Below are 57,671 nucleotides of genomic sequence, written 5' to 3'. Positions count from 1 at the left end.
CAATAAACTCCATTGGAAACCAGACATTTGCAGTCAAGCCAGTATGCAACAGATCGCACTGCGAAATCAGATTTTTTAATCTGTTTGCAACCCGAAATAGCTGAAAAAACTGTTGGGCTTTGGAAGACAAATCTTGAACTCTATACAGCGACTTGAATCGGATTCCTGCTTCAGGCTCATCTATGACTGATAGCCATTGCTTCCTGGAAGAATATTCTTCATCACTCATCTCGACCAGTCCAACCACAAGATGATTAAAGGCAGGTGAAATCTTTTCCCGCAACAGCATCAAGTGCTTCACAAACGCACTCTCTAATGCAACGGTTTGGGAATCGAGCCTGTAATAGTAAACAGGCAAAACCATCAAATAGGTTTTGGAATCTGAGTTTCTCATCCGTTCAAGGTTCCTAAAGCGCTTAACCGCCAACTTTCTGAGCGATTTTTTCTTGAGATTTGTAGGCTTGATGCGAGAGTGCAGAAAGGTGGGGAGAGCGATAGAGATTCAGCCTTTGCTTGAGGACGAGCCAAAAGAAAGGAAGGCCCTCAATCAGATAGCGTCGCCATAGCCGCCGGGGTTCAGACAGCAGGCGATGGAGCCATTCCAGACCCGCCTCGCTAATCCAACGGGGCGATCGCTGCTTATAGCCCGCCTCAAAGTCAATGGCTGCGCCGATTGCCAGAAAAATACGAACATTTGGGAGTTGATGTTTGTATTTAGCGATCCACTTTTCTTGCTTGGGGGCTCCTACGCCAACGGCCAAGACCGTTGCGCCGGAGCGGTTAATCATGTCGATAATCTCGGCGCACTCTATCTCATCTCGCTCAAAGCCAAACGAAGGCGAGTAGGCTCCCACAACGATGTCTCTGCCTGCTTTGGCATTCATCCGCTGCTGTGCTCGATAGGCAACTCCTTCACGGGCACCCAGCAGAAAGATCCTGATATCTTCGTTGTCTTTGTGGTGCTGACAAAAATCCGGCAATAGTTCAGAGCCAGAGATCTTTTCTCTAATCGGCACTCCCAAGAAGCGAGATACATAATATAAAATTTTGCTGTCACAAACTCGATAGTCCGCCTCTTGATAAACCCGATAGAAATCAAAATCTCGTTCTAGTTTGATGAGGTGATCGACGTTGGGAGTAAACACAACGCCAGAGTCTAACAATTCCAGGAACTCCTGCTTAGAGAAATTGTGTATTGAAATGCCCAAGATTTTAATTTCCCTTAGGGCACCAAACCCGTTACCAAGTTTCATGGCTAGTGATCCTGACGCTTAATGAATGACCAGTGTGAGTGCCTATCGGCTGGATCAATCAACACGCTTGAAGTCGATTAATGAATCGGCTTGACAGTGTTTTAAGACGAGCTAATAAGGTGAATAAACCACAAATTAATTGGGCTTGTAAGTATTGATCGTAACCTTGTGACGAGATTTTTCAGGAGAAATTCTGTAGCTATAGTTATTTCGGGCGATCGCTCTAAAAATGATTGTTGAATCAAACAAAAAGTATTGGCTGAAAGGATGATTCAAAAATACAAACCCTGATGATTGAGAGATGAGCTATAACTGCAAACTAACAGCGGGTGGTCTGAAAAAGATCTGAAAATTCGGCAGATGTGTAAGGCAGGGTAAGCTTCTTCGACAGCAGTGGTTGCCACCAGAAAGGGTGTGCGAGATACCATTCCACGGTGCGCCGAAGCCCCGTCTGCCAGGTTTCCGCAGGTGTCCAGCCGAGCTGGACTTTGATTTTGGTTGCGTCAATTGCATAGCGGCGATCGTGCCCTGGACGATCTTTGACAAAGGTAATTAAGTTGCGACTGGGGCGCACTGGCAGTTGGGGCGCAAGTTCATCCATCAGGTCGCAGAGTGCTTGCACCAAGTCCAGATTTTTGACCTCGTTGTTGCCACCGATGTTGTAGACCTCTCCGGGGATGCCGCGGGTCAGTACGGCTTCCAGAGCGCTGCAATGGTCGCCGACATAGAGCCAATCGCGCACGTTCTGCCCATCGCCATACACAGGCAGCGGCCTGCCCAGCAGAATGTTGATGCACATCAGCGGGATCAGCTTCTCTGGAAACTGATACGGGCCGTAGTTATTCGAGCAGTTGGTAATCAGCGTCGGCAGTCCATAGGTGTGGTGATAAGCCCGCACAAGGTGATCGCTGCCTGCCTTCGATGCGGAGTAGGGGCTATTGGGGGCGTAGGGCGTAGTTTCTGAAAAAGCCGGGTCGTTGGGGCCGAGACTGCCATAGACCTCATCCGTGGAGACATGGTGAAAGCGGTAGTGATCGGGCTGCTGCTGCTCGTTCCAATGATCCCGGAAGGCTTCTAGAAGCGTGAACGTGCCGAGGACATTGGTCTGCACAAATGCCGCAGGGCCAAAGATTGACCGATCGACATGGGATTCTGCTGCAAAGTGAACAAGCGTGTCAATCGCTTCTTCTCGCAGCAGTGAATCAAGCGAGGGGCGATCGCAGATGTCTCCCTGCACGAATCGGATATTGTCTTCTTCAAGGAGTGACTCTAAATTTTGCAGGTTGCCTGCATAAGTCAGGGCATCGAGAATGACCAGGCGATCGCCCGGATAGTCCCTATGCCAATGATGCACAAAGTTCGCCCCGATGAATCCTGCGCCACCTGTAATCAGCAGACGGCGAGTAACTGGTAGATGCACGTTATCCTGAATGGCTTGACTCATTTTTTAACCTTGACATTTCATCTTGACATCTGAACAAAAGAAGTCATTCACAAAATCGGTGTTATCCCCATTCAAATCCTCTGCGTTACCCATGCCGTGCTACTGGCAAAGCTCAATATGACAATCATCGCCCACCATGAACCGGAGGGCCTTTGGGCGTTGCGGCGCGGCTTTGATCTGAACCCGTTGACCAATGACGCTATCCACGATGCGCTGGTGAATTCCAACAACCGCAGCACCTTCCAAGACAACGCTGTGTTCCAAATCGGCATCAACTAGCTTGACGCGATCGCCAATGCTGCTGTACGGGCCAATGAAGCAATTTTCTAAATGACAATCCCGACCGATCACAACCGGGCCGCGGATGGTGCAGTTGATTACCTGAGAGTCTGGTGCAATCTGGACACGACCGCTAATTTTGCTGGCGCTGTCGATGTTGCCCTCCATCTGGGTACAGAGGCAGTCGTCCAGGATAATCTGATTTGCCTCCAGCAAGTCATCTTTTTTTCCGGTATCCAGCCACCAGCCCTGGATTTGCAGCGCCTCGACCTGCTTTTGCTGATCGATTAAGAATTGAATTGCGTCGGTAATTTCCAGCTCGCCCCTGGCGGAGGGCTGAATGCTGGCGATCGCCTCATGAATCCGTGGCGAGAAGAAGTAAATCCCCACCAGCGCCAGGTTAGATGGAGGATGTTTGGGTTTTTCCACCAGCCGCAGCACGCGCCCTTGCTCATCGACCTCAGCGACCCCAAAAGCGCTGGGGTTGGGTACGCTGCACAGCAGGGTCAATGCGTCCAACCCCCTCGCTTGGAAGCATTCCAGAAACAGGCCCAGTTCTCCCTGCACTAGGTTGTCTCCCAGATACAAGATAAACGGGGAATCTTCTAGAAAAAGCTGCGCTACCTTGACTGCGTGGGCTAGTCCGGCGGGCTGCTCTTGGAGGATGTAGGTAATGCGAACCCCGAAGCGGCTACCGTCGCCTGTCTTCGCCTTCACCTCTGCACCCGTTTCTGGGCTGATGACGATGCCGATGTCGGTGATGCCCGCAGCGGCGATCGCCTCAATCCCATACCAGAGAATGGGCTTGTTGGCCACGGGCACCAACTGTTTTGCGCCAGTGTAGGTGAGCGGACGCAGGCGCGTTCCTTTACCGCCGGAGAGAATAAGCGCTTTCATAGGAATGGGTATAAAGTTCAGCCAGCATCTTTTTCAACGATTGCCGCCAGTGGGGGGGATAGCCACCCAGCACCGCAGCGGTTTTTTTGAGCGACAAGACCGAGTAGGCGGGACGCTGCGCGGGCGTGGGATACTCCGCCGTGGAAATCGGCACCACCCGCTGCACCTGGAGCGGAAACCCAAGCTGACGCGCAATTTCAAAAATGGCCACCGAAAAGTCGTACCAGCTTGCAACGCCGCTATTCGTAAAGTGGTAGGTGCCCCAGAGCGACTGTGTGGAACTGCCATTGATATGGGAATCGCTTTGCACGAGCAAACTATTCGACAAGCCCTGATGCACCCGGGCTGAAGTTGTACGAGAGCGCGATATCAAAATGGCGATCGCCTGGGCTAGGTCTGCCGCCCAAGTGGGAGCGCCGATCTGATCCGCAACCACGCGAATCTCTGGGCGATCGCCCCCCAGCCGCAGCATAGTTTTCACAAAATTGCTCTTGCCCCAGGTGCCGTAGACCCAAGCTGTGCGGAGAATAATGTGGCGATCGCAGGCTTGTCGAATACCAATCTCTCCTGCCAGCTTGGAGCGTCCGTAGGCGCTAATCGGCCCCGTCAGAGCCGTTTCCTGATAGGGCGTATGAGCCTGCCCGTCAAACACGTAGTCCGTCGAGACATGAACCAGCGATGCCCCGATTCGGCTGGCAATCTCCGCCAGCGTTGTGGGCGCTTCCGCATTAATAGCGTGGGCGAGTTCTGGTTCGCGTTCTGCCTGATCGACGGCTGTGTAGGCGGCCGCGTTCACGATCACGTCCGGCTTGCATTCATAAACGGCCTGATAAATCCGGTCGGTTTGTGTGAGATCTAGGCAGCGTCGATCCAGGCTTTTAACGGTTCCAATGCAGGGTAACTTTCGCTGCAATTCCTGTCCCAGTTGTCCTGCGGCACCGATTAACAAAATCGAGGTCATGGGTATACCTCCGCCATTCTCAATGGCTGTCCTGCTTCATCTTTTGCAGACAGGATCGGCGACGACTGGAGCGGCCAGGCGATCGCCAAGTCGGGATCATCCCAGCGAATGCACCGCTCGTGCTGCGGCGCGTAATAGTCCGTCGCTTTATACAGCACCTCTGCCGTTTCCGACAGCACCACAAAACCGTGGGCAAAACCAGGCGGAACCCAAATCTGGCGGCGGTTTTCAGCGCTTAGCTCCCAGCCTACCCACTGTGCGAAGGTAGGCGATTGTCGGCGCAAATCGACCGCAACGTCAAAGATAGCACCCTGGATGACCCGCACCAGCTTCCCTTGGGGCTGCTGAATCTGATAGTGCAGCCCGCGCAGCACGTTCTGCATTGAGCGAGAATGGTTGTCCTGGACAAACTGCGTGTCTACCCCCGTCTTATCTCTAAAAACCTGCTGATTAAAACTTTCGTAAAAGAAGCCCCGGCTGTCGCCAAATAGACGAGGCTCAAGAATTAAAACATCTGAAATTTCAGCCTGCGTAATTTGCATAGTGCTGCGCCCTGCTTGCCTGTCGATAATGGTCGTGACCGACCCACTCTTTGTAGATGCATTATTAGATGGGAACTTCTGACGCGGCGTTTACGATCAACGCTCTCTTGAAACACCGCGCTGCTAGTCTTCGGCAGTGCGAAGTTTCTCGCGGTCGGTGCGAATCCATTTGGTTTGCGGACGGAACAGAAATGTGACGTAGAGCGGAATCTTCCAGAGAATGTAAAACGGAACAGCAAGGATCGCGCTCAGGGGCACGAGCGATCGCCCGAATCGATACCACCCCAACAGCACCGCGGCTAATAAAAACGCGCCCGCCAGTGCCGAAATCACTAGAGGTAAGATCGTTCCGCCCACTGCAAAACCCGCTATGGCAGCCAAAACCGACGCTGTCCAAAGCAGCACCAGCAGCGCCAGCGGCGGAACGGCCAGATCTAGTGCCAGCACCAAGAGATCGAGCCGCTGCTGATGAATCGCCGCCTGCAACAGGCGGGGCACCTGCGTTTTCAAAGTTTGCAAATGACCATGCTCCCATCGCGTCCGCTGCTGCTTAGCGGACGTGCGCTGAGACGGCAGACAGCCCCCAATTTCCGCATCTGCACACAAGAGGGGGGCAGAACCCGCGATCGCCAAGTCAACCGACATCTGCATATCCTCAACCAAGTTTCCACTAGACAGCGACACCTGGCGAATCACTGACCACGGAAAGGCCATACCCGTACCCGTCAGCCAGCAGGGAAGCCCGAGCTGGGCCATTCCTGCGGGACGAACCAAATTTTTGAACAAGAAGGCTAGAGCAGAAATCAGATCTCGCTGACTCGGAGCCTGAGGAGTCTGCATTAGATAGACCGCCTGAACGGGACGATCTTCTTGGAACGCCAACTGAGCAATTCGCTGAATGCTACCCGAACGTGCTACGCAATCTGCATCTACAAGAACGACGACCTCTGGACGCACAGCTTCGAGATGCCTCAGACCATAGTCCAGCGCATAGCCTTTGCCAAGCCGAGCCGGGTCTTGGCGCTCGATCACGTTCACTCCAAAGGAACGAGCGATCGCCGCTGTTTGATCCGTGCAGTTATCTGCTACGACTAAGACCTGCTCAGGAGAATCAACCTCGCGGATGAGGTGATGCAAGCAGTCTGAAATGCCAAGCTCCTCGTTGTGAGCAGGCACAAGCACCATAAACCGGAACGAGCGATCGCCCGCTTCCACATCGCTTCGTATACCAGACCACGAATCCTCTTCTGAACACAAACGAGGCAGTCTGCCTGATGACTTCTGCGAAATCCGTAACGCCATTACGCACTCAGTGAGTAGAACGGCGCAAGGAATCAGAATGACTCCAGACAGCAGAAGCAAGACCCAATCAGTGATGACCATAACTGCAACCCTGGAGCAACAGAGGAGCTTCAGTGAATACACTTAGCTCTGCTCGAATTTATTCTTTAGGCAACACCTGATTTTCGCAATATCTATACCTCAGATTCACGTAAACTTCATATTCAAGAATTGATTACTATGACGCAGGCGATCGCCTCTTTCCAAGACGGATTGGGCTAAAATCCCATGAATTCAAGCGTCTTGTGGGCTAGAAATGTTTCCGTGAATACACCGAGGACACTGCTGCATGGCTTTGTTCTAGATCATCAGCTTTACAGTTTCTACGTTTCAAGTTCATGTAAACTTCATAATTCTGAAAAGCTCCGTGCCGGACCAAATCCCAACACCCCGTCTTTATCTCGCTCTGAACTGTTCATGTGAAACATAATTTTGAAACACACAGAACTTGCACAGTCGGCTACCTTCTCACCTTAGTGTTGTCCAGGACATAAGTGTTGTCCGGGACATAAATGCAGTGCTGCGATATGTCACAATCATGTGAACTTCATTTTTCTCTGAGTGCATCGCTGCTACAGCATTTTCTTGCGGGGTGAGGCACATGCTGCCCTCACGAGGCAAGAGCTTATTGACCATCCGTGTGCCTTACTAGCTTCAAAAACGCTGTATGAAGATTGCTTACCTGATGAATCAGCATCCCTACGCAAGCTGCACATTCATCCGTCGAGAAATTCTGGAACTGGAAACGCAGGGAATTGAGATAACCCGTTTCTCGATTCGCAAGCCAGAACTGGCGCTGACTGACGCGGCGGATCAGCAAGAGTTTCAAAAAACACGGTTTATTCTAGGCTCTAAATTTGACCTGCTGCTGAATGTGGTTCGCGGGGTGATGAGCCGCCCTCAACGGTTTCTCGCTGCGCTGCGACTAGCGCTCAAAACGGGCTGGAAATCGGATCGGGGGCTGCTGGTGAACCTAGTTTACTTAGCTGAGGCCTGTGGATTGCTGCGCGGCTGCATGGAAATGGACATCGACCACGTACACGCGCACTTTGGCACGAATGCAACCGCAGTGGCGATGCTGTGTCATGCGCTGGGCGGGCCGTCCTATAGCTTCACGGTTCACGGCCCCCACGAGTTTGACAAGCCAGAGGCGATCGCCCTTTCCGAAAAAATTCGCCACGCTGCCTTTGTCGTCGCCATTAGTTCCTTTACCGAAAGTCAGCTTTTTCGCTGGTGCGACTATCCGCAGTGGTCAAAGATTCACATCGTCCACTGCGGTGTAGATGACTTATTCTTATCGCAGCCGTCTGTACCGCTGCCGCAGGAGGCCCGCTTTGTCTGCGTGGGGCGACTGGGGGAGCAAAAGGGCCACCTGCTGCTGGTGGAAGCGGTGAGCCAGCTTGCAGCAGAGGGATTAAGGTTTAAGGTCGTCCTAGTGGGCGATGGGCCGCTGCGGGCGCAGATTGAACAGCGCATCGACGCGCTGAACCTGCACGACTATCTGGAAATCACGGGCTGGGCGACCAATGCGGAAGTGCAGCAGCAGATTTTGGCGGCGCAGGTGATGGTGCTGCCCAGCTTTGCCGAGGGGCTGCCCGTGGTGCTGATGGAGTCGCTGGCGCTAGGGCGACCCGTGCTGAGTACCTATATTGCCGGGATTCCTGAACTGGTGGAGCCGGGAGTCTGTGGTTGGCTGGTGCCATCGGGTTCCGTAACGGCGCTGGCGGCGGCGATGCGCCAGGTCTTGCAGACACCGCTGGCAGATTTGGAGCGCATGGGACAGGCTGGCGCAGCGCGAGTGGCTCAGTCCCACAGTGCCAGTGTAGAAGCGGCAAGGCTGGCGGCGTTATTCCAGCGCTACGTGACGCATCCAGGAATTGCAGACATGGCAGACTCTGTACAGGAACGGGACTCTAAGGAACGGGACTCTAAGGAACGGGACTCTAAGGAACGGGACTCTAAGGAACGGGACTCAGGCGCGATCGCCCTTCCTGGCAATCTCGAAAAAGTTCCTAGTCAGATCTCAAGTCAAATCTCGTCTTGAGGATACGCCAGACCCCACTGGCGACGCATCTCGTCCATTGTTTTTTGAATGGCCAGCGTCTCGTCTAGCGGCATAATCCTGCTCTCGATCTCGCCGCTGCGAAGACAACGCATCACCTCGGCGGCTTCATAGCCGTAGCCATTCCCCGCGTATGGCTCCAGGATGGTTTTGGTTGGCTGGCGGAGTCGCTTGAGGAACGGATCGCCGAATTGTAGATAGAGGCGTTGCAGAAGGGAATTGTCTTGAACAGCGGATGTTATGGTTTGCTTCAGGCTGGAGGGACGATTCCCGCCTGAGGCTTGGCTTGAGCCATTGCCCGCTGCCGCAAACGTCGCCACCGAAAGCTGATGCGGCTTATAAAACGGCGCATGGATGCGAATTTGTCCGCGAGTGCCCGTGATCACAGCTTCATTGCTGGCGTAGGTTCGTAGATTTGCCGACAGCATCGCCAGTTGCCCGCCTGCATATTTCAGCAAATAGCTGGACTGTTCATCAACGCCTGTGCTGGCGATCGCCGCCTGACTGACCACGCTCTCCGGTTCCCCCAGCAAGAAGTACGCCAGCGACAGTGGATACACGCCCCGATCCAGTAGCGCCCCGCCCCCCAGTTCCCGGTTAAACAAGCGGCTCGACGGGTCAAATGCAGCCGGATAGCCAAACTCCGCCGTCAGCGTACACACTTCGCCGATCGCCCCGCTTTGAACCATCTGCCGGACTCGCTGCACCAGCGGCAAGAAGCGCATCCACATCGCCTCCATGCAAAAGAGATGCTGCTTGCGGGCAAACTCAATCACCTCGCCAGCTTCCCGCGCATTCAGCGCAAAGGGCTTTTCGCACAACACAGGCTTGCCCGCTTCCAGACACAGCAGGCAGTCGTCGCGGTGGCGGCTGTTGGGCGTGCCGATGTACACCACGTCCACCTCAGCATCCTGAACCAGTTCCCCATAGCTGCCGTAGGCTTTGGCTACGCCAAACTCGCGGGCAAACTGCTGAGCGCTGGATAGGGTACGCGAGGCAATCGCCACCAGTTGCGCCCCTGGCAGCGGCCGCAGTCCCTCAGCAAACGCCCTAGAAATATAGCCCGTGCCCAAAATACCCCAGCGAATGGTGCGCGATGGTGTTTGCATCTCAGAAATTTAGTGCAAGAAATTAAGTGCGACTTGAGTGCGACTTGAGTGCGAATCTAGTGTGGGACTTTGGATGTTAAAGCTGCGACTTTAGCCGTGGACATTGGCTCCAATTGGGGCTGTTCCCTTGTCTCTCCCCCCTCACTCGCCCAGGGCATCGGCGCGATTGGCTCAAAGGTTGTGGTGAGCCGATAGGTTCGGCTAGTTTCCCTTGCGTTTTGAATCGCCAGCACGATTTCATTGTTGTGGAGCGAAAAGCGGGGCGACAGGCGGCAGGGCCGACCTTCGGCGATCGCCGCTGCCATTTCCGCCACGCCACGAGCAAAGTCCATCTGCTGAGAACCCTTGTAGTTAAACCGTTTGCCCCCTTTTCTCAGCAGCGGATAGCGCTGTTTGATCGGACTCATAAAGGCTTTGCGGCGCAGGGTCACCATCCGCTGGATGTATACCGGGTCTTCGTAATACCAGCAGTCGTGAATGCCCAACACGCCGTCGTCGCCAATGATTCGCAGCCCGTGGTCATGCGGGGCCACAATGCCGCAGGTGAGCCGCGCCACCACGCCAGAGGCAAACTTGATGCAGGCAACGGAGAAATCGGGCGCATTCACCGCCAGAGGCACGTCCGTTTCCTTGTCGGGAATCAGGCAGGAGGAAAACGCCGTCACAGATTCTGCCGGGCCAAAAAATGCCGTCAGCCAGGTCACGTAATAGCCCGCATGTTCCAGCGTGCAGCCCACTTCAAATTCGTCCTTGTAGGGCCAGGGCACGCCCGATTCGCTGACCCATTTTTGGTAGGGCATTTTGTGAACCAGCCCGTCGTCCATTTCGGCATAGACCAGGCGCACCTTGCCGATGCGATTTTCCCGCAGCGCCCGCCACACCGTCTGCGCCGTTTCGCCCAGCACGCTACACGGCGCTGAAGCAATCAGCAGTCCGCGATCTTCAGCCAGTTCAACCAGTTCAGTCGCGTCTGCCATGTCCATCGCCAGCGGTTTTTCGGAATAGACGTGTTTGCCAGCGGCCAGGCAATCTCTGGAAACCTGGTAATGGCTGCGGGGATTGGTCAGGTTGAGGACAATATCTACGTTGGGATCTTTCAACAGATCGTCGAACGTGTCATATCGAGGGACGGAATGGTATGCGGAAAAGCGCTCAGCGCGTTCTGGAACGCGATCCATCACGCCCATCAGCTTGAGTTCTGGATGCCGCTGCAAGGTTTTGAGATAGTAGTCTGCAACGAATCCACAACCGACAATTGCAATCCGCATTACACTCTCCACCGCTAAAGATTTAAGTTGAGTCACGTTCGATACAAGGGAAAAACCAGCTTTCTTGAACCGTGTCTAGCTTCTGGAATGATGAGAACTATTGGCGCTGTTGGAATTACCAGAACTGCCATTCAGCAGGGCGCGGTCGGGTTCCTCCACCATGCGGGCCTGTCGCCGCAGCGGGCGCGGATGGGTGTTGTAGTAGCCCAGAGAGGCGATCGCCCTGGGGTTGGGATGATTGGCAACCACACCCAGACTCGGTAGGCGATGGACGCTCAGGGATTGCAGAGCCTGCATAACGTGCGATTTCTTAGCCTGACAAACGCTCACCACCATCAGAATGCCATCGGTATTGGCGGAGATGAACTCCGCATCCGTCAATCCCAACAGGTGGGGTGCGTCGTAGATCACCAGGTCGTAGGTCTGATGCAGCCGGAACATGACGGTCTGCATGTGTTCTGATGCCAGCAGCCGGACGGCTTCTAGCGAGGGTTGTCCAGCGGTCAGCGCAAACAGATTGCGGACGCTGGTGGGTTGGATCAAGTCATCAGGCTGCACCTCACGCAGCAGCACATCGCTCAAGCCCGTCTCGTTCTCCAGCCGCAGCCGTCGATGCAAGTCGGCATGGCGGAGATTGCTGTCTACCAGCAGCACCCGCTTGCCCATGCTGGCAACGACCTGGGCCAGGTGCAGGGCAATCGTGGTTTTGCCCTCGCTGGGCGAGGCAGAGCAAACGGTGATCGAGCGAATTGGCGCACCGTCCGACATAAAGCAGAGGTTGGCATAGAGCGAACTGAAGGCTTCCTTAAACAGAGAAGAATCGAGGCGATCGCCCGTTGCAGTTGGCTGAACCTCTGCTTGCAGATGGGCAGCGCCAGCGTCGTAGGGCACCACGCCAATGACCGGCAGATCGATCGCGTCTTGAATGTCCTCTGTTCTAAAGAAAACGTTGCGGAACTGGTCAAGTAAGATCGCCGCCAGCAGCCCCAGCAAAATCGAAGCGCCGATGGCTCCCAATAGTTCTCGGTTGCTCTTGGCAAAGGGAATCGGGCGACCCTGCCCGTCTTTCGGCAGCGTCGGGGGCGACACCAGTTCCCACGGCACCTCCGTCTGGGCCGATTCAATCTGAAAGTTTTCGCGCTGGGTAAGCAGTTGATCCAGGCTGCGGTTGGAAATCTCAAGCTGCCGCAAGATTTCGCTGTATCGCCGCGAGACAGCAGGAAGCTCCTGAAAGCGGTTTTGCACCTGCGCCTGAATGCCTGCAATTTCGGCGCTGCGGGCCTGCAACACGCGAATCTGGTTGATAGCCGCTACCATTTCTTCGATTAGCTTGAGCCGAACAGAGTTCTGGAACGCCTGCACGCGGGGGTTGCCCGTGCCCTGCCCCAGATTTTGCCCCAAGATGCGCTGTGCCTCCTGCGCCATCAGGCTTGAAAGATTGCGCTGTTTTGCCCGCAAATCCAGCATAATTGGACTTTCTTCGCTAAACTGTGCCGACTGGGTGGCGATTTCGGCTTCTAGCTGCTGCATCTGCTCTTGCAGCTTCAGATAGCCCGGTTCTTCGCTGAGGGCAGACGCGGCGATCGCCTCCTCCGGGGTCAGGTTCAACTGCTGGCGCAGCGAGTTATACAGCGTCACCTGTTCCCGCAGGAGCTTGCGCGTTTCTCGCTCCTCTGCCGCAATCTGGCTCACCTCTCCCGACAGCAGATTACCCTGCTCCTTTGGGTCAACCAGGTTGTATTCTTCTTGCAGCGCTTGCAGTTGGTCTTGCAGCGAGTTCACCCGATTTTGCAGTTCTGGCAAGCGGTCTTCAACGAATTTAATCCCTTCGCTGTAGCGGGTCTTGCGGTCTTCCAGGCTGTATTGCAAGTAGCGCTCCGACGTTTCCCGCAGCACTGTCGCCACCAGTTCGGGGTCAGAGTGGACATAGCTGACGCGAAGAATTTTGGTCATATCCGTATTCGTCTGCCCTTTCCGCTCCACCGTCAGCCCCCGTTGGAGCATCCCCACGTTGAAGGCTGGATAAGACTTTTGCACTTCCTGCACAATCGACTCCAGCATTCCGGGGCTTTGCAGCACGGCAATCTGGCTAGGATAATCCAGCCCGCCAAAGGAATGCTCGGTCGGCACGTTATTGCCCGTTCGCGTCACCGCCAGTGGATCGACCACCCGCGCCTGTGTATTCAGCGGCTCCACCAAAAGCTGAAACTCACCCAGATAGGTAGGGGGCGTGGTGGCGTATCGCAAGGCAGCCAGACTGCTGACCAACCCCACAATGCTCGCCGTTAGCCAGAAATTTCGGAAGATGCTGCGCCGATACGTGCCAATGTTCAGCCCTTTTCGCATCAGGCGGGCAAACTCATCGGCATCGCTGGCAGAATTTTGGCTGAGCAACTGGCTGATCAACTGGTTGCTACTCTCCAGGCGGAGCGGCTCGTGACGATTTTCTGGGTTCATACCTGACTCAACTGGCAATTGGAGGAGTTACAGCAGACTTGCACAACACACGGATAAAAATTACGAACAGTTCGCTGAACGTTATTAATGCAACTCGAAGAACACAAACGGGCGATCGCCCATACTCTCATTCACGCTCACTCACACACGCTCACTCACAGTGTTAGGAACGCTACCGAAACCTCTACGAAGATCAGTTCCCGCCAAAAATTCGGAGGATGCTAAACACCCCCACAAACGGATTAATCGGCCCCAGCAGGGTATTCAAAAAGTCTCCGGTTCTCGCCAGCCCAGAGCGACCTACCACCACAATGTCGTTGTTTCTCAGGGCCGGATTGGTGGCTTCGTTGACCTCGGCGGAGAGATCTACCTGAATTTCTCGACGGACGGCTGAACCGTCTGGGTTGATGCGGATTAACTGCACTTCGCTGGTGCGGGCGCGAGTCAGGTCAAACCCGCCCGCCGCCAGAATCGCCTGATTGAGCGACGTGTTGGACTGTAGCGCCAGCGTTCCGGGAGACTTCACCTCACCGACGACGTTAATTCTGACCGTTTCGGGCGAAAAGTTTGCGGCGGCCAACTGAACGGCTTCGCGAGGATCGAGGGCGCTGACTGTCGGCACGATTAGCGTGTCGCCATCTCGCAGGGGAATGTCCTGATCCAGTTCGCCTGCCTGCAAAAATGCCCACAGGTCTACCCGAATCACCTCCTGACGATTTCCCAACTGCGGCCGGCGAATCTCGATGTTGCGGATATCGGCTAATTGAGTGATGCCGCCTGCGGCCTGGATGGCCTGCGTCACGGTGCGAATGGGAGCGGCTGCCCCATCACCCTCGATTGTGCCGCCCGCCGATTGCCCGGTGGTGTACGCGCCGGGACGATTTACCTCGCCCACCACGCCGATGCGAACCGGGCGCGGGCTGACCAAGCTGACGGTAATCGACGGTCGGTGGATGTAGCGGCGATAGCGCTGCACCAGGGTTTCCGAAGCCTGCTCGGTCGTCAATCCCTGCAAAACCACTTTTCCGACCCAGGGCAAGGTCAGGGAACCGTCGGACAACAGGGTATACGTGGTGCCGCTGAGATCGGCAACTCCAAAAACATCGACCCGCACTTGGTCGCCGGCCCCCAATGTGTATTCGGTGCTGGCCGCTTCTGCCGGAATCGCCGCCGCAGCGCGAGAGGGAACCCGTCCGCTGGGTTCGTAGGGCATAGGTTCAGGTAAGGTCTGAGCGGTGGACGGCAGCGCCAAGGCGATCGCCCCCATCCAGCAGCCCAGTCCTAGCCCTGCCAGCCCAAGACCTGCGTTCCAAACACGCCCTAAAAAATTTCTGGATTCCCCTCCAGACTCATTCCTAACCCCAATAGCAAAGTCCCCACTTCGGGAGTAAATGCGTTCCTGATAATCCGACATAAGGCACGCTCCTTGCGACTGATGCCCTGTCATTAACCTGGCTTTAATAAGTTCTGTGAATCGAAGCAAACAGATAATACCAAACCTGTTCCGGGGCAAACGGTATCATTACGCCTGATCCCGTAAATTTTGGGCGATCGCCCAAAAACAGAACCGCTCGGCAACAGCAATGAAATCCAGAACTGGCAAGGACTACGGGTTTCCTCAGAAAAGGTATCCAGAATTTTATGAAGTTTTGATGAAGGGCCGTGAAATTACTGACAAGCCCCCAGCTTCACCGATATAAGTTAGCTATACAAAAAGAAACAACTGACAAACTGGCGTTATTTTGAGTCTGATTGAATCTGAGTCCAATTGAGTCGGCAGACTTTACAAGCTCTGCTGGAGGGGGATTAGAGGGCGATTAGAGGGGGATTAGAGGGCGATCGCCCCCCGATTTTTGCATCGGTTTTTCTGCTTAAAGTAGATCTTCTAATCTTCTAAGAGTGGCTTTAGCTTTAAGAATACTTTCGGAGTGGCTCTCAAGTTATTTTCAAGTTATTTCCAAATTATTGTTAGAAACACATATCCAAAAAGGCAACTGTATCGCAGTGACCTAGCAGTATCTGATGGAATGCGACGAAACTGGTGAATGAATTTGGACGGGGTTGGATTAGCAAAGTTGTTTAGGCAGGGTCATGGCATCTATTAAACAGTTGGCAATTCGCGGGACGGCTTGGGTTGTCCTAACCTACGGCATTTCCCTGGCGCTACGAATTGGCAGCAACTTGATTCTGACCCGCCTGCTCAACCCCGAAATGTTCGGGAAAGTCAGCTTGGTCTGGGTGTTTTTGGGGGCGCTAGTTTTGTTTTCGGACTTAGGAGTTGCTCCTAGCATTATTCAAAGCAAGCGCGGCGATGATCCCGATTTTCTAAACACGGCCTGGACGATTCAGGTGATTCGGGGATTCATTTTGTGGGCAGGTAGTTTGCTAATTGCGTGGCCCGTTGCCAGTTTTTATGGACAGCCCGAACTGGTATTGTTGCTACCGTTTATGGGGCTTTTTTTGGTCATTGATGGATTCAACCCGACCAAGCGAATCACGCTCAATCGCCAGCTTTCAATGCGGCATATTTCCACGCTTGAAATCAGCGCCCAGGTTGTTTCGGGTGTCATCTTGATTATTTGGGCCTGGCTGAGTCCGTCGATTTGGGCGATCGCCTCTGCGGGAGTTATTTCTGCGGTTGTTACGCTGATCCTGAACATTTGGAGCATTCCTGGCCCTCTGAATAAATTTGCCTGGGACAAGTCAGCCGTTCGAGAGATCTTGAACTTTGGCAAGTGGATCTTTGCCTCCAGCGCAATGCATTTTCTGGCGACCCAGACCGATCGATTGGTGCTCGGAAAACTCATTACCCTCTCGATGTTTGGGATTTACAATCTTGCCCTGGGAATTGCGATTTTACCCTCTACGCTGATCGAAAAAGTCGGCGGCACGATAATCTTTCCTTCCCTGGCCAAGCTGATTCATCTAGAGCGACACGAACTGCGAGCCAAGATTCTCAGAAACCGGGGATTGGTATTAGCAGCAATTGGAATATTGCTGGCTCTGCTGATTAGTACAGGAGACATTATTATCTCCATCATGTATGACGAGCGCTATAGTCAGGCAGGATGGATGCTGTCAATTCTCTCATTAGGGATCTGGCCCCTAGCACTGACGAATACAGTGGGCCCTGTTTTGCTGGCGCTGGGACAATCTCAATATTCAGCATTTGGCAGTTTCTTGAGTTTTCTATTTTTGATTCTGGGAATTCCTCTGGGCGCACACTTGGCGGGGGATTTTGGAGCCATAGTTGCGGTTCCCATTAGCAACATACCCATCTATGCAGCAAATCTCTATGGACTTTGGAAAGAGCGCCTGCTTTGTGTCAGGCAAGACCTCTGTCTAACGCTCCTTTTTCTGGCGATTTTGGCCCTGTTCTTGGCGGGGCGAGTCGTCTTTGGAGTCGATTTGCCATCAATTCATGTTTAGATTCATTACGGCGTTTTTGAAGCTAGTGAGGTACGCGGATGGCTAATAATCCTTGGACTCGTTAGGGCAGCGCATGCCCCACCCCGCAAGAAAACGCCACATCTCGAAGGCGTGAATTTCTAGAGATGTTCCAGGCTTCATCAGCAGATTAACGTCGATGATTATTCCTCCTGCACCTGCACTGCTTGCATGGGTTCCGATTGTGGTCAATTTGTTTCGACAGTTGTCGATTCAATGGGCGATCGTCGTAAGCTTCGTGACAGGGTTTCTCTATCTATCTCAGTTTGAATTTGAGCTTCCGCTTCTGATTCCGGGGACTCGAATGGCATTCACGACCTATGCAGTTTTCTTGGGAATCATCCTGTTTAATGCGGAAGCAAAGCGCCTGTTTTCCTTCCGCCTCAGCTGGTTTGATTTGCCGATGATCGTGTGGTGGATCTGCCCGTTCCTTTCGTCTATCTCGAACGACCTGGGCATTTTTGACGGCTTGAAGGAGCTAGGCGCTCAAACCGTAAATTGGGTCTTGCCCTATCTATTGGGCAGAATTTACCTCCGTGATTTAGAGGGTCTGAGAAAGCTCTGTCTGGGCATTGTTGTGGGGACGCTAAGCTATATTCCACTTTGCTGGATTGAGATGCGTCTCAGCCCGATCTTGCACCAGACCATCTACGGATTTGACGGCTCAGGGGGCCGGATTGGTCAAAACGTGATTGAAGGCGTTGGCTATCGACCGATTATGTTTCAGGCGCACGGGCTGGTTGTCGGGGCCTGGTTTATGTCTGCCGCTGTCATTTCGGTATGGCTCTGGAAAAGCGGCACGATCAATCGTCTATTTGGGGTTCCGTTTAAATGGCTGGCGATCGCCATCGTAGTTCAGTCTTTCCTGACGCGATCGCTGGCGGCGACGGTGTTTTTCTGTGTCGGCGTGTTCATCCTTTTTGTCAGCAGATATTTGAGAAACTTTTTACCGCTGCTCGCAATTTCGTTCTGTATTTTGATTTATTTGCACAACGGCATCTCAGGTTCCCTGGCAAAAGATGAAATTACCGCAGCCGTTAGCGGCGTTACTTCTGAAAGCAAGACGGAATCCCTACAATTTCGGCTCAATTCTGAAGATGTTCTGGTAGACAAAGCCAATCAACGAATGTGGTTTGGCTGGGGGGGGTATGGGCGAAATCGCGTGATTGATCACAGGGGCTATGAGTATATCACCGATAGTTTGTGGATTATCGTGTATGGCACTCGTGGACTAGTAGGCTTGGCGAGCCTTACGCTCGTCTTTTTGCTGCCTAGTCTGGTGCTGATCTTTTACTTTCCCACGGGTGCTTGGCATCATCGCAGGCTTGCGCCCGTGGCGGCCCTATCCGTTGTCCTCGCGCTCAATATGGCAGACGCGCTGCTGAATGCCTTTCCCCATCCCCTACTGACAATTTCAGCCGGGGGCATTTTGGGCTTGTTTGCCGACCACACCGAGTCCAAGACGCTGGGCATTTCGCTAAAAACAATCGAAAGTCCCGTTCCCGCAAGCTCAGCGATCGCCCCCCTCTCCCAACGCAGCAGCACGAAATAGGGCGATCGCCTCTTCTAGCCAGCCCAGATAGGCTTGCTCTCTGCGACATACCAAATCCAACACAAGCCGCCGAAGCTTTTGCTCTCGCGTAGCGCTGGGGTCATCGAGCGGCGGCACTTCTACTTGCTGACAGGTTGCCAGCTTTTCTCGATGCTCGGCCAACCCTGCGTTCAATAGCTGCAAAATTGCCGCATCGGGCAACTGCGCCGCAAAATAAAGCTGTATCAGCAGCGGCTCTCGCACTACGGGCAGCGGTTGGTGCGTTTGCAGCCATCGAGTTACAGCGTTTTTGAAGCTAGTGAGGCACACGGATGGTCAACAAGCCCTTGCCTCGTGAGGGCAGCATGTGCCTCACGAGGCAAGAAAATGCTGTAGCTCTGCGGCTCCGGCTTCTGTGATGCAGTAGACCTTTCGGTTTGGGCGATCGCGCTGAATTTCCACCGTGCAGTCAATCCAGCCCTGCGCCTGGAGCTTGTCCAGCGTGCGATAAATCTGCGCCTGATCTGCGGGCCACAAATGGGCAATACACTGATCAAAACACTCCGTGCTGATGGCCGATGTCCGCATGCTGCTCACGCCCGACCCAATGGGCGATCGCTTTTCAAGCAAGTACAGCGCCGCGCTGCAAACCCATCCAGAAGTTGTGATGGCTCATGCGGATGTCGTATCGCTTCTATCTGCACATGCTGCCTGACGCTGCGTTTTGGTCACCACTCGCCAAGACTCAGCGCCTCAAAACTGTCGCCCAAGATTCGCCACGCCTCCTGTCTTCCCTTCTACAATGGCTGGCGACATCTGTTGAAATAGGGCAAGTGAAATAGGGCAAGTTGCTAGACGCAAACAACCAAAACCAGATGAAGCTATCCCAGCTCCGCATTCTCGTTGCCGTGGCGGAGCAGGGTAGTTTTAGCGAGGCAGCGCTGCACCTGGAAATGTCGCAGTCTGCTGTCAGTCATGCGATCGCCGCTTTAGAAAACTTCCTGGGTGTTGTGTTGTTTAGCCGGGGGCGACATGGGGCACGGCTTACGCCAGTGGGGGAAGCGATACTTGTTCATGCCCGCGAAATTGTGGTGCGGGCGGATGCGATCGCCCAGGCAGCGGAAGATGCCAGAGGCTTGAAACGAGGACAGGTGCGGGTTGCGTCTTTTCGCAGCGTTGCCACCAACCTGCTGCCGTCTGTGATTGCCCAATTTCACCAGCAGCACCCCGGCATCACGATCAGCCTGTCAGAACACGACAACTATCCCCACGTCGAGCAGGCCCTCCGCGAAGGGCAGTCCGATGTGGGGTTTACGTTTATGCCCACGACCGAAGAGTTTGAAGTCTGGCGAGTCTTTCAGGATGAATTTATTGCGCTGCTGCCGTCTTCGTTTCAGCCTGCGGGTCCACAGCTAACCTGGGCAGAACTGTTGCAGCACCCACTGATTATGCCGCCCAGAGATTACCTCATGATGCGCCCCGTCTACGACCATGCCAAAACCTTGGGGCATTCGCTCAAGGCTGACTATGAAGTGGAAACCGATGCCACAATCGTCAGCCTTGTGGCGGAAGGGTTGGGTGCTGCGATCTTGCCGCGACTTGCTGCTGAACCTATTCCTGCTGGCGTGAAAACCTACAGCCTGCCTACGCCCCTAGAGCGATTGATCGGAGTCGTGACGCTGGCAAATGCCTTGCTGCCGCCCAGTGTCTATGCATTTCTGGACGTGCTGAAGAAACAGTATCAGTCTTGATAACCGTCTGAACGTCACGAGACACCCGGTCGTTAGCAGGGGTCTGAAAAGTTCTGGCATCGCTACAGCCAGCGATTAGACGGTGGGCATTAGACGGTGGGATTAGACAGTGGCATTAGACGGTGGGATTAGACAGTGAGATTAGACAGTGAGGAACTGGGTGTTTGAGAATACCGCGCTTCCAGCCAGACTCGCAAATCCGCCTCCGAAACGCAATTCACTGACTTTCCGGTTTTTGGATCATAGGCATTCCACAAAACATCCCCATGCCCATCCTGCGATCGCCACACACGCGGCTCATCCGATACATCCAGAGCGGCGATCGCCCTTTCCCACAGTTCGTTCAGCCTTGTATTCCAGTTGCGTTTGGGGGTTGCCGTCCGATGAAAGATGCGCTCCAGAGTTTCAACATGGTGTCGATTTTGGTGCCAGTTCAGACGCGATTGGGATTCGGACTGAAATCGTTGCTGAGAGTTTGCCGAGAATTTTGATTGCCCGTGCCCTGATTGCCATTTCATAAGTATCTACCTCCTTTTTGATAGCTCCAGTCTAGAAAACAGTATCTTAAGATACAAAAAGTAGGCTCCATAGCTTCCATGAATAGGTTTGATAGAGTCTCTCAAGGGCTAGAAACTGGATGAATGCGCTGAGGGATGGTGATAGGCTCGGTTCAGCCAGATATTGAAAATACGCCCCAGGCCTGAGACGGGTGAATGCATGGACGACGCAACCAGCACGAATGTAGTGGTTCAACCTGCCAACGCCAGTCTCTTGCTGTTGGGGACGGGCTGGTTTCCCAAAACGCCAGGGGGCATGGAGCGATATGTCTATGAGTTGGCAACTCAGCTCGCCAGGGGCGATCGCCTGGAGTTGGGCGGGGTCGGTCTGCCCGACGGCTTAGAACGCGGCTCTCTTCGTTTGACGAATTTGTCTGAACCCGATCGCCCGTTGCCCCAACGGCTTTGGGAGGTGCGTCGTCGGTTTGCCCAGCGCACCAGGCAAGCCGATTTTCGGGACATCGACGCAATCAACCTCCACTTTGCTCTCTATAGCTTGCCGCTGCTCGACCTGCTGCCGCCGGATGTGCCCGTCACTTTTACCTTTCACGGGCCCTGGGCGCTCGAAAGCCGCCAGGAGGGCGCCAGCAAGCTGAGCGTCGCGCTAAAGCAATGGGTCGAGCAGCGGGTTTTTGCCCAGTGCGATCGCTTCTTGGTCTTGAGCAAAGCCTTTGGCGCGATCCTGCACGAGTCCTACGGCGTTCCCTGGAGCCAGATCCGCGTCGTTCCTGGCGGGGTAGACACGCACCACTTTGCCCCCACGCAGTCGCGTTTCGAGGCCCGTGCAGTGTTGGGCTGGCCGGGCGATCGCCCCATTTTGTTCACGACTCGCCGACTCGTGCAGCGGATGGGGCTAGACCGTCTGCTGCAAGCGCTAGTCTCGGTAAAAGCTGCCGTGCCAGAAGTATGGTTGGCGATCGCAGGCAAGGGTCCCCTCCGCCAAGCCCTAGAGCAGCAGGCAGCTGAACTGGGCCTGCAACACCATGTCCAGTTTCTCGGCTTTTTGCCGGAAGCAGACTTGCCCCTCGCCTATCAAGCGGCCGACCTGACCGTGATGCCCAGCCTCAGCCTAGAAGGATTCGGCCTGGTGCTGCTAGAGTCGCTTGCGGCTGGAACGCCCGCCCTCTGCACACCCGTCGGCGGAATGCCAGAAATTCTCATGCCTTTTTGCCCAGACCTGGTGACAGACTCGACCGAACCAGTGGCGATCGCCCAGCGGCTGATTGCGCTCCTGACGGGAGAATGCCCCCTGCCCGGTCGCGACCGCTGCCGTCAATATGCCGTTGACCAGTTTAACTGGCAGAGGATTGCACGACAGGTGCGGCAGGTCTTGCTACAGCCCCAGAAAATCCGGTAGAAGGTCTACCCGTCTTGTAGTATTTTTTGTCTAAGGAAACCCAATGAGGAATGACCGAGCAGCCAGGGAGGGCGATCGCCTCCGTTTCGGCAAAGTCACCTAAGTAATATAGAACACAACACGGATCTCGCAGAGGCCCCCCATGAGCAGGTTCCACCCCAGAGGCGGCCGGGAATTTCGTAGTTTGGAACAGGATTCTCTAGCTATTTCTTCATTGCCGCTGCTCTCCGTAAACACCCGAAAGTTTAAAGTGACGACTGTAACGCTGGGTGATGTTTATCCGGAGCACTTTCTGGGAAAACTTGGAGAAATCCTAAAATTTCCGGGGAGCTTTATAGACTCAACCGTAGTCGTGCGGTTACTCCAGCTTGAAAGTCCATTTAGGCTAGAAAGTAGATACGCGCACGGGTCGGTTTCTTCAGTCAACTGGGGATGACACCCAAGGTTAATCCTGTGTTGATCCTGGGGCATTGCTCCAGTCTTGGGGGCACAGTGACAGAGTGTGCGGGTCGCCCGTTCACCACAGTCCCCTTTTCGGCGAGGCTCCTCCGCTTCTTAACCGCTAAAGCTGAATCGATGGATGAAGCCAGACCTAGCAAACTACCGCAAGCAATAGGCATGTAAGTCTTAGTTTGAGAGCGACAGCTTCGCATCTACTCGCTTGCGACTGGTTTCCGGTTAGATCGCCCAAACCCTCTGTTTTGTTACTTGTTTATGATTAACCTCAACCCCCTGGCCGCTTTTCCTGCCGAATCGCTGGAAACTTCTTCTGATTACGCTCTACAGCAGCGTTTGGGGCTTTATCGTGTGTTTCTCAAGCTCTACGAGCACAACCGCGAACTGCTCGATGAAATTCTTAATCTAGAAAACTCTGGCAATAAGTCGCTGACAGGCGTTGCGTTGCCCTACGTGCAGGGGCTTGTGCTGGGCGATCGCGTCCACCTTGTCACCAATCTGCTGAAGGGCGCAACCCAGTCGCTGTCTCAGCCCCAAAACATTTGGACGATTGGGCGCGACTCTCGGCGCGTGGTGCTGCCTATTCAAGACAAGCGCCTCTCCCGTTGCCATGCCGCCATCGTGTATGACGAAGGGGGATTTCGCCTGGTTGATCTCAACAGCAGCAACGGTTCCTACCTCAACGGCGAACTGATTCGCCATTCCGTGCGCCTCAAGGATGGCGATCGCATTCGATTAGGCAGCCTTACCTTCTCGTTTTTTGTCTGCAATACGGCTCAGGTGTTGCCGCCTGTTTCTGAAGAACTGCTGTCGCAGGTGCGGGCGTTGTCGGCTGCGTCTGAACCCAAGCGGGCGATCGCCCATCCCACGGCCCCCAGCGCCAGCCAGCCCTCCCCGCTTTCCGCCTCCTCCATACAGCCTGCATTCTCGTCGCCCCTGACAAAGAATTGGGAAGAATCTGTGTCCGAAAGCGACTCAGAGACTTGTCTGCAAAGCCCGGAGGATGCGCTCCCTGCCCAGGTCAACCCGCTAGAAGACACGCTCATGTTTATGCGGTCTTCCCACTAGAACGAGTCGCGCATCGGACAAGTCGCGCCAGAGTTACTGACACCTGATAGAATAACTCCGTTGTTCAGCCTGTGTGTGATCGTTGAGCCAGTCGATCGACCTACCCAAAATTGATGACTTTCTCCAGGAGCTAGCCACGATCCAGCAGACTGGGTCGAAACGCATCGCCCTGTTGGGGTCGCGCCATGTTCCTATTACGCATCAGCATTTGATCGAAATGATGAGCTATGCGCTGGTGCTAGCGGGCAATCGCCTGCTGACCTCTGGCGCAACCGGAACCAATTCTGCGGCAATTCGGGGGGCCATGCGGGCCGACCCCAATTTGTTGACGGTGATCTTGCCGCAGAGTCTAGCCCGCCAGCCTCGCGAGTCGCGAGAGCAGTTAGAGCAGGTCATGCATCTGGTGGAAAATCCTGCCAATGACTCGCTCTCTCTCGCAGAAGCCAGTGCCCTGTGCAATCAGGAAATTATTTCCCGCTGTCAGCAGTTGATCTGCTTTGCGTTTCACGATAGCAATACGCTTCTGAAGACCTGTCGCGATGCAGAGGATCAGCGCAAGCTCGTGACGTTGTTTTATTTTGACTAGGTTTTTTCGACCAGGAGAAAACAGCGTGATTGCAAGTTTGGAGCAGCTTCCTAGCCCTACGGTTCTGCTGTATGCCATTGTGGCGGCGGCTATTTTGGTTTACGTCCCGTTTGGGGCGGTGGCGCTGGGTCGGGTGCAGGCGGGCTACGACATGGCAGCCCCTCGTGCCCTGTTTGACAAGCTGCCCCCCTATGCACAGCGGGCGACCTGGGCCCATCAAAACTCGTTCGAGTCGTTCACGATCTTTTCGGCGGCTGCCCTGATGGCCTACGTCACGCAGCAGAGCGGCGGCTGGGTTAACTTGGCGGCGATCGCCTACGTCGCGGCACGGTTATTTTATTCCATCTTCTATATTCAGAATATCCCCCTTGGGCGATCGCTCATGTTTGGCATCGGCAGCGCCAGCATCGCGACCCTGTTTTTCCTCAGCCTGATGAGTTTAAACGCCTGAACACGCCTTTCAGAAAATCGCTAGGCGGAAACTTTAAACCAGCTTACAGCCCATTTGCAATCCATGATTTAGCTATGGCTTCAGCATTCTCCTTTGACATTGTGAGCGACTTCGATCGGCAGGAATTGGTAAACGCAATCGACCAAACCATGCGCGAGGTGCAAAGTCGCTACGACCTGAAAGATACCAACACCACGCTGGAACTAGGCGAGTCGGCAATCACGGTTAACACCGACAGCGAGTTTACGCTGCAAGCGGTTCACACCATCCTGCAAACCAAAGCCGCCAAGCGAAACCTCTCGCTTAAAATTTTTGACTATGGCAAGATCGAATCTGCTAGCGGCAACCGAGTCCGTCAGGAAATTAAGCTGCAAAAGGGCATCAGTGCCGAATTGGGCAAGCAAATTTCTAAGCTGATTCGAGATGAATTTAAAAAAGTGCAGGCCTCCATTCAAGGGGATGCGGTGCGGGTTTCTGCGAAATCTAAGGATGAGTTGCAGGCGGTGATTCAGCGGCTCAAGCAGGAAGACTATCCCGCTGCCCTCCAGTTCACGAACTATCGCTAGACTCTGGGTATTGGATCGTTTAGATGCGCCATCGGCCGATTTACGATCAACCCAGGTACTTTTCACGCAATTCCAGAAGCGCCTGTAGGCTAATCCACAACTCGCAGGCGACCCGCTCGCAGTGCGTCGAACAGCAGATTGATCTGAGTTTGCTCCTTCTCCCCCAATGAGGATTTAGACAAAAAGAGCGCCATGAATCGCTCCTGGTCTGCCCGCGTGATGCGTCGGGCTGCCAGAATATCACGAATAAGCTGGTCAATTGGCGTTTCCGAAGGAGGGGTCTGGGACCCTGGTAGATGAATGGGCGCTTGCATACACTTAATGATCAATGCATATTCTTATACCCATCATCCTCTGCGTAGCCTTCAGCGTAAACCGTGAATTCTGGCAATTTAATAGGGTTTTTAGACAATCTTTAAGCTGTGCTATAAAATCTTTCTATCGTATTAATTTGCTCATCCTGGCACTTTTGCGGAAGCTTTGAGCTTATTCGAGTAAAATGTCTTACTCCAGATAGAAATCAGCCCCGCAGCGCTGCCTGGCCTTATGCCTTTAGAAATACCAGAAATTGCTGTAGCCCCTGGTATCGGTCGCTGAGAAATCGCCGCCTGTTTCCAGTCCTGCAAGATGGCTCTGGGCTTGCAGCAACAGCGTGGGGCGATCGCCCTGTTTTTCCCACAGCTTTACTGTCAGCTTGCCCTGGGTGGTGTCCTGGCAGGCAAAGACCATGCCCTGCGCCGTCGGCACACGGATAGGCGTGGGAGGGCGATCGCACGTCCCCAGCAGTTCCACCATATGACCCGCGTTTTCTGCCTGCATCTGCCAGTATCCCCAGGGCTGCACTCGCCAGCGCACGGTTCCATTCCAGGGCACAAACTCGTAGAACCGTCCCCGGTGGTGAATCCCCACCATGCCGACCGACTCCATCCAGCCCAGCACGCGCCGCCGCCCGCCGCCCGCCGTTAGCGCCAGATCCGCCTCGCCGTCAAACGCATTGCATTGAATCCAAAACCATTGCTGGGGGAAAGCCCCGCCCCAGTTTTTTTCTGCATAGGCGGGCGCTTGGCTAAAGCAGTAGCGGGTTCCGTTCCACTCGACCCAGCCCGTTGCCAGTCCGTGGGCCATTAAAATCTGCCAGCCCGGTTCAAAAATTTGGAACTGCGATAGCCAGCCTGCGGTGGACTGTTGGGGGCGATCGCAATTGCCCCAGCCATAGACGGGTTGAATGCTATAACACCATCGAGCAGAATGCCGACCGGGTTCGCTGAGGATGCCCTGATGATGGGTGGCAGTAAGCTGATAGCCTTCATATACGAATTGACCAGGGTCATTAGACAGAGATGCTCGAGAACGCTGATGAGAACCCAGAGCAGAACGATCAGATGACTGCTTTAGGGAATAGTCAGAGATACTACTTTGAGTAAAAGGGAAAACGTCTGAAGATCCTTTGTTCAGCGGATTGAGGGGTCTGCGCGAGTGACAGAGGGCAAGGGTGTGGCGATCGCCCCAAAACAGGCGCACATCGGGAAACGTGCGGCAAAGGTACTCATGACGCGGGCCGAGGATTTGAGCCGTGCCGCCGCTATAGGGTGTGCCACCCTGGGGGTCTTCGATGGAATACATAAAGGCGAAGCTTTCGCCCAACTCTGGCAGCGTCAGCCGCAGATACCAGCCCTCAAAAAAGCGGCTGCCTGTACCTGTTCCGGGATGACTCCAGTGATAACCGCTGTGGGGAGTCTGCAAACCCGTCAAACTCATTCTGCTGTGGCATCCAGGCAAAAGCTGCGGCACATGACCACGGGCGAGTCAGGGCGGCGATACATGGGACAGTTGAAATTGGCGCAGGCGGTGCAGTCGGCTTCGGCATGGATGGCAACCGGCTGCTGGGTGGTGTAGACGCTGATGCCCTGGCTGATGAAGCCCCGTGCCTCCAGTTCCGTGAGGCGATCGCCAATGATCAGCGCCTTTTGGATGCCCATCTGGTGCCGAAATAAGTTAATCCGCTCGATGGTGCGCCGGAAGGTCTGCGCGGGCGTTTTGATTTCCACCAGCACCTTTTGTCCCTGCGTGCTAAAAGAGGGCGGCTTATCCTGGGCAAAGTGATCGCGATATTGCAGTGTGAAGGTTCCGTCGGGATAGCGCAGCGGTCGCATCAGCCGCAAAAAAGGTACGGTAAAGTGTCCTACTTCGTCCAGTGCATACCACCAGGACTTGTGCCAGGCTTCATTGGGTAAATTAAGGATTTCGTCTACCTGCTTGGGGGGAAAGCCCGCGTGAGAGAGACGGGCGATCGCCTGCGCCAGCGTCAGGTTATTGCCCAGCGTGTGCAGTTCCGATTCGCAGCGAGTCAGCTTGGCATATTCTCGATCCAGCTTTTTGGGGTCAATATTGGCCGCAACTTGGCGGCTGATTTCCTCTGGCGAGCTAGCCAGCACGCAGGTAATGTCTTCAAAGCTGAGAATGCCGTCAATTGCCTGCCGCGAATCGACGGGCACGCCCACCTGCGACGACACCGAGCCGAGGCGATGAGGCTGGGCGATGGGCGGCGTGCAGCGGATCAGCAGCGATTTTAGGGTAGACTCATCGGCGATCGCCAGCGCAATTTGCAACTGGTCGCGGGCGGCAGTGGCGCTGTGGGTAGGCGGTAGGGGATGAGTCAGGGCGGAGGCCGTCATAGTGCAAAACCCTAACTAAGGAGCGAGTTCGGGGAGCGAGTTCGGGGGAGCGAGTTCGGTTCTGGGGTTGCCCCTGGTTTGACCTCCATTGTGCGGGCTTTTGGGAATCCTGCAACTGTTTCTCACTTTCTTTTAACGCAAGGCGACCCAGCATAACGCCACGTTGCAAACTGCATTACAGAGCATTACAGAGTTTGTGGTTTTTTCAAGCTAGATGCCAAACTGTATCGAACTTCGCTCAAACTTCAATCCACTTCAATCCAAAGAATTCTTCGGGGCGCACGGTTGCCAGCCGGAAACACATCTTCATACGGCTGCCCGTCAAGCTGTGAATTGCTGTGAATTGCTGTTGTGAATTGATGTTGATCAACGTAGCTTGCTTGTTCCCCAAAATTTTGGTCGTTCAATCACCCAAGGCACACTCGACTTCTCCAGGCATCGCATATTTCTTTAGAGGCACGTAATCGGAAAAATAACTGTGTTTAAGAGTACTTTTAAGAATCTTTCCTGAAGAAATATAAAAATGTCTATCTTTGGGAATAGTGTCGTGATAACTTGGCATTTAGGATCGCATTTTCAGAGTAAGCATCCTAACTTCGCAGTATTCAATTCAACCAGCTATACCTCTGCTCCAGGTTTCTTTTGCGCCAGATTTCTCTTGGGTTATGTGTATACGTATTGAGCCGTAATCTTGGGCATCTAAGTTGAATGGCTACGGTTTCGCTCCTCAGTAGTTTGAGGAGCAATCATGGCTTTTTGTTAGGCTTGCATAATCGAATAACTTTTCCCTGAATACTGCTGAGTAAGCTTTTGAGAAGCCCTTCCAAAAGCTCGATCTGCAACTTGAGAACCGTCATCGCAAGTAAGTAAGTTCTGCTCAATGCTTGAGTTCATTTTTGACTTCCTCCTTATCCAGAAGGAGGTCAGGCTTTACCGTGTTTGAACCGCACTTTAGGAGCTGAATTAAGATGGCTACTTTCAACGGAACGATTAATACTGAAGTCATTCTCGGCACGGATGCAGGCGATGTGATTAATGGGAACGGCAGCCTTGGGGGGTATGATCAACTGTTTGGCAACGGCGGCAACGATACCATTTCTGGCAGTGCCGATGAAGAAAACATCTACGGCGGTGAGGGAGACGACGTTATCTACGGCAATGGCGCAGTGAACAACACAGAGCCAAGCAGCTTTAACGGGGTTGCAGCCTACGATATCCTGCACGGAGACGGTGGCAATGACAAAATCTACGGTGGCGCTGGAACCGACTCTATTCGTGGAGGCACTGGCAATGACACAATTTACGGCAACGGTGGCCTTGACGTTCTGTGGGGAGACGATGGGGATGACCTGATCTACGGCGGCTCCCAGAGGGATCAGATCTTCGGCGGCAACGGTAGAGACACCATCTACGGCAATGGAGGTGGCGACCTGATTGATGGCGGAGCAGGCGCAGACGTGATCTGGCTGGGCAGCGGGGATGCAACGGTCGTCCTCACTGCTGGCCAGGGGCCCGATACGATCAACAACTTCCAATTGGGCAAGACCAAGTTTGATGTGGGTAATATCAGCGCTCTGAGCTTCCAGAACGTTGCAGGCGGTGCCCAGATTAAAGAGGGGGCTAACGTGCTGGGGGTTGTGAGTTGGACGCAGGCTAGCGTTCTACAAAACAACGTCAGCAGCATCTTTGTTTAGGCTTAAATTAGTTTTCTCTGTAAAACATAGATGGCTTAAAGAGTCCGTTTGACCTGTTTTCTTGAGTTTTTGATGGAGTTGGCAATCGGTTTAACTCATCTCTAGTCCTGCGTATAAATGATGAGGCTTGCAGATCTTTCAATGACTTCTCGGAGACTTTTTGGTGAGAAATTACTGAGAACTTACTGAGCTGCGTAAGCACTATCACTGACGGGGGTTATGGACTGATGATAGTCAGTTTGTATCCCTCATTTTTTAGTCCTATTTTTTCTCCTGATGAAGTAGCTGCCTTGCGGTGCAATAGGCTAGATGGCGGATGATTATTGTCGATTATTCATCTAGCAAAGTCTGTTAAGTCCCTGGTCGAAACGGGCACTCTAGCCACAGCATTGTTGCAGGGGTCAATGGGAAAAGGATATGGGGTGTCGCTCGCAACGCTGGCGCAAATGGGGCTGAAATTAATCTGACTCGGATTTGCAGGCTTTCTGGGCAGACATTCTGAGATTGTTCTACCTTTTCTCTTCAACTGTGATGAGGAGTCTTTCTTCCTTCACGCTTAGCCATAAAACTAGAGTATCCATGCACGGAACGATTGAGATTTTAGGTTATCAGTCTCTAGGCTTGATTCACGAAGGCGTGAATACGGTGCTGTATCGGGCTGTTTCCCAAATTACCCAGCAGCCGTTCATTCTCAAGGTGTTGCGGGCGGAGCATCCTACTCTGGAGCAGATTACTCGGCTAAAGCACGAGTATCAGGTGGCGGCTAATCTCGATTTGCCTGGTGTGGTGCGGGTATACGGGCTGGAAACGCATGGGCATCGGGCCGTGCTGGTGTTGGAAGATTTTGGTGGGCGATCGCTCAAGCAGGTTTTGGCCAACCGCAAGTGCAAGATCCTCGATCCGGCGCGGGTGCTGAATATTGCGATTCAGTTGACTCAAGCGCTGGCCTCGCTTCAGCAGGCTTGCATTATTCACAAAGACATAAAGCCTTCCAACATCCTCCTCAACGAGGAAACAGGCGAAGTAAAGCTCACGGACTTTAGCATTGCCTCGCGCCTGGGCGAAGAGCTGACCCTGCCGCAGGAGCTAAACCAGCTTGAGGGAACGCTGGTCTACATGTCGCCAGAGCAGACGGGGCGGATGAACCGGACGCTGGACTATCGCAGCGACTTCTATTCCCTGGGCATTACGCTGTACGAACTGCTGACGGGGCGGCTGCCGTTTCGCGGACACGACCCGCTGGAACTGGTGCATTGCCACATTGCCAAAGCGCCGCCGCCGCTGCGGAGTTTGAACCCGAACGTGCCAGGGGCGATCGCCGCCATTGTTCACAAGCTCATGGCCAAAAATGCGGAAGATCGCTACCAGAGCGCGGCGGGGCTGCTAGCTGACTTGGAGCGCTGCCGCGATGCTCTGATGGAGAGCAAGACGATTCCTGACTTTACGCCCGGAGAGCGCGATCGCTCGTCCCAACTGCTGATTCCCAAAACCCTCTACGGCCGCGAGTCGGAGGTGGCGGCGCTGCTGGCGGCGTTTGATCGGGTGGCGGCCAATACCAGCCCGCTGCTGACGCTGGGCGGCGAGGCAAGCGGCCGCAGCGAACTGATGCTGGTGTCGGGCTATTCGGGGATTGGCAAATCTTCTCTGGTGAACGAAATCCACAAGCCCGTGGTGCGGCAGCGGGGCTACTTTATTAGCGGCAAGTTTGACCAGTACAAGCGCAATGTGCCCTATGCCTCGATCATTCAGGCGTTTCAATCCCTGACGCAGCAGGTGCTGACGGAAAGTGGCGATCGCCTGGAGAACTGGCGCGAAAAGCTGCTCGATGCGCTAGGCTCCAACGGACAAGTGCTAATTGACGTGATTCCCCAGATGGAGCTAATTCTGGGTTCCCAGCCGCCCGTCCCCGAACTGGGCGCAACGGAAGCACAAAACCGTTTTCTTCAGGTCTTTCAATCGCTGGTCGGCGTGTTTGCCCAGCCGACTCATCCGCTGGTGCTGTTTCTCGATGATTTGCAGTGGGCCGATTCGGCCTCGCTCAAGCTGATTCAAGCATTGATGTCCAATCCTGATAGCCGCTATCTGCTGATGATCGGCGCGTATCGGGACAACGAAGTTAGCCCGGTTCATCCGCTGATGAAGACGGTGGAAGAGATTCAGCAGGCGGGCGGCGTGGTGAACCAGATTGTGCTGAAGCCCTTGCCATTGGAAGCAGTGCAGCGGTTAGTACAAGACGCGCTGACGGGCAAGCGAGCCTCGCGCAGCCGGAGAGCCGAAGAACAGCCCTCGGAATACTTGCACCCGCTGGCGGAACTGCTGTTTGCCAAAACTCAGGGCAATCCCTTCTTTTTGACGCAACTGCTGAAGACGCTGTATCAGGAGAAACTGCTTACCTTTGACTTTGCCAAGGGGGGCTGGCGGTGGGATGTGCAAGCGATTCAAGAGACGGGCATTGCCGACCTATCGGTGGTAGAACTGGTGGCGGGTAATTTGGTGAAGCTGCCGCCAGAAACGCAGACTGTGCTGAAGCTGGCGGCCTGTGTGGGCGATCGCTTTACGCTGCCGACGCTAGTGGCGATCAGCGGACTTAGCCTGTCGGCGCTGGCGCGGGCCTTGCAACCTGCGCTAGAGGAACGGTTTATCCTGCCCCTCAGCCAGGATTACAAAATTCCCCTGCTGTTTTCTGAAGAAGAGTTGGGTCAATTCCTGGCAAACACCGCCCAAACCGGCAGCAAGCAGCCCTTTACCTACCGCTTTTTGCATGACCGGGTGCAGCAGGCGGCCTATTCGCTGATCGCTGAGGGCGATCGCCCCGCCACGCACCTGCAAATTGGTCGGCTGCTGCTGCAAACGATTCCCGCTGCGGATCGCGCCACGGGCCAGTTTGAAGGGCTATTTGAAATTGTCAACGCGCTGAACTACGGGGCTGATCTCATCAACGAGCCGCAGGAGCGGGTAGACCTGGTGCGGCTGAACCTGGCGGCGGGGCGGCGGGCCAAGGCGGCGGCGGCTTATGAAACGGCAGATAGCTTTTTGCGACAGGGGCGATCGCTCCTGCCAGAAAACGCCTGGACGACGCACTATGACCTGACGCTGGCACTGCACGCCGAAGCCGCCCAGGCGGCTTACCTGGTGACGAAGTATGACGAAGCCGAGGCGATCGCCAATACTCTGGAGCAACATGCCGCCAGCGTTCTCGATGCAGTGCAGTCCTACGAGCTAAAGATCCAAATTTACATTGCCCAGCTTCAAATGTGGCGATCGCTCGCGGTTGCCTTCGACGGGCTGATGCTGCTGGGCTTTACCATCGCTAGCCCGCTGAACCACGATCATTTCCAAATTTCCCTGCCTGCGCTGGATGCGCTGGATGCCGTACCCGAACTGACCGATCCCGAAAAGCTGGCAGCCCTGCGAATTTTGAACGCAGTAACGGGCACCGCGTATCAAACTCAGCCAGAGGTGTTTCGCTGGGTTGCCACCACGCAGCTTGAACTCTGCGTCCGTTATGGTCATTCGCCCTTGGCGGCCCCTAGCTACGCCACCTATGCGTGGTATTGCAGCACGATTCCCGCCGCAGACCGCGCCTACGAGGCGGGGCAAATTGCCATGAAGCTGCTGGAGCGCTACCAGTGCCGCGAGTGGCAGTGCAGCATTGTGCAACTGTTTGAGTGCTTTGTGCGACACCACAAGGAACACATTCGCAATACCTTCGCGCCGCTGGTGGATGGCATCCACGTTGGGTTGGAGACGGGCGATCTGGGCTATGTCAGCTATTCCATCATGAACTATTGCGATCACCGATTTTTTAGCGGAGATCTGCTGGAAAGTCACTATGAAAACCAGGTGCAGTATGGAGCGCTGCTGCTGCAACTGAAGCAGCATTTCCAGCTTTCTGCGGCTCGCATGTGGCAACAGGTAACGCTTAACCTGCTGGGGCAATCGGACAATCCTACGCTGCTGGTGGGTGAGGTGTTTGATGAAATCGAAATGCTGCCGCGTTTGGAAGAATCGCAAAATTTCCAGGCGCTATTTGTCTTTCACCTGGCCAAGCTGATGCTGCACTACTGGTTTGGTGAATACGAAGCGGCGATCGCCTTTGCCAAACGCGGGGAACAATATGCGGGCTGCGGCGCGGGGCTGATGGCCACCCCGGTTTACTGGTTCTACTATGGGTTGGCGTTGCTGGCCGCCTATCCAAACGGCACGCCCGCACAACAGGCGGAATGGATGCCGCAGTTGCTCGCCTGTCAGACGACTGTGCAGCGGTGGGCTGCGTCTGCACCGATGAACCACCAGCACAAGGCCGACCTGCTGGCAGCGGAGTTGGCCCAGATTCGGGGCGATCGCCAGACGGCGATGGATTGCTACGATCGCGCCATTGCCCGCGCCACCGAAGAGGGCTTTATTCACGAAGCGGCCGTGGCCAGCGAACGCGCTGCCCAGTTTTATGCGGTGCTGGGCAAAACCCGCATTTCCCAGAATTATCTCATCGATGCCTACTACGGCTATATCCAGTGGGGGGCGATCGCCAAAGTTCATGCGCTCACTGCTGAGCATCCTCTGCTACTCCAGCAGGACGAAGCCAGCAGCGCTCCAGCCGTCGATGCCACCATCACCGCTACTGCGACCACCACCCGCTCGACCCGCAGCACTAGCGGCCAGCGCGATTCCCTCGATTTGAACACGGTGATGAAAGCCGCCGAGGCGATCGCCAGCGAACTGCATCTCGACGCGCTGCTCAGCCGCATTCTCTCGATCATCCTGGAAAATGCAGGCGCACAAAAGGGCTGCCTGATTTTGGAAAAGGCAGGTCAGTTGCGGATCGAGGCGATCGACACCGACCCAGACCAGACGGCTGTGGTGTTGCAATCGACACCGCTGGAGAGCAGCCGCGATGTGCCCGTGTCGATGATCCACCTAGTATGGCGGACGCAGCAACCGCTGGTGCTGTCAGACGCAGCCAGCGATGCGCGGTTTGAGGGCGATCGCTATCTCCAGCAGCACCACCCCAAGTCTGTCCTCTGTGCCCCAATTCTCTATCAGGGCAAGCGCACGGGCGTGGTGTATCTCGAAAACCTGCTGACGGCCAACGCCTTTCCACCGTCGCGGCTAGAACTGCTGAAACTGCTGACGACCCAAGCGGCGATCGCCCTAGAAAATGCTCAGCTCTATGCCCGCGAGCAGGACAAATCCCAGTGCCTCCAGGAATCCCTGCAAAAGCTCCAGCAAACCCAGGCGCAGCTCGTGCAAACTGAAAAAATCTCCCAACTGGGGCAACTGGTGGCCGGGGTTGCCCACGAGGTCAACAATCCCGTCAGCTTCATCGCAGGCAACCTGGCCCACGCCAGCCGCTATATCGAAGATCTGGTGGAACATTTAGCCCTGTATCAGCGGCACTACGCCCTACCCGTCGCAGCAATTCAAGACCACGCCGAAGAGATTGACCTGGAATTTTTGCTTGATGATCTGCCCAAAATGGTGAACTCCATGAAGCTGGGCACGGACCGCATTCGGGACATCATGCAATCGCTGCGAACCTACTCCCGCGCCGACGGCAGCGAAAAACGCCCCACCGATCTGCACGCAGGTCTAGACACCACGCTGCTCATCCTATCCCATCGGCTCAAGGCAAAGCCAGATCGCCCCGCCATCCGCATCATCAAGAACTACGGCACGCTGCCGCCCGTCGAGTGCTACAGCGGGCAAATCAACCAGGTGTTTATGAACCTGATTGCCAACGCCATCGACGCGATGGAAGAGGGCAACGCCGGGAAAGCTTTGTCGGAGCTAGAGCAGCATCCCAATACGATTACGATTTCTACAACAGCTACCGACCATGCCGTCACAATCCGCATTGCCGACAATGGACCGGGCATGAGCGAAGCCGTCCGGCAAAAGCTGTTTGATGCCTTTTTCACCACCAAGCCAGAGGGTAAAGGAACTGGTCTGGGGCTATCCATCAGCTATCAAATCGTGGCAGAAAATCATGGCGGGACGTTGGAATGCTACAGTTCGCCAGGGCAGGGCGCAGAGTTTGTGGTGCAAATTCCAGTTCAGTCTGAAGTGTCTGCCCAGGTTCTGGTTAGAGCCTAGAGCTGTTTTTTGGAGGAGGGGTTCGTAGAAAATCCCCCACTGCCGTCGCGGTTGCAGGCTTGCAATTTCTTAAGAATGGGTCAAGACTCGCACAAGCCCCGCACAAGCCCTGAACAAGACCCGTACAAGCCCCCTAATGGCTATGCGACGGCCAATTCTGGCATCAGCGTCAGCACATCCACCCCCGTGGCCGTCACTGCAACTGTGTGTTCAAACTGGGCAGAAAGCTGCCGATCTTTCGTAACCGCAGTCCATTTATCCGATAAAACTTCCACTTCCCAAGTGCCGACGTTAATCATTGGCTCAATTGTGAACACCATGCCAGGGCGCAGCTTTTTGCCCTTGCCGCGCTTGCCATAGTGGGGAATTTGGGGAGCCGTGTGGAAGATGCGCCCAACGCCGTGCCCCACAAAATCTTGCACCACCGAGAAGCCCTGGGATTCGGCATATTCCTGAATGGCTGCACCAATGTCGCCGATGCGGGCCCCTGGCTTGACCTCGCGAATGCCGCGCCACATGCACTCTTCCGTCACTTCCACCAGCTTGCGGGCAAGGGGCGACGGCTCTCCCACAAAGAACATGCGCGAGGTGTCGCCGTGGTAGCCATCCACAATCGGCGTTACGTCAATGTTAATGATGTCGCCGTCGCGTAGGATTTGTTTGGCATTGGGGATGCCGTGGCACACGACTTCATTGACGCTGGTGCAGATCGATTTGGGAAAGTCGTGGTAGCCCAGCGGGGCGCTTTTGGCTCCATGCCTTTGAGTCCATTCCTCTGCGGCATCGTTTAGCTCCAGCGTGCTGACCCCTGGCTTCACCATCGGCTCCAGGTAGGCGAGGAGTTGGGCAGCAAGCTGTCCGGCCTGGCGCATCTTCTCGATTTCGCGCTGTGACATGAGGGTGATGGTTTCGTTGGACATTTTGGAGGGAGCTAGACGCTAAACGTTGGAGGTTCGAGGCTGCTGTTAAAACTACTAGGACTGCTGCTACGGCGGCAGATCTACAAAGCGGCCCTTTCTACTTCAATTTCTACTTTAATCGGCGGAGGGAGTTTGAATCGAGTGTGGCGTTCCACTGGTAGCGAACGGCGTTGATCAGCAAGATTCGAGTGCAGCGGGAGAGATCTCTGAGTCGCACGATGCGCTCTTTTATTTTGCCCTGTTCCAGCAAAAAGGAGCGATAGATACCGGGCAGCAAGCCGCAATGGACGGGTGGAGTCACCCATTCGCCATCCAGTTCTAGCACCAGGTTGGCAATACAGGTTTCGGTGAGTTCGCCGCGCTCGTTCCACAGCAGGGTGTCGTCGGCTTCGGGGTGTGCCTGTCGTGCCTGCATGTAGACGAGGCGATGGGTGGTTTTGTGATAGAGAAACGGATTGCCAGAGTCAATGGGCGTTCGGGCGATCGCCACTCGATAGACGCTGGGCAGGGGGGCGATCGCCTGGGCTTCGACCGTGGGCGGCTGGCTGGGCGGCACAATCAGCCGCAGCTTGTGGGGCTGGGGGAGGAGGGTGGCGATGCAGTGCTGCACGGCGTTTTCAACAGCATCCCAGTCTACCGTAAAACCGAAATAGGTTGCGGAGGCGCGGAGGCGCTCCAGGTGGCGATCGCCCCAGGCAATTCCGGCTTCTGGAGTCCACAGCATCGACTCCAGCAGGGAAAAGGCAGGACGCACCTGAGTCAACACCTGCGCCTTGGTGCGGCATTCCTGAAACTCAGAGTCGGCTGTAGAATCCCAAACGATACCGCCGCCGACCCCATATTCCGCCTGCCCTGTGGGGCGATGCACCAGCACCGTGCGAATTGCCACGTTAAATTGCGCCTGAACATGCGCCTGAGCATAGGCCTGCGGGTCGGGGCAAATGTACCCAATGGTGCCCGTGTAGACCCGTCGGGGGGCCGTTTCTAGGTCAGCGATGAGAGACATGGTGCGGGCTTTAGGCGCTCCGGTGATAGACGCAGGCGGAAACAGGGCTTGAAAAATGGCTGGCAGGCTGGCTGAGGTTTCTGCCTGAACCGTGCTAGTCATCTGCCAGACAGTGGGATAGCGCTCCAAGGCAAACAAGTGCGACACCTGCACGCTGCCCAACCGCGCTACTCGCGCCAGGTCGTTTCGCACCATGTCTACGATCATCACGTTCTCGGCACGGTTCTTGTCCGAGTGGTACAGATCCTCAGCCTGCTGGCGATCGCCCGCTGCCCACAATCCCCGTGCCGTCGTTCCCTTCATCGGCTTGGAAATGAGCGTGTTGCCCTTCCGCGAAAAAAATAGCTCTGGCGAGGCGCTGCACACGGCCCACTCTGGCAGATGGATAAACGCGCCATAGCCCAGCGGCTGCGCCCGAATCATCTGACACCAGAGGGCCCACGGATCGCGCACATTCTCTGCTTGCAGCCGAAAGGTATAGTTGACCTGATAGGTGTCGCCTGCGTGGATGTGGTGCTTGATGCGGGCGATCGCCGCCTGAAACTCTTCGACCGACAGGTTAGGCTGCCAATTCAGCAGGGGCGGGCTGGCTGCTGTCATTCGCTGGGTCAGATCTTGCTGCGACAGGATTTGCGGTGCTGGATATAGCCCAAACGCCAGCAGCGGAAAGCAGACGGATGCAGATGGGTGTTCGTTCCGCACTGTCAGGGCGGGATCAAATGCAGGCGCAGCTTCGTAACTCACTAGCCCCATCGCCCACAGGCACTCCTGCTGTACCCGCGCTTCAATCTCCGCCAGCGCAGGCAGCACGTCCGCTAGGTCATACACCTCATACTTCGCCACCGGATTCTGGAACCACAGCCAGCGATCGCGCTCTGCCTCTCGCACCAGCGCTTCCCATTCGCCCACACCCTGCCATTCCAAGTCTTCCAACTTGCTCAATCACCCGTCCTAATGCTCATTTCCTCACGCTAGCACGGCTTTACATGCTAGGGCAGATGCCTAAACGGTGGGTCTGTAACTCATCTGCAACTCAACAGCCAGAGAAGCTGTTCATACCACCTCCGCAAAATCTGTGCTACTTGGTGTTGCGTGATTTGGCACTGCGTAATCCGGTGCTGCAATTCCAGAGGTTTTTGCACCACTTTTCAATTTTTTGGGCATCTTAGAAGAAGGATAGATATGATCTGAGTCTAAAAGCGGGATTCAACTGGCGCTTTGGAGACTGGGTCAGGCCTCGATTTCTCAGATTTCTGAGGCTTTGGGGCTGGATTATGAGGTCGGAGTTTATGCTGAGCTTGGCAACTTCCCTTGAGTAGCGTCTTAGGTGCAGTTGGAAGCTGAAAGTCCTTTTTCGGGAAACTGCTTGGGGTGTCTGAAACGATGACAAACTACTGGGCGATCGCCATCGGCATTAATCAGTATCCGCAGTTGCAGCCCCTCGTCTATGCCGAGCGGGATGCCCAGTCCTTGATTCAAAGTTTGATTAACGACGCAGGGTTTCTGCCCGACTCTTGCGTGCGGTTGACCGATAACTCGCCCCCGGCCGCCTGGGGAGCCACCACCCCCGACCGCGCCGGTATCCAAACAGCGATCGCCCAGGTGTGTCAGCGGCTCAAGCCAAACGATTGCCTCTGGCTATTTTTCAGCGGCTATGGGATGCACTATCAAGGCAAAGACTATTTAATGCCTCAAGATAGCGACCCCACCCAGCCTGCCCAGACGGGGCTTTCGGTCGAATTTCTCTATTCCTTGTTGCAGGCAGCGCCGACGAAAAACCTGCTCGTGCTGCTGGACATGAACCGGAGCCAGGGCGTGCTGTCGGGGGTCAGCGCGGGCACCCATACCGCAGCCCTGGCCGAGCAGTATGGCATTCCCACGCTGCTGTCCTGTCGTCCAAACCAGCTTTCCCATGAAACCATTGCCTTGCGTCACGGATTGTTTACGGCTGCGGTGCTGGAGGGGCTAAAGCGTCCGGGCTGCGTCACGCTGGAGCATCTGGTGCAGTTTTTGCAAACGCGCCTGCCAGAGCTAAGCGACCATCACTGGCGACCCCGCCAAGAGCCTTTGGCCATCATTCCAGATAGCCTGCGCTATCAGCTAATCGTGCCCGGAAAGGAGACTCTATCGCCCGCTCTGCCATCTTTTGCGCCTGTGGACGCTCCGGATCGGTTGCAGCCCGTTCCTCATCGGGATGAACCGCCTCGTCGGGCAGGGTCGGCGTGGCAGCCCTCCCAGAGTCCTGAATCCCACCCCGACTGGCGACACTCCAGCCCGCAAAATCCCAGCTTGCAAACCCCTGCAATTCGGCAGGATCACCCGGTCGAGCGAGTTACGCCATCTCCGCCTCCGATTCCGGTTGTGTCGGAGGCGGAACTCCGTCGTGAGCCAGCAGACACACCGCTCCCGCCGTCCTCATCACTCCCTGCGCCACCCCCACCCCCACCCCACCGTACGCCAGTGGCGATCGCCTCTGATGCGTCTGAAGATCGCTCCTGGTGGCAACTGGTGCGCTGGGGGAGCGGGCTTTTGTCGCTGTTGATGGCGGCAGTGATTGTGCGAAATGTGGGCATGGTCTTGCGATCGCCCTCCGACGGCCAGACCATTGCCGTGCAGTCCAGTCCGGGTGTGGTTGCCTCGCCTGCTGGAACCTCGCTGCCAAACCCTGCCGCCAACTCGATTACTTCCACCGCCCCGTCGCCTGCACCGCTGCCCACTCCGTTTCCGGTGGCAAACCCAGCAGCCAATTCGCTGAACCTCCCTGCTCAATCTCCTGTACCGTCTGTGCCGGATACCCGCCCTGTGAGCGAGCCTGCACCGCCCCTGTCAGATCGCGACATCATGAATGCGGCGATGGCAACTCTGACCAAGGTGCGGGCCGAATCGTCGAGCAATCAGGTGTCGGAACTTTCAGAGGCAATTCGACTGTTGCGGCAAATTCGTCCCGATCAGCCGTTGTATAAAGACGCGCAGCAGGCGATTGATCGCTGGAGTCAGGTGATTTTGGATATGGCTTCGGGTCGAGCCATGCAGCGCAACGGAGGCGACCTGTGGCTGGCAGCCAACAACTATCGGGCGGCGATCGCCGCTGCCCAGCTCGTACCCAGCGATCGCGCCAATACCTATCAAGCGGCTCAGCAGGCGATCGCCGGATGGAGTCAGCAAATTTTGAATTTGGCGAATGTTCACGCCCAGTCGGGTGCCCTGGCCCAGGCGGTGCAGGTGGCTCAGCTGGTGCCGCCCGGTACGGCTGCCTACGACGCGGCGCAAGGGGCGATCGCCACCTGGCAAAATCAGCTCGCTGCTGGCATTGGTGCTGTGCCACAAGACCAACCGCTGGCATTCTAACTAACGTTGCAACGGCTTACGCTGGGGCTGAGAGATTTTTGACCTGTTTTGGGAATACTGACAGTACTCAAGCCCCAAAGCACGGATTTCTCAGTCTCTTTTTCGTTACGTTTCTATGTAATTTGGGTTCGATCGCGCCCCAGAGCAGAATTCTCGCTTCTGCTAGGGATCAGGGCGATCGCTCGTTACCATTGCCATACAGAGTCTTTGCAAGCCCCCTGCAAGCAGATGGCGAGAGGCTTGCAGGTTCCTTTCAAACCTTTTACAAACCTTTTTCAGACCTTCCGCAATTCCAGCATCATTCCTCCGTAATTTCTCGGTTTGGCTTCACCTGAATTAGTGCCACTTTTATCTTGGAATTATATGGAAATCTTCTGAAATTCCCCCCTTGGCGCAACCATCTTCAACCCAGGAACCGCCTGAAAGTCCTCCTGCTGACCAGCCTGAGATTTCGCCAAAGACATCCGCGCCGTCCTGTCTCCAGTTTCGCGTTCTGGCAGTTTGCAAAAGAGATGCACCACTCATGGCAAATCATGAACATCTAGCTCTGCTGAAACAGGGCGCAAACGCCTGGAACCAATGGCGCGAAACCCATGCTGAAATTCATCCGAACCTCAGCCACGCTGCACTCAACCAGGCCAACTTGCGCGAAGTCACCCTCAACCAGGCTGATTTGCGAGAGGGCATCTTGAGTCGAGCCGATTTCTGCATGGCGAGTTTGCAGCAGGCCGATCTGAGTCGGGCAGACCTACGCGAGGCAATTCTCTACACAACTGATCTGCGCGAAGCCAACCTGAGCGAAGCCAACTTAATTGGTGCCGACCTGCGAGAAGCCAATCTGAGTAGCGCCAACCTCTCGCTGGCCAGCCTTTGCACCGCAACTCTGTGTACCGCAGACCTGCGACGGGCAAATCTGCGCGAAGCCCTCCTACAGGGCGCAAATCTAAGCCATGCCTCGCTGAATCAGGCAGATTTATGTCTGTCTAACTTGCGCGAAGCCGACCTGAGCCGGGCTGATTTGCGGGGCGCACGGCTATATACTGCTAATCTCTCCCACAGCAATCTCTACGGGGCGAACCTGAGTCAGGCCGATCTGCGCGAGGCTACGCTAAGCCAAGCCAACCTACGCGAAGCCGATTTGCGACAGGCAAACCTTGGTATGTCCATCATTTGCCTGGCAAACCTCGTGGGTGCAACCCTGTATCAGGCTAATTTGACGCGGGCAAACCTCAGCATGTCGAACCTATGCATGGCGAACCTGAGCCATGCGAGCCTGGGCGACTCTATTCTGATTGGCACGAATCTAATTGGCGCAAATCTTTACACCGCAGACCTGAGGGCGAGCGTCTTGACGGAAGCCGACCTGCGCGAAGCCGCGCTCAACGAGGCAGATTTATCGAACACAAGTCTGTTTCGGGCTGACTTGAGCATGGCGAATCTAAGCCATGCCAACTTGTGTGGGGCCGATTTGCGGCAGGCAAACCTGCGACACTCAAACCTTTGGGAAGCTCAGTTGGATGGGGCAAACTTGAGCGGGGCGACGATGCCCGACGGACAAATTCATCCATAGTGGCGTTTAGGAGGTGCAGCTTCAGGCTATTTCGCTAGAAACTAAAAGGCAGCCTCTCTGTACTGAAAGTCGTCTGAGTGGTGAAATGGAAGGGAGAGACTGGTTTGCAGAGGTGTGCAGCCTGACCAGAGACTGCCGAACCATCCAGATATTTCGTGGGCGATCGCCAAGGTCTCTCATCTTTCTAAAACTTGTATAAAACCTGCACAAATAAATCATGCTTTGGCGGTATGCTTTGGGCGACGAAGCGAATTTAGGTAAGCAATCTCAGGATGAACCTGACGTAAACCCTGAATGCATGAACGATGTACGAACGATGAAATCTTTAAAATCCTGCGCGAGTCTTGCACTGGTCTGGGGACATTACTATCTAAGACCCTATTCAAACTTTGATTGACCGCCGATTCAAACTTTTAAGACTAGTGTGTTTCCCGCGACGTGCTGTAAAAAAATTAACATAAGGATGCTTGCTGAATCATTTTTATACAGATCTTAGTGGAATTACTGGTATTTTCAACTACCTCGGTTTGCTGTTAGTTAAATGCCCTGATTGAGAAGCCCCTTGTTATAAGCCACTATTGAGTCACGACTGAATCACGGACGCATCTACCAGGAAACTATGGATATCATTACGCTTACCGCTGTTCTGCTGACTTCTCTCACCTCATTTTTTGCTAGCGAAAACGTGTCCTATCTGCAAGACTTGCAGGTTAAAAACCCGCCCTGTGAAGCTATCTACGCAGAGTGTCGATAGATACACTGCGTATCGATTGGCTCTCTGATTTATACACTCGTTTCCCTGTTGTGTTTTTCTGTGTTTCTCTGTCGTTTCGTCTGTAATGCCTGATCACTTAGGGCTTTTGCGTAAGTGGAACTGTAATGACATGAATGAAAAGGGCGACTCTCTCGATTGGAGGTCGCCCTTTTTGCTGGATATTCAAGCTGGATTGAGCGCCTTAGAAGGTAGGGGCGATCGCCTGCCAAGCCCCAAAGCGATCGCCGTAATATTGCAAAATTCGCTCAACCTGCTGCTGTGCGGCAACGGTCGCCTCCTCGTCATCAATTTCCAAACCACCCACCTGGCTTTGCCGATAGTCAAACTCAGTGGATGCTTGGGGCAGTAGGCCAACTGACACGCCAGGAACCTGACGCAGATGAGCGGCTACCTCTCGGTAAACCGCAAGCGGGAGTTGAGGCAAGCAGATTTGCCGCTTCATAGCGCTACTTCGTTCACCCGATCAACAACCTCATTCACTGAAGCATCCACTCGGTCAGCATTAACCGAGTCAGCCCCTGTTTCCGAAACCATGTTATCCACCGCTTCCGTTACGATTTCCCCAGAGTCGGACGCTTCGGTCTGAGGTTTTGCATCAGGCAGGGGACTAGACACTTTAGGAATTGCCCCAGCCGTGGGCAGCACGCAGCAGTTCACCTCATCCAGACAGACCTTTCCCCATTGCAACGCCCAGCGCACCAGTGCGACCCGGTTGCCCGTTGCAGTTTTAGTCAGGATATTGCTGATGTGGTTATCGACTGTGCGCTTGCTAATCTCTAGCTTCTCGGCAATCTCTTGGTTGGTTAAGCCCGCTGCCACTAGTTCAACAATTTGCAGTTCCCGGTCGGAAAGAGAACTAGAGTTTTGAGACTCGTCAACCCCCATAGTCTGCCCTGTCACGTATATGTACCTACTCGATACTTCAATTTTAGGCGGTTGTTTTGCAAAACTGTTGTTAAATCTATCTGTGAATCGAGATTTGGCAGTCCGATTGGTCAGCGCAGACCGGAGGGCTGGGCTATTCTGAAGAGGGTAAAATTTGACCGATGCTGAGATTGCACTGTAGAACCGGTTGGCAAAAGCAGGCTGGAAGGAGAGGGCGATCGCTCGTCGCACTGCTGCTGGGCTGCCTAGTTGGCCTGCTGCTGATGGGTGCGGCGGCGGGGAATGCGGCCGATCTTGCGCCCCAAGCAGGAACGCCTGCGCCCATTGACCAACCCCTGCCGCCGACTAGCCTGAGCGCAGAAGATATTGCTACTGAGAAGGTTCACCAGTTTGTGCAAGCCTATCTCAAGGTGCTGAAACTCGTGGAAAGCCGCGAGGGCGAGCTACAGGCTGCGGAAACTCAGCTAGAATCCCAACGGGTGCAGCAAGAGGTGGAATTGGAGGCGCTGCGCCTGATCGAGGCGGCAGGGCTGACCCAGCGAGAATATCTGCAATTGTTGGGGCTGGCAAATACCGACTTGGAGTTTCGGGAACGGATGGTTGCTCAACTACAGGAAATGATGGATTAGCAAGATGACACAGCCGCGTGTGCTTTGTTTGGGTGAGGTGTTGCTGGATTATCTAGCCGATCAGCCCGGGAAACCAATGGAGCAGGTGATGTCTTGGACGGCGTATCCGGGCGGTGCGCCCGCGAATGTGGCTTGCGCTTTGGCAAAGCTGGGTACGCCGTCTGGCTTTGTGGGTTGTGTCGGCAATGATGAAGCGGGCGACGCACTGGTGAAGCTGCTGCTAGAGTCGGGGGTAGGTGGAACGGGCATCCAGCGACACGACACTGCGCCGACGCGGGGCGTGTATGTGGTGCGGGATGAGGCGGGCGATCGCCATTTTGCCGGATTTGGCGGGCGGCCCTCCGATGCCTTTGCCGACACGCGCCTGCAAGCCGATGCTTTGCCCGAAGACCTGTTTGCCAATGCCGATTTTTTGGTGCTGGGTACGCTGGAGTTGGCCTATCCAGAGTCGGCTGGGGCGATCGCCCGCGCTTTGGAATTGGCGGAGCAGCACTTTGTCAAAATTTTGGTGGATGTCAACTGGCGGCCCGTGTTTTGGGCCGATCCCGAATCGGCTCGGCAGCCGATTCATGCTTTGATCAAGCGAGTCGATTTTCTAAAGCTCTCCGCCGAAGAAGCCGACTGGCTGTTTGAAACCCGCGACCCCGCCATCATTGCCCATCGCCTGGATAATTTGGAAGGGGTGCTGATTACCGATGGCGACAAGGGCTGTGCCTATTGCCTCAGCGGTAACGACGGGCGCGTTCCGGCCTTCCCGGTCGAAGTGGAAGACACGACGGGCGCAGGCGATGCCTTCGTCGCTGGGTTTTTGCACCAAATTTGCCAGCAGGGAATCGCGGCCCTGGCCAATCCTGAGTTGGCCCGGCAAATCGTGACCTATGCCTCAGCGGTGGGCGGACTCACGACGACTCGACCTGGAGCGATCGCCGCTCAGCCCAGTCCCGCAGAAGTGGGGGCGTTCTTGTATATGCAGCAGCAGGGCTAGAGGGTGACTCCGCTACCGAATCCCGGCCACGCGGCTATACCAGCGCAGCAGGATGCGGGCGAGGCGATCGCTGTCGTGGCGCACTAGGCCCGTCTCGACTTCTTCGTCGATGACGTTGGCGATGACGACACGGCGACCCGTTTGCATCACGCCTTCTCGGTCAAAGTAAACCGGGTTTGAGCCTTCCTGGGCGTAGCGGATGAGCGAGTGGGCAGAGGGCATTTTCTTTTGCACCAGAACTGCGTCAAACAGGCGCTTGCCCGGGGTCACCTGGTCGATGGCGCGGATATGGTCGGACACCGCATAGCCATCGGTTTCGCCAGGTTGGGTCATAACATTGCAGACATAAATCCGGGGCACCTGACGCTGGGCGATCGCCTCTACGATTTCTGGCACCAGCAGATTGGGAATAATGCTGGTGTACAAGCTGCCGGGGCCGATGATGATGTAATCGGCTTCCTCAATAGCTGCCAGGGCGCGGGGCAAGGCAGGCGGATTGGCGGGCGTGCAGCCAATTCGCACAATTTTGCCCTGGGCTTCGGTAATGTTTGATTCGCCCTCGATGTGGCGGCCGTCTTCCAAATCAGCCCAGAGGCGCACGTCGCTCAGGGTTGCAGGCAACACCTGCCCCCGCACGGCAAGGACTTTGGAACTAGCGGCGATCGCCTGCTCCAAATCCCCCGCCACCTCGCTCATCGCTGTCAAAAATAAATTGCCGAAGCTGTGACCTACCAGCCCATCGCCCGCCTGAAAGCGATATTTGAATAGCTCCGTCAGCAGCTTTTCTTCATCCGCCAGCGCCGCCAGACAGTTGCGGATATCTCCCGGCGGCAACACGCCAATCTCGCGCCGCAGCCGCCCCGACGACCCGCCATCATCCGCCACCGTCACAATCGCCGTAATATTGGCGCTATAGTGTTTCAGCCCCCGCAGCAGCGTAGACAGACCCGTGCCGCCGCCCAGCACCACAATTCGCGGGCCCCGATTTAGACGGCGATGGGCCATCAGCCGATCGACGAGTTCCTCCTCTTCTCCCGGCATCAGCACTTCAGTAATCGACCCCAAGCTGCGCGTCTGCCCCCAAAACACCAGCAGCAGACCTGCCAGCATTACCAGTGGCCCACTAATGTAGTTCGGCACGATGCGCGTGATGACTTCCAGCACATCCCCAATGAGCTGCCCCAGGCGAAAGATTGGCGTTTGCCGCGACCAAATTGCAATCCCCAGCAGCAACAGCAGACAGCCCCCAATGGTGATAAACAGCCACCGCTTGACCGATAGCCCCGGCGATAGCCATTTAAACCATTGATTCACCCGATGGGGCGTGCGATGGCGGTTTGCCGCTTTGGGCGCGGGCTTTTTGGATAGGTTGGCCCGGCGGAGGCGCGGCTCAGGCTTGATGGCTTGGAGGGCGTGCTTTAAGAGTCCGTTTGACATGGTGACCTGTCTGGGGCAAAAGGGCGGCAACGCTGCGTATCAGTTTATACTCTGAAAATCGACCTGGGTTTTGCAAAACCTATCACGCTCTGATAACGTTCTAGCCTCGTGGTATTTCACAGGTGAAGCTATAACTAGATGACGCTGTAACGGAATAGAAGAATGATTAAGAACGGATTAAATTCAATCCTCTGACGGGGTCAGCGAAGTCAGTATTTCGTTAACTATCCTGACATTTCAGGGCTGTGGGGTGCGCTCGTGTAAAGTCTTGATGAATTCGTGATGAAGTTTTGGAAGCTTCCCATTGATTGCACTTTCCTACTTATGCCACTGTCGTTCAGGGTTGAATTGGGTCTACTTCCGCTGCAAGGATATTAGCCTATCCCGATTGAATCCACGGTTTATTTTTTAAGAAAGCTGGCTTTCGCTTGCCTGGGGCGGGTGAACCCTTTCACGCTGCAATCGCTGCGGGTTTGCGAGACTGGACTTATCATTTGGGTAGCCGGAGGGATGCCAGTTGGTAGGATGCTAGTCGGCGGGATATATGTACGAAGCGAACGTGCGGATACAAAAAGAAGGCACACTGGAAGCAGTTACACCAGGGGAAGGCACACTGGAAGCAAGCACCCAGGGGGAAGGAACACTGGAAGCAGGCACACAGGCGCAAAGCATGGGCGAACCGTTGATTGAGTTGCGCGGAGTGAGCAAGTCCTTTGGCGATCGCGTCGTGCTGGACGAAGTGGATCTGGCCATTTACCCCAATGAGGCAGTGGGCATCATCGGCCCATCGGGTACTGGAAAATCAACCATCCTTCGCCTGATTGCGGGGTTGATCGCGCCGGATGCAGGCGAAATCTATCTGAAAGGGCAACGCCGCATGGGGCTAGTAGACGAGGGCAAAGATCCCTTCGGCGTGGGTATGGTGTTTCAGCGGGCGGCGCTGTTCGATTCGCTGACGGTGGATGAAAACGTTGGCTTTTTGCTGTATCAGCATTCTCGATTGCCACGTCAGCAAATTCGTCAGCAGGTAGAGCGGGTGTTGGAAATGGTGGGGTTGCCAGGAACGGGCGATCGCTATCCGTCGGAACTCTCTGGCGGGATGCGCCAGCGGGTCAGCTTTGCCCGCGCTATTCTAAAAAACCCCGATAATCCGGCAGACAACCCCGAACTGCTGCTCTATGATGAGCCAACCGCTGGGCTAGACCCAATCGCCTCTACGGTGATCGAAGACCTGATCCGCAAGCTGCAATGCACCGAGGATGGCTGCACTACCTACGCCATTGTGACCCATCAGCACAGCACCATTCGCCGCACCGCCGACCGCATTGTTTTTTTGCACCAGGGCAAAGTGCAGTGGGAAGGGCGAGTGGAGGAGATCGACACGACGGACAATCCAGCCATGCGGCAGTTTTTTACGGGCAGCGTGGAAGGGCCCATACGAGTGGTTGGGTAATCCGGCAATGGGGTACGAGGCGAAGGAGGAGCCATGATCCGCAAGTGTCTCCCCCTTCTGTATCAATTTGTCACTGATCAATTTGTCACTGCATTACTCCTCCGGTGGCATCTCCAAGCTGGGCAGCGTAACAGTAAAGCAGGTTTCTCCCCGGCTGTCTTCGGTGTGGCTGCTTTCAACGGCGATCGCCCCGCCCAGTCGTTCCACCAGCCGCTTGACCAGCGCCAGCCCCAGCCCCGTGCCGCCATAGCGCCAGGGATCGTTGCTGGGAATGCGATAAAACCGCTCAAAAATGCGATCGTGCTCTGCTTCAGGGATTTCAACCCCTGTGTTGGTAACGCAGATTTGGAAGAGGGTCGGCGCGTTGGGGTAGGTTGGCTCGGTTGGGTCGGTGAAAGATTGGCTACTCTGTTGGTGGTTGCGCGGTCGGTTCCACGGTCTGGCTTCGACGGTGATGCGCTCTCCAGCGGGCGTATACTTGCAGGCGTTGGTCAGCAGCTCCGTCAAGATGCGCTCTAGGTAGGACGAGTCGGTGATGAGCGGGGGCAGGTTTGCTGCAACGTTGATAAACAACTGCTGCTGATTGTCGCGGATCTGTTCAATGAACGCTTCGGCGATGTGCGGCACCCAGAGATCGAGGCGGACTTCGCTAGGCAGCAGCGGATCGACCTCGGCATCGAGATGCGACAGGTCGAGCAGGTTATTGATCAGGTCTGATTCGCGCTGGCACTCGTCTTGCAAGATTTGGAAATAGCGCGTAATGGGGTTGCTGCGATCGCCCAAAATGCCCAGCCGATTCAGGTGAATTTCCAAAAGCTGAATCGACATCTTGATGCCCGCTATGGGTGTGCGTAGCTCATGGGACACCGTGCTGAGAAAGTCGTCCTTAAGGCGATTGAGCCGCTCTAGCTCTTCGACCTGAGACAGCGATGTGTAATAAAGTCGGGCCTGCCGGATGGCGATCGCACATTGCGTTGCGACCTGCTGCACCAGACGAATCTCCGCTTCATTAAACCACTGCTGGCGCTCTCGAAATAGCCAGATATCGCCCAAAATCCCCTGGTCGTCAAACACCGGAAATGCTAGAACCGCCAGAGATTCTTGCATCTGGGGCACGGGATCAGGAGCCATTTGGCAAAACTGAAAAGGCAGCCCCGCCAGCAGTTGTCGATACAGGTCTGGCTTGTCGGCAAACCGCACGACCTGCCCCTCGGCGTTGGGCAGCCAGGTCGTGTACTCATGGCCGATAACGCTGCTTTGCAGGTCAGGGCTGTAGGTCGCAGTCCGGCAACACAAGATATCGGGCAATCCGCGCCCAACCTCCTCCACCACGCCCTGCAAAATCTGGGCTTCGTCCAGGCTGTCGCGCACTTTGTCAGTAATTCGCTTTAGCAGTGCCTCAAACTCTAGCGCCTGCTGCAATTGAGCAGTGCGGTGCGCGACCTGATGCTCCAGGTCATCATTCAGTCGCTGCACTGACTGATACAGACCCGCCTGCTGAATGGCGATCGCCAATTGATCGACCACCGCCTGAACCGTTTCCAACTCCCAACTTTGCCACTGCCGCGAAGGCTGCTGATAGTTCAGCGACAGCGCCCCCCACACCCGCCCCTCAGCCGTCTCCGTTTCGGCCAAGCCCATTCGGGGAATCGGCACTAGCATCCAAACTCCTGGAAAATCAGCCGCGTAGGACTGATTAATCGGGTCGGATTGGTCCGCTAAGCTGCCAACGTGCATCACCTGGAGTTGTTTTAGCCCAGATGCCAATGGATTGCCCTCATCGGGAATGATCAGTCCATAAGCATCAGGCAATTCTGGGCGGTTGCGATAGCTGCACACATTCATCCAGCAGCCTTGCGTAGGCTGATAGCGCACCAGTTCCGCCCGGTCGAGCCTCAGCATTTCGCCGATCGCAGTCGTGGCGTTGGCGAAAACCGTTTGCAAATCCAGAGAATTGCGAACAGATTGGACAAGCTGGTTTACTAGCTGTTCCTTTTGGGCTTGCTGTTGGGTTTGTCGATACAGTTCGGCCTGGGAAATGCCAATCGCCAGTTGGGTGCTGAGCTGTTGCAGCAGGTCTTCGCTGAGGGCATCCCACTGGTGCGGCGCGGTGCAATGGTGAGACACCAACAGTCCCCATAGCCGATCTTTCACGACGATGGGAATGATCAGCACTGCCCGCACCTGAAGCTGGGTCAACATCTCTCGATAGCAGTCCGACAGATCATCACGCTGCACATCGTTGACGCGATGGATGCGGCCACTCACGTAGGGATGCGAGTCGGGGAGGGACAAGGATGCTGCGAAGCAGGGATCTTCGATGACTCGATCGAGCAGCGACAGGGATTCGCGGGCGACCGACTCGGCGACGACTTTGCCGCTCCAGTCGGGCTGAAACTGGTAGATCAGCACCCGATCTACCGTGAGGAAGTGTCGCACCTGTTCCACTGTGGCGTGGAGCATGGTCTGCAAATCGAGCGACTGGCGGATGGTTTGTGCTAGTCGGGTGATGAAGCGCTCTCGCTCAATCGCGTGCTGTTCGGTTGCGAGGGTCTGCTGCATGTCAGCCAGCGATCGCCCCTCCAGGGTTTCGTCCTCTTTTTCAGGGTCATTTTCAGAGTCATTTGCCTCGCCCAAATCTCGCAAAATTGCCAAGTGTAAATCTGGCGCAGGGCAGGCGGCGATCGCCCGATAGGCAACCCGTCGCAAGCGTCCGTCGGCTGTCGAAATCAGCGTTTGCCCAGACTGCTGGCGATCGCGCAGAAATTGGGCCCAAGCAGCCTCGGACTGGCACTCTAGCGGCACAAAATCCTGGAGTCGCCGCTGACACAGCACATCCACTGGCAATTCTAGAAGATTGCTGGCGGCTGAGTTGGCAGCTCGACAATAGCCCGCATCGTCAAACGCTAGCATTGCGTCAAAAGACAGCCTGAAGAGCGCTTGAAAGACTGGGTTCGTTTCAAGCTCGGTGAGTGGTCTGGCGGCTGGGTTTCCGATGCGCTCATCGTAGATGGACGGACGGATGGGAAAACCCGTAACAGCGTCGCCATACTCTGGAGGCGGAGGAGACTGTTCAGGGTTCATGTCCCTAGTCAAACTATGGCTGATGTTATGAATGCAGCAATCGGTGCCAACCAAGGATGGCAAATCGTCGCCTGCTTAGTAATTGAAAATAGAAAAACTCGGAGCAGCTAGACTTAGTTGCCGTGATGCCGGAGCGCCTGATGGCACGGTAGCAAGAATATTGGGCGCATCCCAGATATGCAAGTTTGCCTTCATCCCCCAGCCCCTTCTCCCCAAAAAAGGAGAAGGGGAGCCGGATTGGAAGTCCCTCTCCCGCTTTGGGAGAGGGATTTAGGGTGAGGGTTATAAAAGTTGGGATACACCCAGAACATTTCACCCTGAGCCATTCGGAAATCGAATTATATCTGCAAACGTTACCGAGTGGATGTTGGGTGAAGGTTCCTCTTGAACCGCTTCGACCGTCATTTTGGGGCTGTCTGTCTCGACCGAGCAGCTATCAAAAACTAGCGCTGGGAACAAGACCCTTATTTGCGATTGGTTGGGAGAAAACATTCAGGGAACGGATTGAGTGAACCGATATATTGGGTGAATTGAAAGGTTTGAGTCTTCTACTGTAAGAAGCAGCACTTTACAGGCCATCGACAAAATTAGAGAACTTTCTTGGAAACGAGGGCGATCGCCCGCTGTAATTGGGTGTTTCTACGATTACACTCTCGACATAGAAATACCAAATTGAACCCTCGCTGTAGACAAGTACAGTTGGAATTCAAGAGGGTTTGAGATTACTCCCGATCCTGATAAGCCTCTTCAGGCGCGTCTTCGGTAGGCAAGAGGGCAGGAATGAGCGTTGTGATGTGTTCAGTTTTGGTCAGCTTGAGCAGCTTTTCGCCGCTTGTCGCGCCACTGGGGAAGGACTCGGCGGGAAGGCGGGCGAGGCGATCGCCACTGGTCAGCACGGTCACCATCGTCCCGTCGTAGGCCGGCACTAGCCCCACCACCGCATCCGTCTTGGCCACGAACTGGAGCGCCTGACCCAAGTCACCCCGATTCGCCAGACGCAGGCTCCGCACGGGCAGTCGCTTGCCCATGCCCTGGCGCGAAATCAGCAGAATCTCGTCGTCTGCCGTCAGCGCAACGCAGCCCGCCAGGGTTTCCTGCTTGCCCAAGCGAATGGCCTGCAAGCCTTGTGCCGTGCGGCTTTGCACCGGAAGCTGGTCTTCGTTGATTTCAAACCGCAGCATCCGTCCGCCTGCTGTTGCTAGGACAAGTTGTTCACCCTCAGCCGCCAGCAGCGCGATTTGCAGCGTGTCGCCGTCTTTCAGCTTCAGGGCCGTCAGCCCCCGCCCCGTCAAGTTGGTAAACTCTGCCAGCGGCACCCGCTTGATCCGCCCCTGAGCCGTCAGCATCACCAAATCTAGGCTTTCCAAAAACTCTGGAGCCAGCACAAACTGCGCCACGATCGCATCCTCTCCGGTCTGTGCTCCTGGTGGCAGCAGCGTCACCAGGGGCGTTCCCCGCGACTGGCGCGAGGTCGGTGGAATATCACCAACCCTCAGCGTATAGGCTTTGCCGCTGCGGGTGAGGACGAGTAGCTCCTGCGTGGTCAGTGCCGATTCGGTTTGTAGGGCGGGGTCTTCGCTTTCGATCAATGTTTTGGGCGGAATGTCTTCTTGCTTAGCCTGCTGCCGCTCAAAGGCTTTGGGTGTGGAGCGGCGCACATAGCCCCGCTGGGTAAACTCCAGCACGACTTCCTCTTCGATCACCTCTTCGGCAATGTCTGCAAGAGTTTCGGCTTCTTCGAGCCGCTCGGTTTCCGTTTGCAGGCGGGTGCGGCGCGGGTCAGCAAACTTCTTCTTGAGGGCCCGCAGGTCTTTTTTCAGAGATTTCAGCAGTTCCCGACGGTTGCTGAGCAAGGTGCGGAGTTCCTGCATTCGGGCGGCGGTTTCGTCGTATTCGGTCTGGAGTTTTTGCTGTTCTAGCCCGGTGAGGCGACGCAGCGGCATGGAGAGGATGGCATCACACTGGCGATCGCTAAAGTCGAACTCTTCTCGAAACTGAACCTTGGCCGCACCGCCATCGGGCGCATTTCGCAAAATGTCAATCACCCGATCCAGATTGGCCAGCGCCCGCAGCAGCCCTTCCAGAATATGAATATGGCTCTCGGCTTTGTTTAGCTCATAGCTATATTGGCGGGTGAGGGTTTCTTCACGGAAGGCGAGGAACTGTTGCAATAGCTCCCGCAACGGCATCTGGCGCGGCTGTCCATCGGCCAGCGCCAGAAAAATTGCGCCAAAGTTGCTTTGCAGGGGAGTCATTTTGTAAAGCTGGCTCAGCACCCGCTGGGGGTTGGCCTCGCGCTTCAGTTCAATGACCACGCGCATCCCGTCCCGATCGCTCTCATCGCGGATGTCTTGAATGCCTTCGATCCGGGTCTGGTTCACCAAATCGGCAATTTTCTCGATCCAGGCGGCTTTGTTTACCTGGAAGGGCAGTTCTGTTACAACAATGGCCGTGCGGCGATGGCGACCCCGGCCCGGCTGAATTTCTTCAAACTGGGCAATGCCGCGTATGGCGATGCTGCCGCGCCCAGTGGTATAGGCATCGCGGATTCCCTCCGTGCCCACGATTTCGCCGCCTGTGGGAAAGTCGGGGCCAGGAATCAGTGCAAAAAGCTGTTCATCGGGCAGGTCGGGGTTGTCGATTAGCGCTACCAGCCCGTCCACCACTTCGCCCAGGTTGTGGGGCGGGATGTTGGTCGCCATGCCCACGGCAATACCGGACGACCCATTCAGCAGCAGCGTTGGCAACTGGGCCGGCAGTACGACGGGTTCCTGCTGCGAGTTGTCAAAGTTGGGGATGAAATCGACCGTAGCTTCGCCAATTTCTGTCAGCAGTGCTTCATGGCTAATGGGGGCAAGGCGCGTTTCGGTGTAGCGCATGGCGGCGGGCGGGTCGTCGTCTACCGAGCCAAAGTTGCCGTGGCCGCCCAGTAGCGGGTAGCGGCTGGAGAAATCCTGCACCATCCGCACCAGCGCGTCGTACACCGCCTGGTCGCCGTGGGGGTGATATTTGCCCAGCACGTCGCCCACGACGCGGGCGCATTTGCGGAAGGGGCGATCGGGCGTGAGTCCCAGTTCGTGCATGGCGTAGAGGATGCGGCGATGCACCGGCTTTAGCCCGTCGCGCACATCTGGCAGCGCCCGTCCCACGATGACGCTCATTGCGTATTCCAGATAGGATTGCTGCACTTCGGTATGCAGCGCCGTAGCCACCACTTGGCCGGCGGAGAGGTTGAGCTGTCTAGCCATGAGCGTGTTTAAGAACTAAAAGGCAGGTGAAACGAGCGAGGGAACAGGAGCGTAAGCGATGCCCGAAACCCAACCATAGCGCTAATTTCGCATTTATCAGCAGCATTACTGAATTGCTGAGAATCTGCAAGTGGAGCACGAGCTTGGGGGGCAGACGGGCAACCCGCTGCGGTAAGCGATAAATTAACAGAGGGGGAGAGGGGCCAAGGGACGGGGCGATCGCCCTTGAGACAGGTTTGAAATGCTATGCTCAGGTTTATTCCTCTTTTATATTTCTTCATCATGTAGCCTAACTGTCTTGGTTAGAAATGTTTCATTCTTTTGAGTAAGGGTGAATAGTGGAGAGAGTGAGCAATTGGCATGAAGACAGTTCTAATTGTTGAAGACGACTTAATTAACGCTCGCGTCTTTTCCAAGATTTTGACCAAGCGGGGCGGCTTGGAGGTTCGCCACACCGAGAATGTGGATGAGGTCATGGAAATTGCGACGGCGCGAGCAGCGGACATTATTTTGATGGATGTGTCGCTGTCGCACAGCGTCTATCAGGGCAAGCCCGTTGACGGCATTAAGATTACCCAAATGCTGAAGGCTGATCCCAAAACGGCGGATTTGCCGATTATTCTGGTTACGGCTCATGCGATGGAGGGCGATCGCGAGAATTTCCTGAAGCAGAGCGGAGCCGACGACTATATCTCCAAGCCCGTGGTGGATCACCAGCGGTTTGTTGAGCAAATCATGTCGCTGCTGCCCCAAGAGTAATTTGATTCTAGTACATTTGTATGAACTTGCCGCTTCCGCATTTGCAGAGGCGGCTTTTTTGTGGGGCGGGGTTCTGCGGCGGGTAGCGCTTTCCGAGCCAGCAATCCTTGGGGGAAGCTTTCCCCCAAACCCCCGCTTGGGGGACGAAGCGCGTCCCCCAAACCCCCTCCGACCTGGCGATCGGCGGTGAAACTGAGAAACGGGCCGCAGCAGATGCGGTCGGAGGATCGCTCAGATTGCCAGTCTGATTACTCCCTGGATTGTGTTTGCGCTGAAAGGGCAACTGGTCGCGGGAACTTCTGTCTGGGTAGAGAAATCCTAAAATCTATCTGCAAAGTCAATCAAAAAAGTTAATTCCACGACAAATCGTGAAATTTCGACAGTTCTACTCTGCTTTCCGGCGAGAAACTCCTTTTTCTGCCTTTCTTGCCGGCGTTTTCACTGCCTTTCAACGGCATCCGTTTCGCCCCTGGCGCACCAGGCTAATCGCGCTGGGTCTGGCGCTGTCGATGCTGCTTCACCTGCCGCTGAGCGGGATGGCGCAGTCTGCGCTGCCCACGACGGAGCTGCGCGGCGTATGGCTCACCAATATCGACAGCGATGTGCTGTTTTCGAGCGATCGCCTCTCCAATGGCCTCCGCCGCCTCTCGCGCCTGCATTTCAACAGCATCTATCCCACTGTCTGGAACTGGGGCTATACGCTGTATCCTAGCGCCACTGCCGAGCGAGTCATTGGGCGACAGGTAGACCCCCACTCCGGGTTGCAACAGCGCGATATGCTTGCTGAAGCCGTGCAGCAGGGACATCGCCTGGGTCTGGCCGTGGTTCCCTGGTTCGAGTTTGGCTTTATGGCTCCGGCTGATTCAGAACTGGCGCGACGGCATCCCGACTGGCTGACGCAGCGGCGCGATGGCTCTCAGGTGGTTATGGAAGGGATCTGGCCCCGCGTCTGGATGAACCCATTCCATCCGCAGGTGCAGGAATTCATCTTGAGCTTAATTGCCGAACTCGCCGCCAATTACGAAATCGACGGGCTGCAACTGGACGACCACTTTGGGCTACCCGCCGAACTAGGCTATGACCCCTACACCATCCGGCTCTATCAGCAGGAGCATCAGGGCCAGTCGCCGCCCGCCAATCCCTACGATGCTGAATGGACACGCTGGCGGGCCGATCGCATCTCTGCTCTGATGGTGCGCCTGTTTGAAACCGTGAAATCCTACCGCCCCGACTGCCTGGTGGCCCTGTCGCCCAACACCCAGGACTACGCCTATCGCCACTATCTGCAAGACTGGAAGACCTGGGAGCGGCGCGGCTATGTGGAGGAGCTAATTATCCAGATTTATCGAGATAACGTAACTAGCTTTGCCGCCGAACTCAGCCGCCCCGAAATTGTCGAAGCCCGCAGCCACATTCCTGTCGCCATCGGTATCCTAGCCGGACTCAAAGATCGTCCCGCCCGCCCAGAAGTAATCCGCCAACAGGTTTATGCCGTCCGGCAGCAGGGCTTTGCGGGCGTGTCGTTCTTCTTCTACGAAACGCTACACGGGCGCGATCGCACGCTCCGCACGCTATTTCCCAGACCAGCCCAGCGACCGAGGGTGGGGTAATGGGGGGAGAGGCGGAAAAAATGAAGAACGAAGAACGAAAAACGAAGAACGAAAAACGGACACTCTTCGTTCTTCTCTCTTCGTTCTTCTCTCTTCGTTCTTCTCTCTTCGTTCTTC

40 protein-coding genes and 2 pseudogenes (1 of these 42 running past the window's edge) are annotated in these 57,671 nt (G+C 55.3%); 19 read left to right on the top strand and 23 right to left on the bottom strand.

Features of this window, described 5'->3' with window-relative positions; translation table 11 throughout:
* The 7 genes from IGS16_RS14185 to IGS16_RS14155 form a co-directional block, all read right to left on the bottom strand.
* Nucleotides 1-394 carry the 5' end (the start) of a glycosyltransferase family 4 protein gene (locus IGS16_RS14185; RefSeq protein ID WP_297086473.1) on the bottom strand. The gene continues 938 nt to the left of window position 1, outside the view, so only the first 394 of its 1,332 coding nucleotides appear in the window; its start codon is at nucleotides 392-394; its stop codon lies beyond the left edge, outside the window.
* Between the two features lie 22 nt (nucleotides 395-416).
* The gene (locus IGS16_RS14180) at nucleotides 417-1,253 is read right to left on the bottom strand and encodes a WecB/TagA/CpsF family glycosyltransferase (RefSeq protein ID WP_367185796.1); all 837 of its coding nucleotides are present in this window, start codon (nucleotides 1,251-1,253) and stop codon (nucleotides 417-419) included.
* A 319-nt stretch (nucleotides 1,254-1,572) separates the two neighbouring features.
* Entirely contained in the window at nucleotides 1,573-2,697 is a 1,125-nt protein-coding gene (gene rfbB / locus IGS16_RS14175) for a dTDP-glucose 4,6-dehydratase (protein ID WP_297086469.1), read from the bottom strand.
* Nucleotides 2,698-2,796: 99 nt separating this feature from the next.
* Nucleotides 2,797-3,873, bottom strand: coding sequence for a glucose-1-phosphate thymidylyltransferase (locus IGS16_RS14170; protein WP_297086467.1), 1,077 nt, complete (start codon nucleotides 3,871-3,873; stop codon nucleotides 2,797-2,799).
* The gene (rfbD, locus tag IGS16_RS14165; RefSeq protein WP_297086465.1) at nucleotides 3,845-4,834 is read right to left on the bottom strand and encodes a dTDP-4-dehydrorhamnose reductase; all 990 of its coding nucleotides are present in this window, start codon (nucleotides 4,832-4,834) and stop codon (nucleotides 3,845-3,847) included. Before rfbD ends, IGS16_RS14170 begins: the two co-directional genes overlap by 29 nt.
* Nucleotides 4,831-5,376 (bottom strand): dTDP-4-dehydrorhamnose 3,5-epimerase, encoded by a 546-nt coding sequence (gene rfbC, locus IGS16_RS14160; RefSeq protein ID WP_297086463.1) that lies wholly within the window; start codon nucleotides 5,374-5,376, stop codon nucleotides 4,831-4,833. The genes rfbD and rfbC overlap by 4 nt, the downstream gene beginning before the upstream one ends.
* Before the next feature lie 123 nt (nucleotides 5,377-5,499).
* Nucleotides 5,500-6,678 carry a glycosyltransferase family 2 protein gene (locus IGS16_RS14155; protein WP_297086461.1) on the bottom strand — a complete coding sequence of 393 codons (1,179 nt, stop codon included), beginning with the start codon at nucleotides 6,676-6,678 and terminating at the stop codon, nucleotides 5,500-5,502.
* A gap of 706 nt (nucleotides 6,679-7,384) precedes the next feature.
* Here IGS16_RS14155 and IGS16_RS14150 point away from each other — a divergent pair.
* Nucleotides 7,385-8,761 carry a glycosyltransferase gene (locus IGS16_RS14150; RefSeq protein ID WP_297086460.1) on the top strand — a complete coding sequence of 459 codons (1,377 nt, stop codon included), beginning with the start codon at nucleotides 7,385-7,387 and terminating at the stop codon, nucleotides 8,759-8,761.
* Here IGS16_RS14150 and IGS16_RS14145 read toward each other — a convergent pair.
* The 4 genes from IGS16_RS14145 to IGS16_RS14130 form a co-directional block, all read right to left on the bottom strand.
* A complete protein-coding gene (locus IGS16_RS14145) occupies nucleotides 8,746-9,888 on the bottom strand; it encodes a Gfo/Idh/MocA family oxidoreductase (protein WP_297086458.1) in 1,143 nt (380 codons plus the stop codon). The genes IGS16_RS14150 and IGS16_RS14145 overlap by 16 nt on opposite strands.
* Before the next feature lie 56 nt (nucleotides 9,889-9,944).
* Nucleotides 9,945-11,156 carry a Gfo/Idh/MocA family oxidoreductase gene (locus tag IGS16_RS14140; RefSeq protein WP_297086456.1) on the bottom strand — a complete coding sequence of 404 codons (1,212 nt, stop codon included), beginning with the start codon at nucleotides 11,154-11,156 and terminating at the stop codon, nucleotides 9,945-9,947.
* Nucleotides 11,157-11,231: 75 nt separating this feature from the next.
* Nucleotides 11,232-13,613, bottom strand: a complete 2,382-nt coding sequence (locus tag IGS16_RS14135; protein WP_297086454.1) for a tyrosine-protein kinase domain-containing protein — start codon at nucleotides 13,611-13,613, stop codon at nucleotides 11,232-11,234.
* Between the two features lie 193 nt (nucleotides 13,614-13,806).
* Nucleotides 13,807-15,027, bottom strand: coding sequence for a polysaccharide biosynthesis/export family protein (locus IGS16_RS14130; protein WP_297086451.1), 1,221 nt, complete (start codon nucleotides 15,025-15,027; stop codon nucleotides 13,807-13,809).
* A 677-nt stretch (nucleotides 15,028-15,704) separates the two neighbouring features.
* Between IGS16_RS14130 and IGS16_RS14125 the strand changes: the two genes are divergently transcribed.
* Both IGS16_RS14125 and IGS16_RS14120 read left to right on the top strand, forming a co-directional pair.
* On the top strand, nucleotides 15,705-17,042 hold the full coding sequence (locus tag IGS16_RS14125; protein WP_297086449.1) for an oligosaccharide flippase family protein: 1,338 nt from the start codon (nucleotides 15,705-15,707) through the stop codon (nucleotides 17,040-17,042).
* A gap of 157 nt (nucleotides 17,043-17,199) precedes the next feature.
* Nucleotides 17,200-18,612, top strand: coding sequence for a hypothetical protein (locus IGS16_RS14120; protein ID WP_297086447.1), 1,413 nt, complete (start codon nucleotides 17,200-17,202; stop codon nucleotides 18,610-18,612).
* On the opposite strand, the pseudogene IGS16_RS22360 reads toward IGS16_RS14120, so the two are convergent.
* A pseudogene (locus tag IGS16_RS22360) lies at nucleotides 18,571-19,179 on the bottom strand (PadR family transcriptional regulator). The gene IGS16_RS14120 and the pseudogene IGS16_RS22360 overlap by 42 nt on opposite strands.
* On the opposite strand from IGS16_RS22360, the gene IGS16_RS14105 reads away from it, so the two are divergent.
* The gene (locus tag IGS16_RS14105; RefSeq protein ID WP_297086440.1) at nucleotides 19,163-19,306 is read left to right on the top strand and encodes a hypothetical protein; all 144 of its coding nucleotides are present in this window, start codon (nucleotides 19,163-19,165) and stop codon (nucleotides 19,304-19,306) included. The pseudogene IGS16_RS22360 and the gene IGS16_RS14105 overlap by 17 nt on opposite strands.
* A 160-nt stretch (nucleotides 19,307-19,466) precedes the next feature.
* Nucleotides 19,467-20,342, top strand: coding sequence for a LysR family transcriptional regulator (locus IGS16_RS14100; protein ID WP_297086439.1), 876 nt, complete (start codon nucleotides 19,467-19,469; stop codon nucleotides 20,340-20,342).
* 128 nt (nucleotides 20,343-20,470) lie between these two features.
* Here the strand turns inward: IGS16_RS14100 and IGS16_RS14095 are convergent, their stop codons facing one another.
* Entirely contained in the window at nucleotides 20,471-20,860 is a 390-nt protein-coding gene (locus tag IGS16_RS14095) for a hypothetical protein (RefSeq protein WP_297086437.1), read from the bottom strand.
* A gap of 199 nt (nucleotides 20,861-21,059) precedes the next feature.
* On the opposite strand from IGS16_RS14095, the gene IGS16_RS14090 reads away from it, so the two are divergent.
* The 5 genes from IGS16_RS14090 (at nucleotide 21,060) to IGS16_RS14070 (ending at nucleotide 25,383) form a co-directional block, all read left to right on the top strand.
* Nucleotides 21,060-22,256 (top strand): glycosyltransferase family 4 protein, encoded by a 1,197-nt coding sequence (locus tag IGS16_RS14090; protein ID WP_297086435.1) that lies wholly within the window; start codon nucleotides 21,060-21,062, stop codon nucleotides 22,254-22,256.
* 714 nt (nucleotides 22,257-22,970) lie between these two features.
* Nucleotides 22,971-23,780 carry an FHA domain-containing protein gene (locus IGS16_RS14085; protein ID WP_297086433.1) on the top strand — a complete coding sequence of 270 codons (810 nt, stop codon included), beginning with the start codon at nucleotides 22,971-22,973 and terminating at the stop codon, nucleotides 23,778-23,780.
* 82 nt (nucleotides 23,781-23,862) lie between these two features.
* Nucleotides 23,863-24,366, top strand: coding sequence for a DNA recombination-mediator protein A (locus IGS16_RS14080; protein ID WP_068514339.1), 504 nt, complete (start codon nucleotides 23,863-23,865; stop codon nucleotides 24,364-24,366).
* Between the two features lie 25 nt (nucleotides 24,367-24,391).
* A complete protein-coding gene (locus IGS16_RS14075; protein WP_297086430.1) occupies nucleotides 24,392-24,817 on the top strand; it encodes an MAPEG family protein in 426 nt (141 codons plus the stop codon).
* Nucleotides 24,818-24,891: 74 nt separating this feature from the next.
* Nucleotides 24,892-25,383, top strand: coding sequence for a YajQ family cyclic di-GMP-binding protein (locus IGS16_RS14070; RefSeq protein WP_068514333.1), 492 nt, complete (start codon nucleotides 24,892-24,894; stop codon nucleotides 25,381-25,383).
* Between the two features lie 89 nt (nucleotides 25,384-25,472).
* Here IGS16_RS14070 and IGS16_RS14065 read toward each other — a convergent pair whose 3' ends face one another.
* The 3 genes from IGS16_RS14065 to IGS16_RS14055 all read right to left on the bottom strand — a co-directional run bounded on the left by IGS16_RS14065 (nucleotide 25,473) and on the right by IGS16_RS14055 (nucleotide 28,058).
* Nucleotides 25,473-25,697, bottom strand: coding sequence for a hypothetical protein (locus IGS16_RS14065; RefSeq protein WP_068514330.1), 225 nt, complete (start codon nucleotides 25,695-25,697; stop codon nucleotides 25,473-25,475).
* A 238-nt stretch (nucleotides 25,698-25,935) separates the two neighbouring features.
* Nucleotides 25,936-27,141: a tocopherol cyclase family protein gene (locus tag IGS16_RS14060; RefSeq protein ID WP_297086427.1), complete on the bottom strand. Its 1,206-nt coding sequence runs from the start codon at nucleotides 27,139-27,141 to the stop codon at nucleotides 25,936-25,938.
* Nucleotides 27,138-28,058 (bottom strand): hypothetical protein, encoded by a 921-nt coding sequence (locus IGS16_RS14055; RefSeq protein ID WP_068514323.1) that lies wholly within the window; start codon nucleotides 28,056-28,058, stop codon nucleotides 27,138-27,140. The genes IGS16_RS14060 and IGS16_RS14055 overlap by 4 nt, the downstream gene beginning before the upstream one ends.
* Before the next feature lie 968 nt (nucleotides 28,059-29,026).
* Between IGS16_RS14055 and IGS16_RS14050 the strand changes: the two genes are divergently transcribed.
* Nucleotides 29,027-29,752, top strand: a complete 726-nt coding sequence (locus tag IGS16_RS14050; RefSeq protein ID WP_297086423.1) for a calcium-binding protein — start codon at nucleotides 29,027-29,029, stop codon at nucleotides 29,750-29,752.
* A 579-nt stretch (nucleotides 29,753-30,331) separates the two neighbouring features.
* On the top strand, nucleotides 30,332-35,845 hold the full coding sequence (locus IGS16_RS14045; protein WP_297086421.1) for an ATP-binding sensor histidine kinase: 5,514 nt from the start codon (nucleotides 30,332-30,334) through the stop codon (nucleotides 35,843-35,845).
* 140 nt (nucleotides 35,846-35,985) lie between these two features.
* Here IGS16_RS14045 and map read toward each other — a convergent pair whose 3' ends face one another.
* Nucleotides 35,986-36,765 carry a type I methionyl aminopeptidase gene (gene map, locus IGS16_RS14040; protein ID WP_297086419.1) on the bottom strand — a complete coding sequence of 260 codons (780 nt, stop codon included), beginning with the start codon at nucleotides 36,763-36,765 and terminating at the stop codon, nucleotides 35,986-35,988.
* A 109-nt stretch (nucleotides 36,766-36,874) separates the two neighbouring features.
* Entirely contained in the window at nucleotides 36,875-38,713 is a 1,839-nt protein-coding gene (gene pabB / locus IGS16_RS14035) for an aminodeoxychorismate synthase component I (protein WP_297086416.1), read from the bottom strand.
* Between the two features lie 441 nt (nucleotides 38,714-39,154).
* On the opposite strand from pabB, the gene IGS16_RS14030 reads away from it, so the two are divergent.
* Nucleotides 39,155-41,119, top strand: coding sequence for a caspase family protein (locus IGS16_RS14030; protein WP_297086415.1), 1,965 nt, complete (start codon nucleotides 39,155-39,157; stop codon nucleotides 41,117-41,119).
* Between the two features lie 523 nt (nucleotides 41,120-41,642).
* Nucleotides 41,643-42,689 carry a pentapeptide repeat-containing protein gene (locus IGS16_RS14025; protein WP_297086413.1) on the top strand — a complete coding sequence of 349 codons (1,047 nt, stop codon included), beginning with the start codon at nucleotides 41,643-41,645 and terminating at the stop codon, nucleotides 42,687-42,689.
* Nucleotides 42,690-43,645: 956 nt separating this feature from the next.
* On the opposite strand, the gene IGS16_RS14020 is transcribed toward IGS16_RS14025, so the two are convergent.
* Both IGS16_RS14020 and IGS16_RS14015 read right to left on the bottom strand, forming a co-directional pair.
* Nucleotides 43,646-43,825 (bottom strand): hypothetical protein, encoded by a 180-nt coding sequence (locus tag IGS16_RS14020; RefSeq protein ID WP_297086411.1) that lies wholly within the window; start codon nucleotides 43,823-43,825, stop codon nucleotides 43,646-43,648.
* A gap of 275 nt (nucleotides 43,826-44,100) precedes the next feature.
* Nucleotides 44,101-44,349, bottom strand: a pseudogene (locus IGS16_RS14015) (LuxR C-terminal-related transcriptional regulator); the annotation flags it as partial.
* A gap of 161 nt (nucleotides 44,350-44,510) precedes the next feature.
* Between IGS16_RS14015 and IGS16_RS14010 the strand changes: the two are divergent.
* On the top strand, nucleotides 44,511-44,978 hold the full coding sequence (locus IGS16_RS14010) for a DUF4168 domain-containing protein (RefSeq protein WP_297086408.1): 468 nt from the start codon (nucleotides 44,511-44,513) through the stop codon (nucleotides 44,976-44,978).
* Between the two features lie 4 nt (nucleotides 44,979-44,982).
* Nucleotides 44,983-45,963 (top strand): carbohydrate kinase, encoded by a 981-nt coding sequence (locus IGS16_RS14005; RefSeq protein WP_297086406.1) that lies wholly within the window; start codon nucleotides 44,983-44,985, stop codon nucleotides 45,961-45,963.
* Nucleotides 45,964-45,975: 12 nt separating this feature from the next.
* Here the strand turns inward: IGS16_RS14005 and yvcK are convergent, their stop codons facing one another.
* The gene (gene yvcK, locus IGS16_RS14000) at nucleotides 45,976-47,400 is read right to left on the bottom strand and encodes a gluconeogenesis factor YvcK family protein (protein WP_297086404.1); all 1,425 of its coding nucleotides are present in this window, start codon (nucleotides 47,398-47,400) and stop codon (nucleotides 45,976-45,978) included.
* A 670-nt stretch (nucleotides 47,401-48,070) separates the two neighbouring features.
* Here yvcK and IGS16_RS13995 point away from each other — a divergent pair.
* The gene (locus tag IGS16_RS13995) at nucleotides 48,071-48,853 is read left to right on the top strand and encodes an ABC transporter ATP-binding protein (RefSeq protein WP_297086895.1); all 783 of its coding nucleotides are present in this window, start codon (nucleotides 48,071-48,073) and stop codon (nucleotides 48,851-48,853) included.
* Nucleotides 48,854-48,946: 93 nt separating this feature from the next.
* Here the strand turns inward: IGS16_RS13995 and IGS16_RS13990 are convergent, their stop codons facing one another.
* Nucleotides 48,947-51,937, bottom strand: a complete 2,991-nt coding sequence (locus IGS16_RS13990; RefSeq protein WP_297086402.1) for a GAF domain-containing protein — start codon at nucleotides 51,935-51,937, stop codon at nucleotides 48,947-48,949.
* 722 nt (nucleotides 51,938-52,659) lie between these two features.
* On the bottom strand, nucleotides 52,660-55,185 hold the full coding sequence (gene gyrA, locus IGS16_RS13985) for a DNA gyrase subunit A (RefSeq protein WP_297086400.1): 2,526 nt from the start codon (nucleotides 55,183-55,185) through the stop codon (nucleotides 52,660-52,662).
* A gap of 360 nt (nucleotides 55,186-55,545) precedes the next feature.
* Here gyrA and IGS16_RS13980 point away from each other — a divergent pair, with 360 nt between their 5' ends.
* Together IGS16_RS13980 and IGS16_RS13975 are read left to right on the top strand one after the other, a co-directional pair.
* Nucleotides 55,546-55,944 (top strand): response regulator, encoded by a 399-nt coding sequence (locus tag IGS16_RS13980; RefSeq protein WP_172358233.1) that lies wholly within the window; start codon nucleotides 55,546-55,548, stop codon nucleotides 55,942-55,944.
* A 368-nt stretch (nucleotides 55,945-56,312) separates the two neighbouring features.
* Nucleotides 56,313-57,554: a glycoside hydrolase family 10 protein gene (locus IGS16_RS13975; RefSeq protein ID WP_297086398.1), complete on the top strand. Its 1,242-nt coding sequence runs from the start codon at nucleotides 56,313-56,315 to the stop codon at nucleotides 57,552-57,554.
* Nucleotides 57,555-57,671 lie beyond the last annotated feature (117 nt).

Source organism: Thermoleptolyngbya sp. C42_A2020_037, from assembly GCF_015272455.1.
In the GTDB taxonomy this organism is placed as follows: domain Bacteria; phylum Cyanobacteriota; class Cyanobacteriia; order Elainellales; family Elainellaceae; genus Thermoleptolyngbya.
This window is presented reverse-complemented; position numbering and strand designations above follow the sequence as displayed.

Coding starts and splice junctions, on each gene's coding strand:
- IGS16_RS14155 (WP_297086461.1), bottom strand. CDS start 6,678: ATGGCGTTACGGATTTCGCAGAAGTCATCAGGCAGACTGCCTCGTTTG.
- IGS16_RS14145 (WP_297086458.1), bottom strand. CDS start 9,888: ATGCAAACACCATCGCGCACCATTCGCTGGGGTATTTTGGGCACGGGC.
- IGS16_RS14150 (WP_297086460.1), top strand. CDS start 7,385: ATGAAGATTGCTTACCTGATGAATCAGCATCCCTACGCAAGCTGCACA.
- IGS16_RS14050 (WP_297086423.1), top strand. CDS start 29,027: ATGGCTACTTTCAACGGAACGATTAATACTGAAGTCATTCTCGGCACG.
- IGS16_RS14105 (WP_297086440.1), top strand. CDS start 19,163: ATGGCCGATGTCCGCATGCTGCTCACGCCCGACCCAATGGGCGATCGC.
- IGS16_RS14055 (WP_068514323.1), bottom strand. CDS start 28,058: ATGACGGCCTCCGCCCTGACTCATCCCCTACCGCCTACCCACAGCGCC.
- IGS16_RS14070 (WP_068514333.1), top strand. CDS start 24,892: ATGGCTTCAGCATTCTCCTTTGACATTGTGAGCGACTTCGATCGGCAG.
- IGS16_RS14095 (WP_297086437.1), bottom strand. CDS start 20,860: ATGAAATGGCAATCAGGGCACGGGCAATCAAAATTCTCGGCAAACTCT.
- map (WP_297086419.1), bottom strand. CDS start 36,765: ATGTCCAACGAAACCATCACCCTCATGTCACAGCGCGAAATCGAGAAG.
- IGS16_RS14030 (WP_297086415.1), top strand. CDS start 39,155: ATGACAAACTACTGGGCGATCGCCATCGGCATTAATCAGTATCCGCAG.
- IGS16_RS13995 (WP_297086895.1), top strand. CDS start 48,071: ATGGGCGAACCGTTGATTGAGTTGCGCGGAGTGAGCAAGTCCTTTGGC.
- IGS16_RS14045 (WP_297086421.1), top strand. CDS start 30,332: ATGCACGGAACGATTGAGATTTTAGGTTATCAGTCTCTAGGCTTGATT.
- IGS16_RS14025 (WP_297086413.1), top strand. CDS start 41,643: ATGGCAAATCATGAACATCTAGCTCTGCTGAAACAGGGCGCAAACGCC.
- IGS16_RS14005 (WP_297086406.1), top strand. CDS start 44,983: ATGACACAGCCGCGTGTGCTTTGTTTGGGTGAGGTGTTGCTGGATTAT.
- IGS16_RS14180 (WP_367185796.1), bottom strand. CDS start 1,253: ATGAAACTTGGTAACGGGTTTGGTGCCCTAAGGGAAATTAAAATCTTG.
- IGS16_RS14065 (WP_068514330.1), bottom strand. CDS start 25,697: ATGCAAGCGCCCATTCATCTACCAGGGTCCCAGACCCCTCCTTCGGAA.
- yvcK (WP_297086404.1), bottom strand. CDS start 47,400: ATGTCAAACGGACTCTTAAAGCACGCCCTCCAAGCCATCAAGCCTGAG.
- IGS16_RS14135 (WP_297086454.1), bottom strand. CDS start 13,613: ATGAACCCAGAAAATCGTCACGAGCCGCTCCGCCTGGAGAGTAGCAAC.
- IGS16_RS14060 (WP_297086427.1), bottom strand. CDS start 27,141: ATGAGTTTGACGGGTTTGCAGACTCCCCACAGCGGTTATCACTGGAGT.
- IGS16_RS14130 (WP_297086451.1), bottom strand. CDS start 15,027: ATGTCGGATTATCAGGAACGCATTTACTCCCGAAGTGGGGACTTTGCT.
- gyrA (WP_297086400.1), bottom strand. CDS start 55,185: ATGGCTAGACAGCTCAACCTCTCCGCCGGCCAAGTGGTGGCTACGGCG.
- IGS16_RS13980 (WP_172358233.1), top strand. CDS start 55,546: ATGAAGACAGTTCTAATTGTTGAAGACGACTTAATTAACGCTCGCGTC.
- IGS16_RS14140 (WP_297086456.1), bottom strand. CDS start 11,156: ATGCGGATTGCAATTGTCGGTTGTGGATTCGTTGCAGACTACTATCTC.
- rfbB (WP_297086469.1), bottom strand. CDS start 2,697: ATGAGTCAAGCCATTCAGGATAACGTGCATCTACCAGTTACTCGCCGT.
- IGS16_RS14090 (WP_297086435.1), top strand. CDS start 21,060: ATGGACGACGCAACCAGCACGAATGTAGTGGTTCAACCTGCCAACGCC.
- rfbC (WP_297086463.1), bottom strand. CDS start 5,376: ATGCAAATTACGCAGGCTGAAATTTCAGATGTTTTAATTCTTGAGCCT.
- IGS16_RS14085 (WP_297086433.1), top strand. CDS start 22,971: ATGATTAACCTCAACCCCCTGGCCGCTTTTCCTGCCGAATCGCTGGAA.
- IGS16_RS13990 (WP_297086402.1), bottom strand. CDS start 51,937: ATGAACCCTGAACAGTCTCCTCCGCCTCCAGAGTATGGCGACGCTGTT.
- IGS16_RS14125 (WP_297086449.1), top strand. CDS start 15,705: ATGGCATCTATTAAACAGTTGGCAATTCGCGGGACGGCTTGGGTTGTC.
- IGS16_RS14100 (WP_297086439.1), top strand. CDS start 19,467: ATGAAGCTATCCCAGCTCCGCATTCTCGTTGCCGTGGCGGAGCAGGGT.
- IGS16_RS14010 (WP_297086408.1), top strand. CDS start 44,511: ATGCTGAGATTGCACTGTAGAACCGGTTGGCAAAAGCAGGCTGGAAGG.
- rfbD (WP_297086465.1), bottom strand. CDS start 4,834: ATGACCTCGATTTTGTTAATCGGTGCCGCAGGACAACTGGGACAGGAA.
- IGS16_RS14170 (WP_297086467.1), bottom strand. CDS start 3,873: ATGAAAGCGCTTATTCTCTCCGGCGGTAAAGGAACGCGCCTGCGTCCG.
- IGS16_RS14120 (WP_297086447.1), top strand. CDS start 17,200: ATGATTATTCCTCCTGCACCTGCACTGCTTGCATGGGTTCCGATTGTG.